General features: G+C 47.3%; 50 protein-coding genes (1 of these 50 running past the window's edge). 18 read left to right on the top strand and 32 right to left on the bottom strand.

Annotated features, from left to right (window positions below; genetic code table 11):
• Both QOL74_RS16165 and QOL74_RS16160 read right to left on the bottom strand, forming a co-directional pair.
• Positions 1-706: the beginning of an ABC transporter ATP-binding protein gene (locus QOL74_RS16165; protein WP_283410543.1), read on the bottom strand. It extends 1,028 nt beyond the left edge of the window; the window shows 706 of its 1,734 coding nt (coding positions 1-706); the start codon lies at positions 704-706; its stop codon lies off the left edge, out of view.
• 92 nt (positions 707-798) lie between these two features.
• Positions 799-1,479, bottom strand: a complete 681-nt coding sequence (locus tag QOL74_RS16160) for a TetR/AcrR family transcriptional regulator (protein ID WP_283410542.1) — start codon at positions 1,477-1,479, stop codon at positions 799-801.
• A 609-nt stretch (positions 1,480-2,088) separates the two neighbouring features.
• On the opposite strand from QOL74_RS16160, the gene QOL74_RS16155 reads away from it, so the two are divergent.
• From QOL74_RS16155 to QOL74_RS16145, 3 genes are all read left to right on the top strand, one after another.
• Positions 2,089-3,537 (top strand): alanine/glycine:cation symporter family protein, encoded by a 1,449-nt coding sequence (locus QOL74_RS16155; protein WP_283410541.1) that lies wholly within the window; start codon positions 2,089-2,091, stop codon positions 3,535-3,537.
• An 84-nt stretch (positions 3,538-3,621) separates the two neighbouring features.
• Positions 3,622-5,238 (top strand): amidohydrolase, encoded by a 1,617-nt coding sequence (locus tag QOL74_RS16150; RefSeq protein ID WP_283410540.1) that lies wholly within the window; start codon positions 3,622-3,624, stop codon positions 5,236-5,238.
• A gap of 588 nt (positions 5,239-5,826) precedes the next feature.
• Positions 5,827-7,824, top strand: a complete 1,998-nt coding sequence (locus QOL74_RS16145) for a methyl-accepting chemotaxis protein (RefSeq protein ID WP_283410539.1) — start codon at positions 5,827-5,829, stop codon at positions 7,822-7,824.
• Between the two features lie 102 nt (positions 7,825-7,926).
• On the opposite strand, the gene QOL74_RS16140 is transcribed toward QOL74_RS16145, so the two are convergent.
• Complete coding sequence (locus tag QOL74_RS16140; RefSeq protein WP_283410538.1) at positions 7,927-8,307, bottom strand: YbaN family protein; 381 nt, start codon at positions 8,305-8,307, stop codon at positions 7,927-7,929.
• A 396-nt stretch (positions 8,308-8,703) separates the two neighbouring features.
• Between QOL74_RS16140 and hcp the strand changes: the two genes are divergently transcribed.
• Complete coding sequence (gene hcp, locus QOL74_RS16135) at positions 8,704-10,350, top strand: hydroxylamine reductase (RefSeq protein ID WP_283410537.1); 1,647 nt, start codon at positions 8,704-8,706, stop codon at positions 10,348-10,350.
• Between the two features lie 136 nt (positions 10,351-10,486).
• Here the strand turns inward: hcp and QOL74_RS16130 are convergent, their stop codons facing one another.
• The 3 genes from QOL74_RS16130 to QOL74_RS16120 all read right to left on the bottom strand — a co-directional run bounded on the left by QOL74_RS16130 (position 10,487) and on the right by QOL74_RS16120 (position 11,703).
• Positions 10,487-10,822 carry a cupin domain-containing protein gene (locus QOL74_RS16130; protein WP_283410536.1) on the bottom strand — a complete coding sequence of 112 codons (336 nt, stop codon included), beginning with the start codon at positions 10,820-10,822 and terminating at the stop codon, positions 10,487-10,489.
• Positions 10,823-10,913: 91 nt separating this feature from the next.
• On the bottom strand, positions 10,914-11,075 hold the full coding sequence (locus tag QOL74_RS16125; protein WP_283410535.1) for a hypothetical protein: 162 nt from the start codon (positions 11,073-11,075) through the stop codon (positions 10,914-10,916).
• A 1-nt stretch (position 11,076) separates the two neighbouring features.
• On the bottom strand, positions 11,077-11,703 hold the full coding sequence (locus QOL74_RS16120) for a 4Fe-4S binding protein (protein WP_283410534.1): 627 nt from the start codon (positions 11,701-11,703) through the stop codon (positions 11,077-11,079).
• Between the two features lie 144 nt (positions 11,704-11,847).
• Between QOL74_RS16120 and QOL74_RS16115 the strand changes: the two genes are divergently transcribed.
• The gene (locus QOL74_RS16115; protein WP_283410533.1) at positions 11,848-12,543 is read left to right on the top strand and encodes a Crp/Fnr family transcriptional regulator; all 696 of its coding nucleotides are present in this window, start codon (positions 11,848-11,850) and stop codon (positions 12,541-12,543) included.
• A 1-nt stretch (position 12,544) separates the two neighbouring features.
• On the opposite strand, the gene QOL74_RS16110 is transcribed toward QOL74_RS16115, so the two are convergent.
• From QOL74_RS16110 to QOL74_RS16100, 3 genes are all read right to left on the bottom strand, one after another.
• Complete coding sequence (locus QOL74_RS16110; protein ID WP_283410532.1) at positions 12,545-13,741, bottom strand: ammonia-forming cytochrome c nitrite reductase subunit c552; 1,197 nt, start codon at positions 13,739-13,741, stop codon at positions 12,545-12,547.
• Positions 13,738-13,881 carry a hypothetical protein gene (locus QOL74_RS16105; protein ID WP_283410531.1) on the bottom strand — a complete coding sequence of 48 codons (144 nt, stop codon included), beginning with the start codon at positions 13,879-13,881 and terminating at the stop codon, positions 13,738-13,740. The genes QOL74_RS16110 and QOL74_RS16105 overlap by 4 nt, the downstream gene beginning before the upstream one ends.
• A 261-nt stretch (positions 13,882-14,142) precedes the next feature.
• Positions 14,143-14,469: a hypothetical protein gene (locus QOL74_RS16100; RefSeq protein ID WP_283410530.1), complete on the bottom strand. Its 327-nt coding sequence runs from the start codon at positions 14,467-14,469 to the stop codon at positions 14,143-14,145.
• A 315-nt stretch (positions 14,470-14,784) separates the two neighbouring features.
• On the opposite strand from QOL74_RS16100, the gene QOL74_RS16095 reads away from it, so the two are divergent.
• Positions 14,785-16,485, top strand: coding sequence for a methyl-accepting chemotaxis protein (locus QOL74_RS16095; protein WP_283410529.1), 1,701 nt, complete (start codon positions 14,785-14,787; stop codon positions 16,483-16,485).
• 154 nt (positions 16,486-16,639) lie between these two features.
• Here the strand turns inward: QOL74_RS16095 and QOL74_RS16090 are convergent, their stop codons facing one another.
• Both QOL74_RS16090 and QOL74_RS16085 read right to left on the bottom strand, forming a co-directional pair.
• Positions 16,640-17,239, bottom strand: a complete 600-nt coding sequence (locus tag QOL74_RS16090) for a hypothetical protein (protein WP_283410528.1) — start codon at positions 17,237-17,239, stop codon at positions 16,640-16,642.
• Positions 17,240-17,390: 151 nt separating this feature from the next.
• Positions 17,391-17,951: a DUF2703 domain-containing protein gene (locus QOL74_RS16085; protein WP_283410527.1), complete on the bottom strand. Its 561-nt coding sequence runs from the start codon at positions 17,949-17,951 to the stop codon at positions 17,391-17,393.
• Positions 17,952-18,362: 411 nt separating this feature from the next.
• On the opposite strand from QOL74_RS16085, the gene QOL74_RS16080 reads away from it, so the two are divergent.
• The 3 genes from QOL74_RS16080 to QOL74_RS16070 all read left to right on the top strand — a co-directional run bounded on the left by QOL74_RS16080 (position 18,363) and on the right by QOL74_RS16070 (position 20,989).
• Positions 18,363-19,382: a hypothetical protein gene (locus QOL74_RS16080; protein ID WP_283410526.1), complete on the top strand. Its 1,020-nt coding sequence runs from the start codon at positions 18,363-18,365 to the stop codon at positions 19,380-19,382.
• A gap of 195 nt (positions 19,383-19,577) precedes the next feature.
• Positions 19,578-20,543 carry a helix-turn-helix transcriptional regulator gene (locus QOL74_RS16075; protein ID WP_283410525.1) on the top strand — a complete coding sequence of 322 codons (966 nt, stop codon included), beginning with the start codon at positions 19,578-19,580 and terminating at the stop codon, positions 20,541-20,543.
• Between the two features lie 122 nt (positions 20,544-20,665).
• Positions 20,666-20,989, top strand: coding sequence for a hypothetical protein (locus QOL74_RS16070; protein ID WP_283410524.1), 324 nt, complete (start codon positions 20,666-20,668; stop codon positions 20,987-20,989).
• A 167-nt stretch (positions 20,990-21,156) separates the two neighbouring features.
• Here the strand turns inward: QOL74_RS16070 and QOL74_RS16065 are convergent, their stop codons facing one another.
• From QOL74_RS16065 to QOL74_RS16055, 3 genes are all read right to left on the bottom strand, one after another.
• Positions 21,157-24,237: an efflux RND transporter permease subunit gene (locus tag QOL74_RS16065; RefSeq protein ID WP_283410523.1), complete on the bottom strand. Its 3,081-nt coding sequence runs from the start codon at positions 24,235-24,237 to the stop codon at positions 21,157-21,159.
• Between the two features lie 14 nt (positions 24,238-24,251).
• Positions 24,252-25,442, bottom strand: coding sequence for an efflux RND transporter periplasmic adaptor subunit (locus QOL74_RS16060; protein ID WP_283410522.1), 1,191 nt, complete (start codon positions 25,440-25,442; stop codon positions 24,252-24,254).
• A gap of 96 nt (positions 25,443-25,538) precedes the next feature.
• Positions 25,539-26,150: a TetR/AcrR family transcriptional regulator gene (locus QOL74_RS16055; protein WP_283410521.1), complete on the bottom strand. Its 612-nt coding sequence runs from the start codon at positions 26,148-26,150 to the stop codon at positions 25,539-25,541.
• 652 nt (positions 26,151-26,802) lie between these two features.
• On the opposite strand from QOL74_RS16055, the gene QOL74_RS16050 reads away from it, so the two are divergent.
• From QOL74_RS16050 to QOL74_RS16025, 6 genes are all read left to right on the top strand, one after another.
• Entirely contained in the window at positions 26,803-27,651 is an 849-nt protein-coding gene (locus QOL74_RS16050) for a hypothetical protein (protein ID WP_283410520.1), read from the top strand.
• Positions 27,652-27,966: 315 nt separating this feature from the next.
• On the top strand, positions 27,967-28,503 hold the full coding sequence (locus QOL74_RS16045; RefSeq protein ID WP_283410519.1) for a GNAT family N-acetyltransferase: 537 nt from the start codon (positions 27,967-27,969) through the stop codon (positions 28,501-28,503).
• A 224-nt stretch (positions 28,504-28,727) separates the two neighbouring features.
• The gene (locus tag QOL74_RS16040; protein ID WP_283410518.1) at positions 28,728-28,973 is read left to right on the top strand and encodes a hypothetical protein; all 246 of its coding nucleotides are present in this window, start codon (positions 28,728-28,730) and stop codon (positions 28,971-28,973) included.
• A gap of 33 nt (positions 28,974-29,006) precedes the next feature.
• Positions 29,007-29,537 (top strand): hypothetical protein, encoded by a 531-nt coding sequence (locus tag QOL74_RS16035; protein WP_283410517.1) that lies wholly within the window; start codon positions 29,007-29,009, stop codon positions 29,535-29,537.
• 99 nt (positions 29,538-29,636) lie between these two features.
• Complete coding sequence (locus QOL74_RS16030) at positions 29,637-30,428, top strand: aminoglycoside phosphotransferase family protein (protein ID WP_283410516.1); 792 nt, start codon at positions 29,637-29,639, stop codon at positions 30,426-30,428.
• A 46-nt stretch (positions 30,429-30,474) separates the two neighbouring features.
• Complete coding sequence (locus QOL74_RS16025; RefSeq protein WP_283410515.1) at positions 30,475-31,362, top strand: NAD(P)/FAD-dependent oxidoreductase; 888 nt, start codon at positions 30,475-30,477, stop codon at positions 31,360-31,362.
• A gap of 101 nt (positions 31,363-31,463) precedes the next feature.
• On the opposite strand, the gene QOL74_RS16020 is transcribed toward QOL74_RS16025, so the two are convergent.
• The 10 genes from QOL74_RS16020 to QOL74_RS15975 form a co-directional block, all read right to left on the bottom strand.
• Positions 31,464-32,861, bottom strand: a complete 1,398-nt coding sequence (locus QOL74_RS16020) for an oxaloacetate decarboxylase subunit alpha (RefSeq protein ID WP_283408454.1) — start codon at positions 32,859-32,861, stop codon at positions 31,464-31,466.
• A 30-nt stretch (positions 32,862-32,891) separates the two neighbouring features.
• A complete protein-coding gene (locus tag QOL74_RS16015) occupies positions 32,892-33,836 on the bottom strand; it encodes a triphosphoribosyl-dephospho-CoA synthase (RefSeq protein WP_283410514.1) in 945 nt (314 codons plus the stop codon).
• Entirely contained in the window at positions 33,824-34,345 is a 522-nt protein-coding gene (citX, locus tag QOL74_RS16010) for a citrate lyase holo-[acyl-carrier protein] synthase (protein WP_283410513.1), read from the bottom strand. Before citX ends, QOL74_RS16015 begins: the two co-directional genes overlap by 13 nt.
• A 4-nt stretch (positions 34,346-34,349) precedes the next feature.
• A complete protein-coding gene (gene citF / locus QOL74_RS16005) occupies positions 34,350-35,906 on the bottom strand; it encodes a citrate lyase subunit alpha (RefSeq protein WP_346771761.1) in 1,557 nt (518 codons plus the stop codon).
• Positions 35,903-36,796 carry an aldolase/citrate lyase family protein gene (locus QOL74_RS16000; protein WP_283410512.1) on the bottom strand — a complete coding sequence of 298 codons (894 nt, stop codon included), beginning with the start codon at positions 36,794-36,796 and terminating at the stop codon, positions 35,903-35,905. Before QOL74_RS16000 ends, citF begins: the two co-directional genes overlap by 4 nt.
• A complete protein-coding gene (citD, locus tag QOL74_RS15995; protein ID WP_283410511.1) occupies positions 36,793-37,071 on the bottom strand; it encodes a citrate lyase acyl carrier protein in 279 nt (92 codons plus the stop codon). Before citD ends, QOL74_RS16000 begins: the two co-directional genes overlap by 4 nt.
• A 108-nt stretch (positions 37,072-37,179) precedes the next feature.
• The gene (locus tag QOL74_RS15990) at positions 37,180-38,694 is read right to left on the bottom strand and encodes a tripartite tricarboxylate transporter permease (protein WP_283410510.1); all 1,515 of its coding nucleotides are present in this window, start codon (positions 38,692-38,694) and stop codon (positions 37,180-37,182) included.
• 15 nt (positions 38,695-38,709) lie between these two features.
• On the bottom strand, positions 38,710-39,186 hold the full coding sequence (locus tag QOL74_RS15985; RefSeq protein WP_283410509.1) for a tripartite tricarboxylate transporter TctB family protein: 477 nt from the start codon (positions 39,184-39,186) through the stop codon (positions 38,710-38,712).
• Between the two features lie 71 nt (positions 39,187-39,257).
• Positions 39,258-40,322 (bottom strand): Bug family tripartite tricarboxylate transporter substrate binding protein, encoded by a 1,065-nt coding sequence (locus QOL74_RS15980; protein WP_283410508.1) that lies wholly within the window; start codon positions 40,320-40,322, stop codon positions 39,258-39,260.
• A gap of 335 nt (positions 40,323-40,657) precedes the next feature.
• Positions 40,658-41,335: a GntR family transcriptional regulator gene (locus tag QOL74_RS15975; protein ID WP_283410507.1), complete on the bottom strand. Its 678-nt coding sequence runs from the start codon at positions 41,333-41,335 to the stop codon at positions 40,658-40,660.
• 277 nt (positions 41,336-41,612) lie between these two features.
• Between QOL74_RS15975 and QOL74_RS15970 the strand changes: the two genes are divergently transcribed.
• Both QOL74_RS15970 and QOL74_RS15965 read left to right on the top strand, forming a co-directional pair.
• The gene (locus QOL74_RS15970) at positions 41,613-42,746 is read left to right on the top strand and encodes a [citrate (pro-3S)-lyase] ligase (RefSeq protein ID WP_283410506.1); all 1,134 of its coding nucleotides are present in this window, start codon (positions 41,613-41,615) and stop codon (positions 42,744-42,746) included.
• An 18-nt stretch (positions 42,747-42,764) separates the two neighbouring features.
• Positions 42,765-43,832, top strand: a complete 1,068-nt coding sequence (locus QOL74_RS15965; RefSeq protein WP_283410505.1) for an AbrB family transcriptional regulator — start codon at positions 42,765-42,767, stop codon at positions 43,830-43,832.
• Between the two features lie 91 nt (positions 43,833-43,923).
• On the opposite strand, the gene QOL74_RS15960 is transcribed toward QOL74_RS15965, so the two are convergent.
• Positions 43,924-45,060 (bottom strand): ATP-NAD kinase family protein, encoded by a 1,137-nt coding sequence (locus QOL74_RS15960; RefSeq protein ID WP_283410504.1) that lies wholly within the window; start codon positions 45,058-45,060, stop codon positions 43,924-43,926.
• Positions 45,061-45,222: 162 nt separating this feature from the next.
• On the opposite strand from QOL74_RS15960, the gene QOL74_RS15955 reads away from it, so the two are divergent.
• The gene (locus QOL74_RS15955; protein WP_283410503.1) at positions 45,223-46,383 is read left to right on the top strand and encodes a cation diffusion facilitator family transporter; all 1,161 of its coding nucleotides are present in this window, start codon (positions 45,223-45,225) and stop codon (positions 46,381-46,383) included.
• A gap of 150 nt (positions 46,384-46,533) precedes the next feature.
• On the opposite strand, the gene QOL74_RS15950 is transcribed toward QOL74_RS15955, so the two are convergent.
• The 7 genes from QOL74_RS15950 to QOL74_RS15920 form a co-directional block, all read right to left on the bottom strand.
• A complete protein-coding gene (locus QOL74_RS15950) occupies positions 46,534-47,166 on the bottom strand; it encodes a phage tail protein (protein ID WP_283410502.1) in 633 nt (210 codons plus the stop codon).
• Positions 47,167-47,196: 30 nt separating this feature from the next.
• Entirely contained in the window at positions 47,197-47,859 is a 663-nt protein-coding gene (locus QOL74_RS15945; RefSeq protein WP_283410501.1) for a phage tail protein, read from the bottom strand.
• Positions 47,860-47,941: 82 nt separating this feature from the next.
• Positions 47,942-48,580: a phage tail protein gene (locus QOL74_RS15940; protein ID WP_283410500.1), complete on the bottom strand. Its 639-nt coding sequence runs from the start codon at positions 48,578-48,580 to the stop codon at positions 47,942-47,944.
• 72 nt (positions 48,581-48,652) lie between these two features.
• On the bottom strand, positions 48,653-52,042 hold the full coding sequence (locus QOL74_RS15935; RefSeq protein WP_283410499.1) for an S-layer homology domain-containing protein: 3,390 nt from the start codon (positions 52,040-52,042) through the stop codon (positions 48,653-48,655).
• A gap of 49 nt (positions 52,043-52,091) precedes the next feature.
• Complete coding sequence (locus QOL74_RS15930) at positions 52,092-54,560, bottom strand: stalk domain-containing protein (RefSeq protein WP_283410498.1); 2,469 nt, start codon at positions 54,558-54,560, stop codon at positions 52,092-52,094.
• Positions 54,561-54,770: 210 nt separating this feature from the next.
• On the bottom strand, positions 54,771-57,323 hold the full coding sequence (locus QOL74_RS15925) for a stalk domain-containing protein (protein ID WP_283410497.1): 2,553 nt from the start codon (positions 57,321-57,323) through the stop codon (positions 54,771-54,773).
• Positions 57,324-57,479: 156 nt separating this feature from the next.
• The coding region (locus tag QOL74_RS15920; protein ID WP_283410496.1) for a hypothetical protein at positions 57,480-57,671 on the bottom strand (192 nt) is incomplete at its 5' end.

Raw genomic sequence — 57,671 nt, 5'->3', positions numbered from 1 at the left:
TCCAGAACTCCAGGTATTTTTTGGTGGTTTCTGTGTACTGATGAAACGATCTTGCCGTCAGGTTAAAGGCCTTGAAAACAGCAATACCCCGAATATATTCCACAATGGTGCTATGTAGCTTTCCCTGCAGGGTGGTATATTCCCGCATCATATCTGCCCGTCCCTGATACATCAACATCTGGGACAAAAAACTGAAGATCAGCGGAATCAGCAGGAACAATGCCATGGGCCAGTGGAGTGACACCAGGTAGATGATCACCAGGAGGGGAGTCACCACCGCCTCGGCCAGGTCTGGTATTTGATGGGCGATGAACAGCTCCAGTTTTTCCACATCTTCGTCAATGGCTTTTTTAATGTGGCCGGTACTGTGTTTTCTGAAAAATCCCAGGGGCAGTTTTCCCATATGATCCATGGCCTTCACCCGAATTTCGTGGAGAATGGAAAAGGCGGCCATGTGGGAAAAGGCCAGCGAGAGAAGGAGGAAGATCATGTGCAGCACTGCCGCCAGGGCCGTCCAGGCCACCAGCCTGCCCACACCGTCGGTCTGTCCTCCGCCGCCCAAAAGGGTTTCCAGTATTTTGTAAATGAGAATGAAGGGAACCAGATTCATAAGAGCGGTCAACACACTGAAAACCACTGATGCGTACATTTTGTATTTCTGCTTGCCTGCATGGGATAAAATGAAAGACAGGTTGGATGATTTCATAAGTGTCTCCTTTCAAAACCCGATGTCACACTTTCCATTCAAGAATCGCTAAAACACCGCTCAATTGCTGCTAAACCGCCGCTCAAGCGCTGTTAAACTGCCGTCACCTTGGCGGCCGCCGGGTTTGTTGTTGTTGTTGATGCGGTCTTGATTGCACGGTTTTCCTGCTGTAAAAACACCTGCAGCTGCTGCCGGATCATCTGCCGCACCTCTTCCTGATGACTAGTCAGCAGTTCCGGGTAAGGCAGGATGTTCTGAAACAGGGTGAAACCGTTGATCATCCGGCTGATAGACCGGAGTTGCAGTTGCTGCTGCGGGTCACCCTCAATCCCCAGACGGTGGCACAGCCCCCGGAGAAAATAATCTTCCAGCTTCAGAAACACTTCCTGAATCTCGGCATCATGCACCATTTGAGACATGAAGATGGCAAAGAGCCGACGTTCTGGCGTTGTGCGGCACATTTTGTCCACAATGGCGTCCAGCATCAGTTCCATCTGCTGCTGGAAACTGATCTTTTTTTCCAGAATTTCCTGATGAATGTTGATTTCCAAATAGGTTTCATTGTGAGACCACAAAATATCGAAGAGAATATCTTTGGTGCGGCTGTAGTAATGATACATGCCCCCCTTTGACAGGCTGGTTCTGGCAATGATATCTTCCATGGTGGTTCGCTCATAACCCTTTTCCAGAAACACCTCCTTGGCTGCCAGCCAAATTTCTTTTTTACGTTCTTCACTGCTTTTGCGCGGAATATGAATCCCCTCCTCTTTCAATGCTGCCCCAACGTCAGCGACTATGACAGTGACTGCGGCTGCGGCTGTAACTGCAACTGTAACTGTACTAAACCGACGCCAACGTCGGTTTAAGGCTAAATAAAAAAGCCCTTGCCGGATCGCTTCGTGTTATTTGATAACGATTTTCATCATCATTCTATTCTTCTTCATTTTATCTGTCAATGGTTTTTTGTATTTTGATTCACCGCTATGATCTTTATCGGTTTAACGCGTTAATATTTTCGCTTAATTCGGATAATTGGCTTTTATCGACACGCGTGTTGCATTTATGCAGTTGCCCGTTTTGTAAGAAGGGCACTTTCATTCATGAAATATTCCATCTCGATTCTTTCTTTTTGCTTTCTTCTCGATAAAAGATTGAAAATTGAGTATCTTTCTTCTGGTGTTGTATTCAACCTGCTATACGGCAATTTTTTTCTCCATAAATTAATTGCACCCGATTCAAAATAATGTTGATTCAACACACAATTTTTTCATTTCGAATAATTCCGGGAATATTTTCCACTCTTTACAACTCTTTCTTTTGGGATTACTGTTGAATTGAAAAACTGTCAGAAGATTTTAACTCATTTAAAGGAGGCATCATCAATGGAATTGTTGGAAAAAGTGGTTGGGTGGTTGTGGGGCCTTCCCCTCATCGTCACAATTCTTGGCACCGGGATTTATTTCACAGTGGCAACCGGATTTTTTCAATTTCTCAAGTTTGGACACATCTGGCAGCAAACCTTCGGAAAGCTGTTGAAGCGGCATGAAGGCGAAGGGACAGACGGACTTTTATCTCCTTTTGAAGCGGTTTCCACCGCCATTGGCGGATCAGTGGGCGTAGGTAACATTGGCGGCGTAGCCACTGCCATTGCCGTTGGCGGCCCCGGCGCTGTCTTTTGGATGTGGATCGCCGCACTGGTGGGCATGGTCATTAAAATGGCGGAAGTCACCCTGGCCGTCTACTACCGCTCAAAGGATGAAGTGGGCAACCCCTACGGCGGCCCCACTTTCTACATGGAAAAAGGCCTGGGCATCGAAAAGCATTTCAAAGGCTGGCCCATTCTGGCCTTCATCTTCGGCGCCGGCATTTTTTCCACCTTTTTCATTACCATGCAAAACTACACCGTTTCCGAAGCCGTCGGAAACACCTTTGGCATTCCTCTGCTGGCGGTTTCAGTCGCCTACATTGCCCTTGTTTATCTGATCATCAGCGGCGGAATTCCCAGCCTGGGCAAGGTAGCCGGCCGGTTGGTGCCTTTCATGACAGTCTTTTATGTTCTCGCGGGCCTCTTTATCATCATTAAAGACATTGCCAACCTGCCTGGGGCGATGGCTCAAATTGTCACCGGTGCCTTCACCGGTACCGCCGCCGTGGGCGGCTTCGCCGGAGCTGCCATGGCCAGAGCCATTCAGATGGGCATGGCCAGAAGTGTCTATTCCAACGAGGCCGGCTGGGGTACTTCTCCAATGATCCATTCCACCGCCCGCACCGACCACCCGGTTCGCCAGGGACTGTGGGGAGCCTTCGAAGTGTTCGTGGATACCATCATTGTGTGTACCATCACTTCGCTGGTAATCGTTATGACCGGGGCCTGGACCTCCGGCGCTTCCGGTGCCACCCTGACCCTTTCAGCCTTTGAAATGGAAATCGGCACCCCGGGCCGTTATCTCATTGCGGTATCCGTCTTCCTCTTTGGTCTGACCACCACCACCGGCTGGTATGCTTACTACGAGATTCTGCTGCGCCACCTGTTCCGCAACAATGTGAGCGCGAAAGACAACATCCTGAAGATCTACCGCTGGACTTATCCTGTTCCCGGCATTATTATGGTGCTGTTGGCAGTATATGGCGAGCTTCCCGGGGCCACCCTCTGGTTATTTGCCGATTTAACCTCTGCCATTCCCACCTTTATCAACGTGCTGGTGATCCTCGTGCTCAGCCCCACTTTCATTCACCTGGTGAAGGATTACCGGGGGCGTCATCTGGGCGACGGGGACTTCGACCGCAACTTCAAGGTATTTTACGAGGATGACCCGGCCAAGCGCTCCTGATCCTGTTCCATAGCACCCTGCAGCGGCCAGAAGCGTTCAACACATCTGGCCGCTCTCGTTTATCATTTACAGGAGGTGATTTTCATGGACTTGCTATTGATCAACGGACGCATTCATACCATGAACCCCCGGCAGCCACAGGTGGAAGCGCTGGGAATCAGCGGGCAGCGCATCGCCGCCCTGGGCAGCACCGAGGCGCTGCTGGCAGAAAAAACCAGCCAGACCCAGGTGATTGACCTGAAGGGCCAGGCAGTTTTTCCCGGCTTCAATGACAGCCACATGCATCTTCTCAGCTACGGCTATTCCCTCACCATGGCAAACCTTGCCGGCACCGATTCCCTGAACGCCCTGCTGAACCGGGTGGGGGATTTCATGGATCAGCAGGTGATCTCTCCCGGCACCTGGGTGCGGGGCCGGGGATGGAATCAGGATCATTTTTCCGGCGAAAAGGTCTTTCCCACCCGTTACGACCTTGACCGCATCTCCACCCAGCACCCCATTTGCCTCACCCGCACCTGCGGCCATGTGCTGGTGGTGAACTCAAAGGCGCTGGCTCTGCTGGGCATCACCCGTGAAACACCCCAGTTTCCCGGCGGCCACTTTGATGTGGATGCCAGCGGCGAGCCTCTGGGAATTTTTCGGGAAGACGCCATGCGGGTGGTGTACAATGCCATTCCCACCCCCTCCATGAAAGCCATCAAGCAGATGATTCTCTCGGCTTCTAAGGCTCTCAATGCCTGCGGCATCACCTCTGTGGGCAGCGACGATTTCGAGGCTCTGCCCCAGAGCGATTATGAAAAGGTGATCGCCGCTTACCAGGAGCTGGCAGCCGATGGCCAGTGCACCGTCCGGGTGTACGAACAGTGCCTGCTTCCAGAAAAAAAGCGGCTCCAGGACTTCATCGACAAGGGTTATGTCACCGGCTGGGGTGACCCGTACTTTAAAATCGGCCCGTTGAAGCTGCTCATTGACGGCTCTCTGGGAGCGCGAACCGCAGCCCTGCACCAGCCTTACAGCGATGATCCCGACAACCGGGGCATCACCACTGCCAGCCAGGAAACCCTGAATGAACTGGTGGCCATGGCCCATGATGCGGGTTTTCAGACAGCCATCCACGGCATCGGCGACCGGGGCATGTCCATGGCTTTCGAAGCCATTGAGAAGGCACTGGCCAATCATCCCCGAGCAGACCACCGCCACGGCATTGTGCATGCCCAGATCACCAACGAAACCCTGCTGAATCAGTTTGTCTCTCTGAATGCTTTGGCCTATATTCAGCCGATTTTTCTGGATTATGACTGGACCATTGTGCGGGACAGGGTGGGGGAAGAGCGGGAACAGACTTCTTACAACTGGAAGGAGATGGCGCGCCGGGGCATCCATGCGCCATGCGGTTCCGACGCCCCCGTGGAAACCTTCAATGTGATGCAGGGAATTTACGAAGCTGTCACACGAAAAGACCTGCAGGGAAACCCGGCAGGCGGCTGGCTGCCCCAGCAGGCACTGACTCTCCAAGAGGCTGTTTACGGCTATACCATGGAAGGGGCCTTCGCCACTTTCGAGGAGTCGGAGAAGGGCTCTTTGGAAGTGGGCAAGCTGGCAGATCTGGCAGTGCTTGACCAGGATCCCTTCGACGTATCCCCCGACGACATCAAGGATATTCAGGTGACCATGACCATTTTTGATGGCAGGGTACTGTAACGACTTTCGTTCGTTGATCATAAACCACCATATTGCTTCGATAAGTTTGCGAAAGAAAAATATTCCAGTTGAAGACAAAGGGATTTGGTAAGGGCTGCCCTTTAGCAAATCCCTTGCCTTCATCTTCTTATAGCTGCCGTCTGAAGTCTACGAAAGTAGACTTTTTTTGATGAATGGAAATGACTTCGTCCTTGCGAAGCATTTAAATCAGCCATCTCCCCATTCTCTTCGACACCTCTGAGCATGCTTTTTTCCGACATTCAAAAGACTTGCGTCGTTTTTTTGTTGAATTTGGGGTATCATTAATGATAGCACTTACTATGCCTGTGCAAATATCTAAAGGGTATGACCTGCAGCCATAAATGGACGCCTTAAGCTGCAATGATCAAGTGGCGTCACCGGCAGTTTCTTTGTGCGCCTATTCTATTGTCCTACCAGTGTGACTTGACGATGCTCTCCGCTTCATTTTCCCCCTGCTTCCAATACCACTTCGGAAAGGAGCCGATGCAACTTTTTGCGATTCCGTATTTTTAAACAGTTTAGCGATTTAAAAAGGTTGTCTGATTACTCAATTGAAGGAGGTATAGTATGTCGATTAAACAAAAACTCCCCTTGATTGTGATTGGAATTCTATTGGTTAGTTTTCTGACACTCGGGTTACTGACCGCTTCTATGGTGCGTAACCTGGTGACCGAAGGACAGTTTTCTGTCACAGAAGGCGTAGCTTCCTCCGTCACCATTGAGATCAATGATTTTATTGCACAGCAAATGGTATTCATGGACGAAACCGCTCAAACAACTCTCATCCTTGAACAGAACAATATTGAACTGCTCCCCTACATGCAGCAGCAAACCAGCCGCAATCCCCACACAATGACAGTCTATTTTGGGTACGACAACAAATCCGGCTTTTTCTCCGGTGACGGCTGGGTTCCTGATGCAACCTGGGACTGGACGGGCCGCCCCTGGTACATTGCCGCCGCCCAGTCACAGGATACCATTTTTACCTCACCTTACATCGACGCCCAAACAGGGGATATGGTCATCACTGCTGCCAAAGCTGTTCGCACTCCCCAAGGCGGCCTGTTGGGCGTGACTGCCTCTGACATCACCATCGACACCGTTACTAACATCATTCAAAGCGCCAATACATCAGACTTCATGACAGTTTTTCTGGCTGAAGGCAACGGGAGTCTGGTGGCACACCCTGATGCCGCTCTCATCACCCCAGACCATGTGGCAAGCGTCTCCGAAGTGTATGGCGGCGAGCTGAATGAAATCATCAGCAGTGATGCCCAGCTGACTTTCGTTGAAGAAGCGGGCGACCGCCGCTTTGTCATCGCCAGCCCCGTGAACCACATCGACTGGCAGGTGGTTACCACCGTGAGTCAGTCCATTATTGGCCAGGCTGTCACTCGCGCTTTGACCGCTCTCATCATTTTGCTGATAGTCATCTTCCTCATTGCTGCCATCATCGCTTTTGTTCTCGGCAAATCCATCGCCACTCCCATCGTGGCTTTGTCCGACACCATCCAGCGATTATCTCAGTATGACCTGACTACTCAGGAGAGTGATCTTGCCAGCCGGTATGTGAATCGAAAAGATGAGATCGGCATTATTTCCCGATCACTTTCAGCGATGCAGGAAAACTTCATTACGCTGATTCGCAGTATTGCCGACAGTTCTCAGCATGTTGCCGCTTCATCAGAAGAATTAACAGCCACCACAGAACAGTCTGCCACCGCCGCCATGGAAGTGGCCAAAACCATTGAAGAAATTGCCCGGGGTGCATCTGACCAGGCGCAGGACACCGAATCCGGCGTCAATCTCATTACTGATTTGGGCAAACTCATTGAACAGGATCAACAGCACATGCATTCACTGAATGACTCAACCAATCATGTGGTCACCCTCAAAGAAGAAGGCCTGGAGAATTTAAACCTTGTGGTGACAAAATCCCGCCAAAACCAGGAAGCCTCCAAAGAAGTGACGGAAATCGTGAAGACCACCAATGAAAGCGCTCATCAGATTCAATCTGCCAGTGCCATGATCAAGAGCATCGCCGAACAAACCAATCTGCTGGCCCTGAATGCAGCCATTGAGTCTGCCCGGGCCGGAGAAGCCGGCAGAGGCTTTGCCGTCGTGGCAGACGAAATCCGCAAACTGGCAGAGCAGTCCAGCGAGTTCACCAAAGAAATCGACACGATCATCAACGTCCTCACCGACAAAACCGCCCACGCCGTCACCACCATGCAAGAGGTGGAATCCATGGCCGATGAGCAGAATGACAGCGTTCGAAAAACCCACGAGAAGTTCCTTGGCATTAGTGATGCCATCGCTCATATGCAGCAAGTCATTGGCGATCTCAACAACGCAAGTCATCAGATGGCCGACAAGAAAGATGAAATCATTGCAGTCATGGAAAACCTGTCGGCGATTTCTGAAGAAAATGCCGCGGGAACCCAGGAAGCTTCTGCATCTGTTGAGGAGCAAACTGCTGCCATGGACGATATCTCACGAGCCAGCGAAACCCTGGCCGATCTTGCTGAAGAAATGCAGCATCACATCAAAAAATTTAGATTCTAGACATTCCACAAACCTTCCGCAAGTACTCTCATGAAAAAGAACCGGGTTATTTTTCCCGGTTCTTTTATTGGAATCAGCTGGCCGGGCCAAAGCCCTTTGTCTTCAGCTATTCTCCCGGTAAGTTTTCAGCGAAAGAATGTGCCAGGTGACGGCACTGCCGATGATCACCAGCATGACCGCCACCCAGGGTTTGCCCACCAAATACATGGAAAACAGCAGCGACGGCCACAGCAATGCAATAGCCGTTATTTTGGCGCTTTTTTTCACTGCCCCGTGCTCCAGATAGTGGTAAATGTACCGGCCAAAGAGGGGATGGTGCAGCAACCAGTGATGAAGTCGTTCCGAGCTGCGGAGAAAGCAGTAAGAGGACAGCAGTAAAAACGGCGTGGTGGGCAGCACCGGCAGTAAAATGCCAATGGTGCCCAACACCAGCGAAAGAAGCCCCGCCGCAATGAGCAGGCCCCTTTTAAATCCGGTCATCATGAAAATTCGTCCTTTCCAACAACGCATACATTCATGCGACTTTTTCATTTTACACCCGCTCAAGGGTGTATTGAAGCATTTCGCTACTATTATACCTTTTTCAGGACTATTTAACCAGATTCTTTTCTCGTTCCACAGGCATGTCGCCAATGCCAGCTTCTTCTCCATCACCTCTTCCGGTATTGTCAGCATATTATTCTATATTCATCTTATTGGTGTTGTTTTTTTCCTGTGATGGGTATGATGTGAATGTATTTAAGTATTTGAGTGATGATTTGCTGTATCGCTTTCAATTTTGTACAGGAGGTGGGTTCAAACAGACGAAAGACACCTGTGAACAAAACACACACGTAACGGTACCCTTTTCACGAAAACCGAAAAAGGAGGATTTCATTCATGAGTATGTTCTGTTATCAGTGTCAGGAAACCGTCAATAATACCGGATGTACCAAGGTGGGGGTCTGCGGAAAGAAGCCGGATGTGGCCAACATTCAGGACCTGATGATCCACACCATCAAAGGTATTTCCCTCTACAGCAGCGAACTGAACAAGCTGGGCCACCGGTCTGAAGAAGTAGACCACTTTGTTCTCTATGGTCTTTTTGCCACCATCACCAACGCCAACTTTGACAAGGCTGTTTTTATGGAAAAAATACGCCAGGGACTGGCCCTGCGGGACAGCCTGAAACAACAACTGGCGAAAGTGGCTCCCGATGTGAAGGTGCCTGAACGGGATGAGACCACCTGGTTCGCCGATACCGAAGAAGCCATGGAAGCCAAGGCGGCCACAGTGGGCGTACTGGCCATGGAGCCGGAGGACATTCGCTCCCTGAAACAGATGATCACCTATGGATTAAAGGGAATGGCTGCCTATACCCACCATGCCAACAATCTGAAATATGAGGACCCCCAGGTGGATGACTTTATGCAGGAAACCCTGGCCAAGCTGACAGATGTCACCCTGACAGTGGATGATCTGGTGGCCCTTACCCTGGAGACGGGACGCGTGGGCGTGCAGGCCATGAAACTGCTGGATGACGCCAACACCGGCTCCTATGGTCACCCCGAAATCACCAAGGTGAACATCGGCGTGGGTCAGAACCCGGGAATTCTCATCAGCGGCCACGACCTGAAAGACATGGAAGAGCTGCTGGAGCAGACCAAAGGCACCGGGGTGGATGTGTACACCCACAGTGAAATGCTGCCGGCCAACTCCTACCCTGCCTTTAAAAAATATGACCATTTCGTGGGCAACTACGGCGGTTCCTGGTGGCATCAGAATGTGGAGTTCGAAAAGTTTAACGGCCCCATTCTGTTGACATCCAACTGCCTGGTACCGCCCCGAGACAGCTACAAAGACCGGGTTTACAATACCAATGCTGTGGGATTCCCCGACTGCGCCTTTATCCCCGACAGGGTGAACGGCCAGCCCAAGGATTTCTCAGCCCTCATTGAGCATGCCAAAAAGTGTGCACCACCGGAGGAACTGGAAACCGGTGAAATTTATGGCGGCTTCGCCCATCATCAGGTGCTGCAACTGGCAGACAAGGTGATTGACGCCGTGAAGAGCGGTGCCATCAAGCGTTTCTTTGTCATGGGGGGCTGTGATGCCCGCCAGAATCCCCGCAAATACTATACCGACTTTGCCGCAGCCCTGCCAAAAGATACTGTGATCCTCACCGCCGGCTGCGCCAAGTACCGTTACAACAAGCTGGATCTGGGCGATATTGGCGGTATTCCAAGGGTATTGGATGCCGGCCAGTGCAACGACTCTTATTCACTGGTAATGATTGCTTTGGCACTGAAAGATGCCTTTGGCCTGGAAGATGTGAATGAACTGCCTATTTCCTACAACATTGCCTGGTATGAGCAGAAGGCCGTACTGGTGCTGCTGGCCCTGCTTTCCCTGGGCATCAAGAACATTCACCTGGGTCCCACGCTTCCCGGCTTCCTGTCCCCCAATGTGGCACAGGTGATCGTAGACAACTTCGACCTGGCACCCATCAGCAGTGTGGACGAAGACCTGCAAGCCTTCATGCAGTAAGACCGCCGCTGTTCCCCGCATACTGCTGCGGCATCCTGCGAAAACCCGGCACCCTGTTTGGCACCGCCTGCAGAAACCGCCTCATTAAAAAACTGCCCGACGTGGGCAGTTTTTTTGTGGAACTTTCATTAAGTGGTTAGATTTGCTTCACCGGCGGCATGTCTTTTGGATTGGGAGACTTCAGCACGAAAAACTCCAACACCTCATCATGCTGATTGGCCACTTCCATCTTGGTGTTGAAGGGAATAGCCAATATTTCGCCCGCCTGGTGCAGGTTGGCGGGTTCATCGTCCAGACCAATGGTCATGGCACCTCTTACAATCACCATATATACGTTGGAATTGGATACATGCACCGGCAGACCCGTATCTTTGATCAACACCATGTGATTGATATTCACATGCTCATCGTCCACAATCCGTTCAACGGTTTTATCGTTTGTCATCGTCACCTGATACACTTTTTCAATCATTCAACTCATCCTTTCATTTTTGGTATAATCAGCTCATCCACCTTAACCTTCATCCAGTGGTGGGTAGCAGGGTCTTTCATCAGGTATTCAATCAAAAAGCCACCAAACCAATGATGGCAATCAGGCTTGGAGCCAGCTTCAGCGCTGCTTTTCCTGCCACTTTGAATGCCATCAGCGTTTTCTTGCGACTTTTAACCAAAGACAACCCCAGCCCTATGGCCAATATACTGTAGATCACCATGAGTGTTGACATCTTACGCTTCACCTCTTCCATAGATGATGGCATTGGTTGGACAGGCCTGGGCGCAGGCGGTGCAGGCAAGGCATTCGGAAGGGCTGATGATTGCCTTCTTCGGCGCACCAGAAATTTCAACGGCTTCTGCAGGGCAGGCCCGTTGGCAAATACTGCAGCCCGTACAGTTATCCACTACCACCAAAAACCTCTTTCTGGCAACAGACCCCGGGAAGGTTAACAGGGTGCCATAAGGACACAGGTACCTGTGCCACAGTTCAGGCACATAAAACAAGGTTAAGACAACACCCAGCACCAGCATCAAGGGTAGAACAGGCACTCTGATCCCCAGTCGGAGGGTTAACCCGATCATGATAACGAACGCCGCCAGGATCATGAAACGCAGCAGGGGTGATTTTACCCATGCGGGAACCTGTTTTCGTGTGATGCCCTTTTTCTTGTAATACCAATTTACTGCTTCTGTTAATGTGTTAATGGGGCAAACCCATCCGCAGTAAAAACGGCTGAAAAAAGCTGCTGCCACAAAACTGGCGCCAAAAATCAGCATCCAAACCGGAAGTTTACCAGAAATCATCACACCGATAAAAACGACCAAAAATAATATCTGAATCCATTTTTGCTTCTTCAATGATGAACCCTCCTTCCATTGGCCAGAACAGAAGCCCTTGACCTATGTACCTCCATCATAGTATGCTGAAGGCAATACATCGGTAACGCAAGTTACCAAAAGAGGCTTTTATATTCTCTTTTTTTCATATGGGAGGTATTCTTCATGGAAGCCAAGCTTCTCATTAACACTTTTTCCCCGGTGTTGCAACATTGCTCTTTGTTCCAGGCTATTCCCCAGGAGCAGATTTCAACCATCCTAAATTCCATGGTTTATGAACTTCTGCCTGTTCAGCGGGACAGTTTCATCGCCTTGGAAGGAGATGCCTATCGACAAATCAGTATCATCTTGTCGGGTGAAGTGGCCATCAAGAAAATTTATGGATCCGGTAAAGCCGTCACAGTCACTACCCTGAGATCCGGAGATATTTTTGGAGAGTTGATGGTATTTACTCAGCGCAGCCTTCCCTCCACCGTGTCTGCTCAAACAGATGTTACCCTGCTTCAAATTCCCCAGCAGGAAGTACTTCGGCTATGTCAGCAACACCCCTTGTTTCTGCAAAACCTGATGAGGCTTTTGTCAGATAAAATCTGGATGCTCAACGAAAAGCTGAAACTCCTTTCCTATGGCAGTCTCCGGCAGAAAATCGCCAGTTTTTTGCTGGAATATCACCATCAACAAGAAACCCCAGACTTGAACCTGCCCTTTACACGTCAGGAAATGGCAGATCAGCTGGGGGTGCCCCGCCCTTCTCTGTCCCGGGAACTGGCGGCCATGAAAAGGGATGGGTTAATTGATTATTGGAAACATCATGTGCGCTTATTGCAACTTGAAAAGTTGGAGAACATCATGCTGGAATGAATCAGGGCAACAGGCTCATGGCTTCATTGATCATGGCTTCAGCTTCATTGAGGTAGCTCATGGCTTTATCGTAGTGGTGGAATCCCTGGCTGTTTTCCACGAAAACAAAGTCCCAGCGAATCTGGGCGCTGCGGTGGAGCTGATAAACTTCTTCCAGCGTGGCTTCCGGCAGGGTGTCTCTGGCACCGGCAATGGCTTCGATGAGGGCCACCAGCTGTCGGCTGACTTCCACGGTTTTGTTTTCCACAGTGCCCTGGAGGCGTTCCACTTCTGCCACCAGCTCAGCCTCTGATTCGCCGTGGCAGCCCAGACAGGAGGCCTCCACCGTTTTCAGGGGGCTTGTCCAGTGATGGGAAGGGAACTGCTCGCCGGCATCATTGGTGATGCGGGGCATATGACAGTCCACACAGCTGATGCCAAACTGCTGATGGGTGCTGCCCAGGTAGGTTTCAAATTCAGGATGCTGGATCTTGTAAAGCTCACCGCCGGTTTGGGGATGCACCCAGTCAATGTAGTTCCATTCCATGAAAGTGGCTTCAACCTCGGCCACATCGGTGCCATATTTCCAGGGAACCGTGACTTCCTTTGTTTCCGGGTCAAGGAAGTATTCGATGTGGCACTGGGCACAAACCAGATTTTTCATCTGATACTCTTCTTCCAGATGGGAGAGACCCTTTTCCAAATGCCCCCGGGTGATATGAAGCACGCCGGGTTCGTTGCGGTGGCAGTCATAACAGCTGACGCCGCTGTGGGCCTGGGCGGCCATTTCATTAAAGTCCATGGCATAAAGAGCGCTGCCGTGGGTGGCCTCCATGGCCACATAGTCAGGTGTTTTACAGGCCAGGCAGCTGGCTCCCGGCTTGCCCCGTTCTGTGTGAATCACATCTTCCAAAGCGTAGACGTGCCCCCGGGCCCGCAGATACTCAATGCTGAAGCCCACGCCGTCATAGATGGTGAGCAGCTCCGGGTATTTTTCCAGGTAATCGATGGGTTCTGAGCCGCCAAAGGTGGTGCGCACCATTTCTTCATTCTGCAGGTAGGTGCGGTACTGGTCGGGGTACTGCTCTGCCCAGGCTTCGGCCCTGATGATTTCAATTTCCACCGTTCGGTCCTGATGCACAGCGATGGCAAAAATAGCAACAATGGTGGCCATAGCCAGAATGATGATGCTGGTTCTGCGGTTTAACTTTCCCCTCATGTTGTTTCGCCCCCTTCATTTGACATTTCCGCTTCTGTTCTTTCCCATTTTTTCTTGTCCTTTTCTCGTCGCTTTTCAACTGTTCTATTGTTTTTTTGCATTCTTGCTTTCTTGCATTTTTGCTTCTTTTGATTTTCCATTTTCTTATGATTCTTTGCTTTTGCTGTTCCTTTTCCTTCTCCTGCTTCATTTTCATTAAGACGCTATAGAAACAATCACTCCATTCGTTTTGTTAATTAATTAACATTTTGGATCGAACATAACCATACCCTTCGTCCGATCTTATTGAGGTATTACCCGCTATTTCGTTACCAAAACACCTAATTCAACGACTGGACACACCTCTTTTGGTCAAGGCGGTAAAGGCCATCTATCTTTCTGCTACATGCCACAGCGGACGCTTACGGTTCCTGGAGTCTGCCCTTGATTTTATGATATTCTTCTGCTTCCAACTCGATGGTTTCGCCACAATGAGTGCACATCAGGTGATGGCTTTTTGCCAGTTTAATCAGTGGAACAACCCCGCCCAGAAGCGGTCGATAAGCCATTGACACCTGAAAGGGGTGGCCGCCTCCACAGTTTTCGCATCGGGGACTGATGCGGGGCAGCAGCCATTCGGTAGTGCCCGGAATAAAAAGTGCTGCTTCTGTAACGATTCCCAGTATTTGTTGTTGCTTTGGAATTTTAGAAAAATCCGGATCAAGTTTACCACTGCCGGTAATACGCATTGTTGACGCCTCCTCTTAAGGGTATTTTACCCGCTCGTTTCCAAAATACCACTCATTTTTCACCCGAACTTCACATCAACTTCATCTAACAGTAGTATACTTTGTAACAGCATCACCTTCCATGGTGGTGCTGTTGTCTTTCCAGCCACCACTTTCAGACTTCTTAGGCAAGCTGTCAAAATGTTGGAATGGCAAGGCTGCAGAAAATGTTCTGCGGCAGAGTGAAACATAATGGCATACACACGCGTATATTAGGAATAGTTCTCAAGACCGATTTACAAATTAGCACACTTAATTTATAGGAGGTTATTCATCATGGAAAAGAAAGTCCGCAAAGTATCGATTCAAAGAAAGCTGATTGTGATCCCCTTATTGGTTATTCTTATTTCGATGGCGATTCTCAGTGCCACATCAGCCCGAACTGCCAGAATCAGTCTGATCAATCAAATGCAGGAAAACGGACTGGAAGTGGCGGCACTGGCAACCAAGTATATTCAGCTGGAAGCCACCACTCAGGCTCAACGGGCCGGCATTTCCAACGATTCATCTGATTTCACAGAATTACAGACTTTCATGGAAGATTTAGCCGACGATGAAAGTATTGTTTTTGCCACCTTCATCAACTCAGACCTGACGGCCGTTGCCCATTCCAACCATGACCGCATTGGCATTACATTATCTGATGACGGCAGCTATGCAGGTGCTGTAGCAGGAGAAACCTATACCTCTGAATACGTTTATCCCGTGGGGAATGTGCGGGTTTATGAAGTGGTGTACCCGGTGTCCATTGAAGGCCAGCATATCGGTGCCGTCAACCTGGGCTTCTCCATGGAGCGGGTGCACGCCACTGTCGCCGCCACCCTGATGCAGATCATCCTCACCAGTGTGGTGATCTTTCTGGTGTTGGGCACCATTCTCTTTTTCATTTCCCGGTACATCATGAAGGCTGTCAAAAGCACCCAGCAGCAACTGAACACCATTGCTCAGGGAACCCTCACCATGGAAACCGACCCGGTGCTGCTGGCCTCTCGCGATGAGTTTGGCGACATGGCCCAATCCATTGAACATATGCGAAAAACCCTGCTGGCAATGGTGGGGCAAATTGCCGAATATGCCGGATCTCTCACCGCTTCTTCACAGGAACTGAGCGCCACCAGTCAGCAGTCTTCTGCCGCTGCCGAGGCCGTCAGTCGTACCATTGAAGAAATCGCTGAAAGCGCCGTGCGCCAGGCCAAAGATACCGAGGCAGGCGCTGTTTACGGCCATGACTTGGGAACGCTCATCGAAAAAAATCAACAGGATGTGACCCACCTCAGCCAGTCTGCCAACCAGGTGAACCGCCTAAAAGAGGAAAGCATGGTCACCTTCCAGGAACTGTTGAACAGCAATGACACCAACCAGAAGGCATCAAAAGAAATAGGCACCATTATTTACACCACCAATGAAAGCGCCGAAAAAATTCAGGCTGCCAGCGGCATGATTCGCAACATCGCCAGTCAAACCAATCTCCTGGCACTGAACGCCACCATCGAAGCGGCCCGGGCAGGAGAAGCCGGCAGCGGTTTTGCCGTGGTGGCTGATGAAATTCGAAAGCTGGCGGAGGATTCCAGCCGCTTCACCGAAGAAATCACCACCATTATTCAGGAGCTGTCTGCCAAAACCAGCGCCGCTGTTGACACAGTAAAAGTGATGGAGACCACCGTGGCCTCCCAGGCCGGCCATCTGGAAACCACCTCTCACAATTTCATGGGCATCGGTGCCGCCATTGAAAAGATCAATGAAGCGGTGACAGGCATTGATGCCTCCAGCAAAACCATGGGCACGAAAAAGGACGAAATGATTCGGGTAGTGGAAAGCCTGTCAGCCATTTCACAGGAAAACGCCGCCGGCACCGAAGAAGCTTCCGCTTCTGTCGAAGAACAGACGGCATCGCTTGAAGAAATTTCCAGCGCCAGTGAATCGTTGGCGTTGCTGGCATTAGACCTTCAGAAGAGCATTCAGTTCTTCCGGGTATAGTGCGCCCCTGGCATCATACCGCATCACTTCACTTCACCCGGCAACACTGCCATCTGATGGCAACATCTCTGTAACGGGTGACAGGTAATCACGAATCACAACAGCCCTGCGCCAGCCTTCAAAAGGCACCGGTTCAGGGCTGTTTTCTGTGCTTCTATTCAAAGGTGGCGGTTAGTACATAGGCCACATCATACAGGGCCAGAGGATTGTCAACATCAGCTTCATCACCACCGAAAATCACCCCCGGTGATCGAAGGGCACCACTTCGGGTACCCACAACCGCCGCCAGCATCACCGTCTCTCCCGGAGTGACGTCTTCGATGCTTTCTGCCTGGGTCCAAGACCAACCCATCATGTCATCAGCATTTTCATGCTTCACCCGATGGGTACCGCCCGCAAATGATAACACCCATACTTCTTCCCCCGTTATTCCTGCTCCAATATGGCTCCAGATCAGCCGCTGGGTATTCTTTTCCAAAAACCCACTCATGCCAAAATCCATGGTGGTATTCGTCAGTTCTCCCGATTCGTAGACCTGCACCTTAAAATTCACAGCCTCTGAAGGCAGTTGATCCAGGCGCACATCAAAAGCGAAGGTACGCTCAACTCCCACCGCCTGCAGCAGCGCTTCTTCCGATGTTGTCAGCGAACTCTTCTGAATCACAGGGATTTGAATGATTTCAGGAAAAGTCGCGCAGGCCGTCAGCAGGCTGGTGAAAAGGATGACAGCCATCAGACAACTGGCATATCGCAAAAACCTGCTGCCGCATCTTCCCTTTTGGCTTCTTCTCCGTTGCTTCCCCGTTTTCTCTGATTGATGCGGTTGATGCGATTGATGCAGCGATTGTAATTGATGCGAAAGATGTGAATGACTTTGATGCTGGTCTGGCTGCATGTAACTGATCTCACCTTTCCAAAGATGGTTGTTTTGCCATGGCGTCATAAAAGCGTTTCAGGTTTTCAGGCAGCTCATAAGGTTTTCCCGCCACCGCCTTTGCCGGCGTTCCGCAGCAGGCATTACCGCCGTATACTTCTTTCAACAATGCTTCCATAATCATAGCCCGGGGCGGCGCTTCATAGATCTGCCCCCGGTAAAGCCACACCCGGCAGTCCACTTCATCGCCGCACAAGTCGCCACAGCAGTGGCACTGGCTTTCCTGCACCAGCTGCTGAATGTCGCTGCCGTTGATGCGAATGGTGGGAGAGCTGACAAAGCGGTGTTGCCGGGCCAGGGCTTCAGTGTTCACGTTCACCCGGTTCACCGTCACCTGTATGCCGGCAACTTTCAGCGTCTCCTCCACTTCTGCCAGGGCTTCTTCCAGATTGGTTTCCGCTTCCTGACAACGGTTGCAGATGGTTAAGTCAAGGTAGAGAAAATCCACTTGAAAATGCCGGTCAGTTCCACTGGCTGTTTCATGAGCCGGTCCATTCGTCTGTTCATTAATCGGTTGCTCTGGGTTGGTCATTTTCCCACTCCTCTACAATCATCATACCTTGCCACATCTTAATTAACTGTGTTGCAGTTTGATTAGTTTCAGTTCACTTTGCACCAATCTTTATCAAGTTCTATGGTAAGCCTCTTTTCAGCAAAAGGCAAGTCTGCCCAGAATTAATAACACACAAAGCACGTTTAGGTACATTTAGCAGCGAAACCGAGTGCTTATTCATGCAAAAAATCTTAAAGCGAGAGCGTTGCGATAGCACTTTTCGATGGAGATCTGCGCTAACTCTCTGATAGTACAAGAATGGCCTGAATAGCGTAAAATCCATATGGTTAAGTGTATTTTCAATATTTATCAGACATTTTCACTATTTTGTAGTATCAATTAGAGGAGGTGAAGCACATGAGAAAAACGCTTCCGGATGTGGCAAGCTATTTGAAGGAAATACTGGTGCCCGAAACCCACGAAGCATATGCAATCAATCCCGCATATGCACATATTTCAGTTGAAGAGAGCATTCCCGAGAGCGTTCTGGCGTTCAGGGCCTTTTTGGTTCGGCTTTACGATGTCTTGTACACGAAAGGCGATGTCTATGATAACAGCACAAAAGTTGCCCATGAATATGAAAACCGCACCACGCTTTCAGTATACTATCCTTTCTTGCACCATGTAAGCACCTTGCTAATGAACATGGGTTATCATGGTATTCCAGTTGAAAACGCCCAATCTCTCGCCTGTGGAAATACCATATTCAATGGAAAGCTTTCTGTTACCAAAAACCTTGAATGCCTGCGGTTTCTGGCGGATTGCGGTATTTGTATTGACGGCATTGATATGAATGATAAAAAGCAAAACTTGTCAGGCGTCCGAACCATAACGATTGCATATCCAGACAACCCCGCCATGTTGACAGGCCTGAAGGTTATGGCAATCGCCGAAAAAGACCATGGCACCCTCGTCAATCAGAACGTTTTTTTGCGCTGTGATTACAGGGCATTGAAAAAGAATGAAACTGATGTGATTTCCATCGTGCAAGATACGATAAAGCCTTTATCGGCAAATGTGCAAAATTTCATTCTGGAGCTGCATCAGCGCTATCTGAATAAAGGGCTTACCTGCGTTGTGGAAATAAAAGGGTTTCATATCTATGTGAAATATTGTTATAAGCGGAAAGATTTATGGGGTATTAACGCTTCCCTTAACAACGGCTATCATATCAACGTGAAGACGACAAAAATGCACGAATACACCGACACTATCAAAAAATTCCCTCCAGTTTTACAGGAACTGATTGCAAAAGGATATGGCTGCGGCAGAAAAAGAGAAATCGGCGAGTGTGATGGCGGTTGCCGCGGCCTTCCCATCTCCTTGGATGATTCTGTTTTAGATATACGAGATGGCATTGTAACGTGGTTTGATCAAGAATTGTCATGCCTGCAAAAGAAAAAGCATTAAATACATGATGTCTTTCTATCATACACACAGCAACCTTCTGCTTGTGGGTAATGGGAGATTCGACAAGAAGTTTATACTGCAGTATTACGTTTGGCAGTAAATGAGAAAGTAAAATAACAGCAAGTAAAGTCAAGCATTAATCTCTCAATTTCTTTATAGTGAAGACAGAGTGGTTGAAACGAGGTGAACAGGCAAATGTACGAGTGGCAAAAGCAAATTCAAATAATCGTTGATGAAATTGACAAGTGTATTAAAAATTATAATGATGAAGCCTTGACACTACGCTTTCTTTCTCGCAGGCTGGGCTATTCCGAATACTATACCACGAGAAAATTCAAAGAAATATCGGGTATGCAATATAGGAATTATCTACGCCTTAGAAAACTAGCCTTTGCTCTAAAGGAGGTGCGCGATAGCGAGAAAAGCCTTTTAGATATTGCTTTTGATTATGGTTTTTCTTCACACGAAGCTTTTACCCGAGCTTTTAAAGGAACCTATGGTGTCACTCCAAGCGAATACCGAAAAAAGCCTAAGCCTGTCGTTCTTCGCACAAAAATACACCCTTTCGACCGCTACTTTTTAGGATTAGGAGAGATTGGGATGATGAAATCTGCAGATGATGTTAAAATTTATTTTGTAACCATTCCCGCACACAAATTCTTGCACATAAAAAACTATGAGAGTAATGGGTATTGGGATTTTTGGCAAAAACAAAGTCTTATTCCGGGAGAGGACTGCGAAACAATTTGCGGCTTACTCGATAGTATCAAGGGTAAATTGGATGATGATGGTGAGAGCGAATCTAACAGCGGTAATGGTCAGATTATGGCGTACATGAATGACCCGGACGGCAGACTCTGTGATTGGGGTATTCCGCGCACAGAATGTTATGGTGCACGTCTTCCTTTTGATTATGAAGGCGAAATACCACCACAAATGCTTATGATTGATGTTCCCGAAGCCGAATATATTGTTTTTGAACATGGGCCATTCAATTATGAGCAGGAAAATCGCAGTGTAGAGGAAAAGATGGAAAAGACGATGGCAACTTTTGATTTTACAGGCACTGGTTACTGCTTTGATACCGCTCCCGGCAGGTTAATTTACTTCTATTTTAATCCGGAGCGTTTTTGGAAGTATATCAGACCGGTGCGGAAGTGAATTAATCAAATCGATTGCTTATCTCCATTGTTTCTAACGAGAAAATGAAAGCACCCGGATTGCATGGAAGGCCTATGTTTTAACTGCGCTCGCAGGCGGATGAACATTGCCCTGCGAGCTCAATGCCTTCCTTCCTGCAAATCATCGGCATCATAAAAATTAAAAGAAAATATGGAAAAGATCTGCCGGATATACATCAATATCAAAGCAGCATTCAATATGATTTGCCATTTAAGGACTTTTCTCATTCGCGGGGTATTCCGGCGCAAAGATATGCCTATGATCTTTTGATACTTGATGAAAATGGTCAATCATATCGTGGTAACCCAAAGGATGTTGAAAGCTATTATTGTTATGATCAGGCGATTCTGTCTCCCGCCGATGGTGAAGTAGTGGAAGTTGTGGCTCATGAGGATGAAACTAATTTGCCTTCCCAAAATATCTAACGATGAAACCGGCAATGAACATTGATGTTTCAATAATCCGAGGCCGTTTTCCGTAGCGATCGATCGGAGAAGGTGTATAACCGACAGGAATATGGCCACCGGAAAATTGATGCCGTTATCGGTAAACGCTCAGAAAACCAGGTTCTCCTCATCCTCATTTATTGCATTTACTCTTGTAATTCAAGGGTTTTAATATTGTGAATTGACTTAAATGCTTCTATTTTTCCTTCTATTAGACTGTATAGTACTGGAATAATTACTAAAGTTAATAGGGTGGCAACCATTAGCCCCCCCATGAAAGCAATTGCCATGGGTCTAAATAAGTCACTGCCAAATAAAGCTAATGGAGATAAGCCAAATACTGTAGTGGTGGTACTTAATATTACTGGTCTGAATCTTGCACTTACTGCTTTACTACAAGCCTCATCTATAGCCATACCGTTCTTTCTTTGTCCGTTGATATAGTCTATTAGGATGATGGCATTATTAATAACAACCCCCATTAAACTCACCACCCCCAACACGCTAAATAGGGACAGGGGCTGTCTTAATACTGCCAGAGCCACCATCGAGCCTATAAGTGATAAAGGAATTGAAGCTAATATAATACCCGGTTGAATGACAGAATTGAACTGGATCATAAGAATGATAAAGAGCAAAAATAATGCAAATATTGCTGATATTCCCATGCTCCCTAAATCCCCCTCCAGATCGGCTTTTTCACCCTCTGGGACAATGGTGACATTAGGAAAATCGATATCCCTAATCTTTTCTTCCAAGATTGTTTGTATTTCAATTGCATTATATCCTTCAGCAACATTTCCCTGTACTGCTATAGCCCGTTCTCCTTTATATCGGTTAATCTGTCCAACAACGGGCTCAAAATTTACACTCGCTACATCCTTCAATAGCACCTGTAATCCTGTAGCTGCAGATTTAATCTTCAAATTTTCCAGTTCTTCAAGTCTCGATATATTCCCCTTTACCAGAATATCAAATTCTTCTCCTTCTTCCCTAAACACAGACGCTCTTTTTCCCATTAGAGCCATGTTTACTTCATTTTGTATCTCGTGTTTTGTTAATCCATAGGCCAGAGCTCTATTTCCATCTATTGTCATTCTGAATTGGTAATCTAACAACGGTAAATCATCTCTTACATTGGTACTCCCCTCTATATTTATGAGAGCATCTTTAATTGTTTCCTTTGCTTCAATAATGTCTTCCATTTCTTTTCCTTTAACTTTAATTTGAATTGGTGCTCCTAAAAACCCTTCCATCTCCAGTTCTTTTACAATCACATTTGCCCCTACAATTTTTTTATCATATATTCTCTGAAGATGTCTTACTAGCTCTTCATTAGTCTTAAATACTTCTCCCTTTAATAAATTTACCCGCATGACAATCTGTGCTGAGTTCGGAGCATTTGATTGAGGCATAATGGATAAATCAAACTTAGGCAGACCTCCACCTATAGAGGATGTATAGGCGGTGATTTCCGTTTGTTCTCGCAACACTGCTTCAATTTCCTTTACTAAATCATCTGTCTTATCCAGGTTACTAAGGTATTCTGTTTGTATATCAATATAGATCATATCCTTGTCTGATGTTGGAAAAAGTTCTTGGGGTAAGGTGCTCACTAAGGTTAATGATAGCACCAGAATAATAAAAGCAACAAGAAGAGTCCGAGCTTTATATTTCATCCCTAAAACCAATAACCTTTCAAACATCCTTTTGATTTTGCCGTCTTTTTTCCTGTTGCTCTTACTTTTTCTGAAAAATAAATAAGCCATTAGAGGGGTTATAAAGATTGCAATGCCATAGGAGGCAATCAATGATATAATAATCATCTGAGGTATACCTCCAAAGAAGGCTCCTACCGACTTAGGTAATAATAGTAAAGGTGAGAAGGCTGCAATGGTTGTAAGGGTAGAGGATAATACTGGTATAGCAACCTCTTTTGTTCCTTCTACACAAGCCGTTAGCTGATCTATATCTTCGTCAATTTTATTTTGAATGGAATCACTCACAACAATGGCATTATCCACCAGCATCCCCAGTGCCATAATAAGACCTGTGATAGTAATCATATGGATCTTAATCCCCAATAGCCCCATGGTAATAAAGGTGATAAACATCGATAAGGGGATGGCAAAGGAAACTGTTGTAGCATTTCTGATTCCCATTCCCACCATCACCACGAGAATAACAATGAATACTCCACCTATAAGGTTTTTAACAAAATCATTAACAGATTTCCCAACCTCCTCTGGCTGATAAACAATCTCATCAATACTTATATCCTCTGGCAGTTGTGTTTTGAAATCCTCCAACGCTTCTCTCACTTCTTTACCTGCCGCTACTACATTCACATCCCCTTTAAAATATCCCGCGAGTAATAATCCGCTTTCTCCATTGTTTCTTATCTTGTAATTCGAGTCCTTCAACCCCATGTATACCTCAGCTACGTCCTTCAGTCGTACAATTATTTTGTCTTCCCTAATATATATGATAGTATTTTCAATTTCTTCCAAGGACTTAAATAATCCCTCTTGATTGACATGAAATTTCATCGTATTATCCTGGATCGTTCCCGAAGGTAATTGAATATTTTGGGCGGCCAAGACATTGCTAATTTCACCAATAGACATATTGTATAAATCTAATTTTTGAAGATCTACCTCTACCTTCAATTCTTTTTCTTGCTCCCCAATTATTTCAAACCGATTAATTCCTCCTAAACCCATGAGGTTATTTTTCAATCTTTCCCCGTAGGCCACCAACCGTTCATAGCTGTAGTTGTCACCGGATAGGCCAATCAATATCCCGGAAGTCTCTAATAAATTTGTGTCAATATTTATATCAGCTACTCCTGCCGGCAGATTTCTTTTCACATCCTCCATCATACGATATAACTCATTCCAGGTTTGCTCCAGTTCAGCTTGAGAAATGTTCCCATCCAACACAAGAATAATCGCTGCTGCACTGTTTAGTGTAGTAGAAGTGGTGTAATCATAATTTCTTAATTCAGCGAGCTTTTCCTCAAGCCTTTCAGTTACCAAGACTTCAACTTCCTCAGCTGAAGCGCCAGGGTAAATCACTGTTATCATGGCAAAAGGGGCAGGAAATTCAGGGTATTCTTGCTTTGGAGTCGTGTTGTAGCTATAAAATCCAAATAGGATGATCATAATCATTGAAAATATAGTAACTGTTTTATTTTTTATGGGTAGTTTAATCATATTCTTAAACAATTGAAGCCCCCTCTCTATTCATTAATCTCCACATTATCATTATTTTTTACACTCCTCATACCTTCCACAATTACTTGATCTCCCGGATTAATTCCCTCCAGAATCTTTATTTCGTTTCCAAAAACCTCGCCTAAGAGAACTTCCCGCATTACAGCCCTTTCATCTTGAACAATATATACAAAATCAATGCCTTCATTCAAAAGAATATTCATCGGAAGAAATATCCCTTCCTCTTCCCCTAAGAGAAAGTCGATATTTACGAATGATCCTATGGGGATTGTATTTGGCTCCAGGTCTATTTTTACTTCATAAAGATTACTTTGATTTTTAGGAATAGAGGATACGGTTTCTACAATTCCCTTAACCGCTTCGTTATGATGTCTTACAATCACATCCATTCCCAAAGCTATTATACTTGCATCTTCATTGCTAACGCCTACCGTTACCGTGGTTTCTTCTCCCTTGATAATAACAACTGGCATCCCTTGGGATATATAATCTCCTTCTGTCACCTGTATCTGCAAAACAACTCCATCTATGTCACTTCTAAGGATACTCTCTTCAAGCAGGTCTTGACTTTGCTGATAGGTGACCTGGGCAATATCTATCTGACTTTTTAATATTTGAAGCTCATCATCTCCCGCTCCTTTTAATATCCGGTTATAGGCTTCCATCTCACTATTAAGCTGCTTTTCTTCCAAGTCCAATTTGAGCTTAATTTCTTGTAGCTGTTGGAGAGATACTGCCCCTGCCTCTACTAATTTTTGATATTTTCCATATAGATCTTTCGTATTTTCTAAGTTTCTTTCTGCCACTTCCACCCTGATTTTTGCTTGATTTATTTCCTCCTCTGTTGCTCCCTTCATCGCCATATTATATTGAGTTTCTGCCACTTCATACTGGGCCTTGGCCACACTTACTGCTGATCTTAAATCCTCTTCATTCAATCGGATCAGTTGATCTCCCTTATTAATCTGTTGCCCTGGTTTTACGTATATTTCTTCTATTTTTCCTCCTGTTTTAAAGGCCGATGACCTTGTATCCTCAGTATCCACAATTCCCATATACTCCAGAGTTACGGGATATTTGCGGATTTCAGCCTCGACTATCCTCACATTTTTTCCTGCTACCTCTATTGCAGCTTGAGTTTGACAACCCGTTAGTACCAGTACTCCTAAAATCATTAATGCCAATAATTTTTTCATGTTCTGCCTCCTTATGTTAAATACCGAGTAGTCGGTTTTTTTTATTGCAAAAAAAAATGGAAATTATTTTCCATTTTAAAATTTGTAATGGAATCTTCAATAATCATCTGCTTTACATTTCAACACTTCATAAAAACCATCCCAAAGAGCTATCCACATATTTTTTACATCTTCATTGCTATACCCCATATAAATAATATGCAGTGATAATCCATCTCCAGAGTTGATAAACATATTAGCTATTTCTTCATCCTTCATAACAGAGGAGATTTCTCCATTAGCCCTCGCCTTCGAAACCACCGACTTCCAACTATTTAATTCAATTTCATGAATGTCAGATAACCTGCGTTTAAAATCAGGAAAAATTTTCACTGCTTCAAAGTAGAGTGAAAAATAATTCATCACAGAATTTCCATCCTCTGTCGAAATGATTTCAGGCAAAAAGTTATCTAAAAAAGACTGTATATATTGTCTATAAAATTGCTGTAGGGAGTCTTTGGCAAGACTATTATAATAGTCTCCAGCGGAGGATACGGCTTTTCCAATTACTTCCAAAAATAAATCTTCTTTTGTTTTGAAATAATGAAAAAAAGCCCCCTGTGACACTCCAGTTTTCTCAACTATCTCTTTTATAGTAACTTCCTTAAAGCTCTTTTGCATAAAAAGCTTAAAAGCGGTTCCTACTATACGTTCTCTTGTATCAGTCATCTTTCAGCACCTTCCTTGAAACATAGTGTTCACTCGGTTTTTTATCATACTACTCTTTATTAACGGATTTGTCAAGAATCTCTCTGTTTTTTTGAGTGCTTTTTTCATACAATATACCATGCCGATATGCTTAACTCCTTGCTATCGGCTTCTGCCAATTATATAATTGACTGATCAGATCGAATTTCATATTGACAAGAAGTCATTCAGCACTTTTACAGGTTATCTTTTGCAGGCTTTAGGAAATCATTAAATTTTCAGCAGAAGATACCCTCAGGAATTGTAACAACACTGTTTGAGCAACAGCAAAAAAGGTTTTTGCGGTGTATGCTGAATAGTTATGTCATAAGCATTCTATACCGACTGTAATATGCACTCAATCAACCATAATATGAACTCATGCACGCAGTAATTGTCTTTGAAAAATCTGAGGCTCTTAAGCAATCTGGCGGATGAGTTTATCAAGAAATTAGGACTAGAAAATTCGACAAGAAGTACATATTTCCGAAACCATGTTCGTAAATACCGCTAGTTTTAAGGGATAACACGAACTTGGTGACGGTAATACGACGTTATATAAAATCGCGCACAAGACTGCCACATCATGTCGTCGATAAAAGAGAACCGAAATTTCTTTTGGGGAGGAATCTCATTGTTTACGAATAGAGAGTTAGCAATTAGCTTCTGGCTAATAGTGTTGTTTGTCTTTTTCTTAGTAAATAAAGGGACAAGAGAATCTTTGTCCAATGTTTTTAAAGTATTATGTTCAAAGATTATTCTTTGTGTTTTTTCCATTATGTTTATCTATATAGCTGGCATTATTTATTTTTTATTTATACTTGGATATTGGGATACCAATCTAACTAAAGATACTTTAATATGGGTAACTTTTACTGCATTTGCGTTATTGTTTAATTCGACAGATAAGGCGTTACAAGAAGGTTTTTTTAAAAGGAAAGTCATTGAAAGTATTAAAATAATTGTTGTTATCCAGTTTATTGCAAACGCGTATACTTTTAGGTTATTGCCAGAAATAATATTGACTTTTGTGTTAGTGTTTTTAGGAGCGTTACAAGCAGTAGCTAGTTTTGAGGAAAAATACAAGCAAGTGGAGAAATTAATTACAACACTAATTAGTATTTTAGGGCTAATGATATTCGCTAATGCAATACATTTAACTGTAAAAGACTTTCATACGTTTGGCAGTTTGGATACTTTAAAATCATTTTTATTGCCTATTATATTAACTGTCTTGTACTTGCCGTTAGTCTACTGTATGTCATTATATACAATCTATGATCATATAAATGCTAGACTTAAAATGAAATCCTACATAGATAAGAAGTTGAGAAGATATATTATAAGAAATATTTTTTTGAAATACCATTTTAAACTTCACTCTTTAAGAAAGTTTCAAACACATAGTTTGCTTAATCTAGTTAAATTCCGTTCTAGGGAGGAAGTAAAGCAATACTTTCATAAAAATGTTGTAAGAATATAATCATTTCAAGGCGCCGGCAACCATTGAGATCTCACAGACAAGAGGCACGCGACTTAACATAACACGAGGATTTGCGGCTCCGGCTAGCGCCTACGTCCTAACTTGACGATTGTCATGATTTTTGCAAGGGGAAAAAGCTTTGGGGTCAAAAATCGCGCCAACCGCCAAGTTCGCAAATCCCGAGACCGTTATCAAAAAGCGATGTATGGATGTGGTCGTCCATGGCTGCAGGAATAATACGTTTGAAGGCAGTTAAAAAACCAGAATAGATGTAGTGAATGTATACAAGACAAAAGAAACGAGGAGAACTTTATTATGTTTGAGCTGAGATTTTTTCAATTTTCAGATTTTGAACAACTTATAAATTGGATTAAAACTCCGGAAATTTTACTTCAATGGGGAGGACCTAACTTTAGTTTCCCCTTAGATAAACAACAACTAGAAAGCTACCTTAAAGATGCAAATAAGTACAATTCCAATACTTTGATTTACAGTGTTAAAGAAAAGGAAACTGGGAAAATTATTGGACATATAACGCTAGGAAATATAGATAGAAAAAACAAATCAGCAAGAGTTGGGAAAGTATTAGTTGGTGATATGAGTGTAAGGGGAAAAGGGATAGGACAACAAATGATGACAGAAATTCTTAAAGTTGCTTTTGATGAACTACACTTACATAGAGTAAGTCTTGGAGTGTTTGATTTTAACTCTTCAGCAATTACTTGTTATGAAAAGTCAGGATTTAAAAAAGAGGGTTTGCTCAGAGACGCAAGAAAAATTGGAGACGAATATTGGAGTTTATGGGAAATGAGTATTTTAGAGAATGAATGGGTTGAAAGGCATAAAGGTTAATTTTATTGCGCTAACTCGCTTTAGTTTTACATATAAAAAGAAAGGGCTTGTCTTGGAGCACTCAAATCAAAGTTTGAGAGCTATACAATATTATTTGATGCATATTCCAAACTGACAGCAAAAAGCATAAAAAATCATCCTTCCTTGAAAAAAACGGGGCAACGATTAATTGGGGAGTTGATAACCCGCGTGAAATTGAAGGTTACGCCCAAACTGCGAAGCATATGAAACCGCTATACTTGACTGATAAAAATGTAATTGAAATGCTGCCATTAAACTACCAGCTAATGTTTATGCTTGCAGGTCTTTTTAAAAGCGCAAGGGAGGCGCATCGAGTTTTTGTTATGAACGTTGGAGATAAAGGAATGATATGCAAGAAGATTAAATACAAGAATTTATTGAAAGTAATTGGAAATCAAGATTTAGGTTATACGCCAGCAGCAACTGATGAGTTGGCCGAAATATTATAAAGTTGTGAGAGTTAAGAGCGAGGTGCTTACAAAATGAATTTTAAAAGACATTTAATCATAAAGAATTTACTTATATTTTGTTTGCTTATTATCATAGGGTATCTATATTTCGAATTGAACTCCTTTAAGAATCACTATCAAATTGAAAGTGAAAAAGAAAAACAACTGCTGGAAACAGTTGTTAGGCTGGAAGAAGAGATTGATTATCTTAATAAAAGGCAGATTAAAGAGGCGGAAGTTTTATACTTAATAGAAAAACTTAAAGACAGCGGATTTACAAGATCATATGGTGATGGGCATACATGGTATATAGCTGCAGAAGAATTAGGCATGATAGGTAAGCCAGCTATACCATATTTAATTGAAAATATTGAAACACAGGACGATTATGAGAGGGCATTAACTTTTTATGCACTACTTTTGGCTTCTCAACATGAAAATGTAAAAGAATTCGCAGGAAGGGATTATATCATTACATATCTTGACTTTGATGTTGAGCGCCATGAGGAAATGAAGAAAGTTGCTTATCAGTGGTGGAAAAAGCATAGGCACAATTGGGACTAACAAATATACTGGCTATCCTTCGGCTAACATGAGGATCTGCGAATCGCCGGACTTCAAAGCTGGCTATTATTGAAGATTAAAGGGTTAGGAGATCGTTTTATGAAACATGGTAAAATAATTGGAATAGGTAATACTGCAACTGTATATGAACTCAAAGAAGGAAAAGTGCTCAAGCTTTTTGGCACAGGCTATCCCCTGAAAGCAGTAGAAAGAGAATTTTTCAATGCTAAGGCCATACGCCATATGATTTTTGCAAAACCACATGCATATGAGATAGTTTTTTACGAAGAGCAGATGGGCATTATTTATGACAAAGTTGAAGGAGAATCTTTGTTGGATTGGGTTATAAAAACAGGTGATGTCGAGAAATGTGCAGTATATATGGCAGAGATCCATAAGTCAATTGGTCGGAATGAGATTTCGACTGTTCCAAATTACAAAGAATTTTTAGAATATCATATCGTAAAGGGATTACCTGATCACCTGGAAACGCGAAAAAAGGCATTGCAAATGTTGGAAAAGCTAGGTGATGGGAACAGGCTATGTCATGGAGATTTTCACCCAGGTAATCTATTCTTATCGAATGGACAAATTGTGGTTATAGATTTCATGAATTTATGTCATGGAGATTTTCTGTATGATGTTGCAAAAACCGTATTTCTACTGGAATACACACCTGTACCGGCGGGAATGGAGAATAAGGAAATCGTTTATCAATTAAAGAAAACACTGGCAGACTTATATCTTATACAAATGAATGTTACCAGAGACATGATACAGGATTATCTATCTGTTATCAGCACTGCTAGAGTAGGTGAATGTCCGAATGAGCAGTTAAATGAAGCGATAAAGCCGCGATGTCCTGCCGCGGATGGTGTAAGAAGGAGTTAAAAATGATGCACACAGTTTATGTCATCCCTCATAGGAGGAACCCGCTATGTACGATATCATAATAATTGGTGCAGGCCCGACAGGCTGTACTGCTGCACGGGAATTGACTTGTCATGGCTATAAAGTATTATTGGTTGAAAAATTTAAGATGCCAAGAAACAAATCTTGTTCAGGTATTCTTATTAAAAAGTCCATGGATTTGGTGAAACGATACTTTGACGAGGATACACCAGAGTTTACGATGTGTATGCCGAAGGATAATCGAGGTATGGTTTTTACCAACGACAAGGGTCAAGAGTACCGATTTGAACAGGAAGGATTAAACATATGGCGGAGTTCCTTTGATTATTGGTTGGCAACAAAAGCTACCGAAGCTGGTGCGGAATTGCGCGATGAAACAACTGCTCTATCATGTTTTGAACAAGAAAATTGTGTTGTTGTGAATTTGAAAGGCACTTCATTCTACTCTGAAAAAGCAAAGTTAGTTATTGTATGTGACGGTGTGGCAGGTTCTGTTAAGCGAAAACTTATTCATGCACCTCAAAATTATATCACCACTTATCAAACTTTCAACAAAGGTTCCGTCGAATTGGATCATCATTATTTTTATGCCTATTTGCAGCCCTACCTATCGGAATATGATGCGTGGTTTAATGTAAAAGATGATTATCTTATTTTCGGTGTGTCTGTTAAGGATACAAGTAAACTTGAACATTATTATTCCGAATTTATGGTTTATATGGAAAAACATCATAACGCAAAAATCGAAAAGCAAGAGAAAGCCGAAAAATGGCTTATACCACATATTCTGCCCAAATGTCCTGTACAATACGGAAAAGGGAAAGTGCTGTTTGCAGGTGAAACCGCAGGATTTCTTAACCCTATGGGCGAGGGTATTTCAGCCGCAATGGAAAGTGGGCGTGCGGCTTCATAGAACAATGCATTTCATAAAAATAGCCCCGAGGCCTGCACAGTGGCAGGCTGAGGCTAAAAAAAGGGAGACAAAGTGAGTGTACCGGCAAAACGCAACTGGCCTTACACCGGATGCGTCTTCTCTTCTTCATTGTAGAGGGTGGTTTCAATCTGATACTTCTTCGACCAGCGGTCTTTGAAGAAGTTCATGGCAATCTGGGGGAAGAGGGCATAAGAGAGCACGTCTTCAGGCTGCTCTTCGTATTCTTTCATTTCTTCCCGTATTTTTGCCAGCTGTGGCGGAATGTCGTCTGCAGGCCGGTGGGTGATGACGGCTTCGCTGCCAATGATCTTTTGGATCATGGCGGGGTCGATTTCTTTGGCGGGTTTTCCGTAGAGGCCCTTGACGTAGTCTTTGACTTCTTTGGGGACCATTTTATACCGTTCGCCGGCCAGTACGTTGAAGAGGGCCTGGGTGCCCACGATTTGGCTGGTGGGGGTGACCAGGGGTGGATAGCCCAGTTCTTCTCTGACCCGGGGCACTTCTGCCAGTACTTCGTCCATTTTTTCCATCTTCTTCTGTTCTTTCAACTGGGAAATGAAGTTGGACAGCATGCCGCCGGGGATTTGGTTAATGAGGGTGCGGGTGTCGACGCTCATGACTTTCAGGTCGATGAGGCCTTCATTGAAGTATTTTTCCCGCAGGGGCCGGAAGTACTGGGCGATTTCGTCCAGGTGTACCAGGTCCATGTGGGTGTCGTACTGGGTGCCCTGCAGGGCGGCCACCAGGGGTTCGGCGGCGGGCTGGGAGGTTCCCAGGGCCATGGGGGAGATGGCGGTGTCGACGATGTCGGCGCCGGCTTCGATGGCTTTGATGTAGGTCATGCTTCCCAGGCCGCAGGTGTCGTGGGTGTGTACCTGGATGGGCAGGTCAACGGTCTTTTTCAGGGCTGACACCAGTTCGTAGGCGACGTAGGGGGGCAGGATGCCGGACATGTCTTTGATGCAGATGGAATCGGCTCCCATCTGGGCCATGGCTTTGGCCTGCTCCAGGTAGTAGGTGGTGTTGTGTACGGGGCTGATGGTGTAGGAGATGCAGCACTGGGCGTGACCGCCTTCTTTGTTGATGGCTTTGACGGCGGTTTCCAGGTTGCGCACGTCGTTGAGGGCGTCGAAAACGCGGATGATGTCAATGCCATTGCCGATGGCCCGTTTGACGAATTCTTCCACCACGTCGTCGGCATAGTGTTTGTATCCCAGAATGTTCTGACCTCGCAGCAGCATTTGCAGTTTGGTGTTTTTAATGGCTTTTCGGATGATGCGCAGTCGTTCCCAGGGGTCTTCGTTCAGGTAACGCAGGCAGGAGTCAAAGGTGGCTCCGCCCCACATTTCAAGGGAGTGGTAGCCGGCTGCGTCCATTTTTTCTGCGATGGGCAGCATCACGTCTGTTGGCATTCGGGTGGCCATTAATGACTGGTGGGCGTCCCGATAGGTTGTATCTGTTAGTTTTACCTGTCCCATTGTTGTACCTCCTTTTTTATCCGCTGCTGTTTATCGCTGGTGCCTGTCTGGCACCATTTTTTCTTTTGGAATGGGGCCGTTTTCCATGATCCAGAGGGCAATGGTCATGGCCAGCAGGTCTGCCGACCCGCCGGGGCTGATGCGCCGCGTTTCGAAAAAGCGGCTTACCCGCTCCATGGCCTGTTGGCCGCGTTCAGTCTGAATACCTCCCAGTCCAATCACTTCTGAAGCTGTTGACTTCACCAGGTTCAGGCCTTCCAGCCCTGCCCGTGCCAGCACAGTGGTGTCTTCCACCACGGTCATAAGGTGCAGCAGGGTGTGCACCATGGCGGTTTTAAGGGAAAACAGCCGCAGGGCTTCGCTGAATACGGGCAACCCTGTCTGGCGCACGGCGGGCAGCCCTGCTTCCACTTCTCCCCGAACGCCGGTGATGCCGGCCTGCCGGTACCAGTATTCGCCCTGGGTAAGGGTTTCTTTTTTTGGTAAGGGGGCGTTCTCTAGTTCACGCTGAACCAGCCCCCGGCACATTTCTTTTATTTCACGGCAAACTGCCGTTGCTTTCACATAGGGGGTATTTTCAAAAGCGCTTTCATGGTCTTTTTGCATGGCGACGCCTGCCGCTGCGGCGGTGATGCCTCCCAGAAAGATCATGCCCTTGTGGGTATTCACGCCACCGGTGGCTTCCAGCATGGCCTTTTCTGCCTGCAGCCCCAGGGGGCGCAATTTTAAAAGCAGGTTTTCTCCGGGGGGCTCCTGGTATCCCACACGGGTGCAGGCTTGTATGTAAGCGGCGATGGCGGCTGTGCTGAGCATAAAGCTGTAGTGGTTCATGTCTTCATGGGCACCCATTGAAAAAGGGCTGACCAACCCAGGAGAGGGGTGGCAGGCGACTTCCAGCAGAATTCCCGAAAGGAGGCTGCGACCGATGATTTCGGCCGGTTCGCACTGGTTGATGGGTGCCGTCAGATTGTCCATGATCTCAGTCCTTCTTCAATGATGGTTTCCACTGCCTTCATCAGTTCTTCCAGGGAGTGGGCCCGGTTCAAATAACATTCAATGGCCGGTTTTTCGCAGATCAGACAGCTGCGGGCCGGTTTACCCAGCTGTTTTCGGGAGACTGGGTTTCCTGCCAGGTCAATCACATCAATATCAAACAGCCTGCCCAGGGGATGCCGTTCTTCAATGGTGGTGGTAATCACCTTGACCGCCAGGGGGCCCATGCCCACTGCCATGAAGGTCTCCGGCCCCCACAGGCCTTCCCGGGAGGTGTGATGTTTTTCAACTGATTCCAGCACCTCCAAGGCCCGGCGGGCTTCATGCCACACCTGTTGCCAGCGGTCATAGCGTCGGTAGCCTCCCGGCAGGTTCAGTGTTAAAGAAATGACGGTGCTGCCATACACCCTGAGAAGCCGGTGCTGGCGGGCGGCCCGTCGTTCCTTTGCTGTCATTATTTGGTTGATCTGTTTTTCAAGTTTGGTATCCATCTTTTTATTCTACCACTTTTTTGATGGTGTCGATGATGGTACCGTCACGATATTCCACCAGGCCGATCACTTCATCGGTGACCACCGGTTTGGTGGGTTTTCCGGTGACTTTTTCGGCTCTTTCTTTCAGTTCATGGATCTCGACGGTTTTCAGCCCATTTTCACGGAACCGGTCTTTGAGATCTGTGCGGGCCGGATTCACTGCCACCCCGTACTCGGTCACCAGCACGTCAATGGATTCTCCCGGTGTGACCACCGTGGTGACCTGATCGACCACGATGGGCAGCCGGCCTCTGAAGAGGGGCGCCACCACAATGGCCAGCTTTGAGCCGGCGGCAGTGTCACAGTGGCCTCCGGAAGCGCCCATGATGATTCCGTTTGACCCGGTGATGACGTTCACATTGAACTGCACGTCTATTTCAGTGGCGCTGAGCACCATCACATCCAATTGATGGGCCACACACCCCTTGTTATGGGGGTTGGCGTAATAGGAAGCTGACATTTCCATATGGTTGGGGTTTTTTCGGATGGATTCAATGGCTTTCAGGTCAAAACACTGCACATCCATGAGGGTTCTGAACAGCCCTTCTTCCAGCATGTCCACCAGATAGCCGTTGATGCCCCCGGAGGCGAAACTGCCCTTGATGTTGTTTTCCCGCATATGTTGTCTTAAAAAGTGGGCCACTGCCAGGGATGACCCGCCGGTGCCTGCCTGAAAGGAGAAATCCTGCTGAACCAGCCCTGATGCCAAAATTGCTTCGTTGGCTTTTTCGGCAATGAGAAGTTCCATGGGATTTCGGGTGATGCGGGTGGCTCCCGAGACGATGCCCTGGGGATCACCAATGCCTTCGGCCACCACCACATAGTCCACCAGGGTTTGGGGAATGCTCACGGGACAGGCGGGGTAGGGGATGAGGTAGTCGGTGACCACCACCGTATGGGTGGCACAGGTGGCATCGGCTATGGCATACCCCAGAGAACCGCAGGCGTTGGGGCCTTCCACCCCGTTCACGTTGCCAAAGGCATCGGCGGCAGGTGCTCCGATGATGGCAATGTCAATTTTGGTGTCACCAGACTCAATGGCTCGGGGGCGTCCCCCGTGGGAACGGATGATGATGGGGGTTTTCAGCAGGTTTTCTGTTGACAGCACCCGGGCAATTTCTCCCCGAATCCCGCTGGTCTGAATGCCGGTGATAACACCGCTGCGAATATGGGGAATCAGTTTTTCATGGATGGATTGCAGTGAACTGGGGGCAATGGTGATATCCCGCACTCCCATGGCGGCCACTTCGTCCATGACCATGTTCACCAGGTGATCCCCGTTTCTGAAATGATGATGAAAGGACAGGGTCATACCGTCTGCCAGACCACAGTTTTCAAGCGCCTGACGAATGGTTTCTGTCATCTTGGACTGTCCCGGTTTGTGCCAGGCCGCCCGGGGAGTCATGTTCATCGGACCGGGTGTATGGGCAAAGGCACCTTTAAACGGTGTCAGATCACCCATTCCTTTGATGTGTGTTGGAATGGCTCTTCCAACAGCATTTAGTACCATTTTTGTCATGCTTCCCCACCTCCCGGTAACAAATTGGCGCCCTTGGCCAGGTCGAGCACACGCTGTGCTTTCAGAACCACGGGGCTGTCCACCATTTTGCCGTCCACCACAATCACCCCTGACCCATTGGCTTCTGCCGCATGCATGGCATTGATAATGCGCTGGGCATGAATGATCTCATCATTCGCAGGTGTGAAGATACGGTGGACCGTTTTAATCTGACTGGGATGTATAACGGATTTTCCCGAGAATCCCAGTTGTTTCGCCATGCTCACTTCTCTGTCAAACCCTTCTTCATCTCCAAGGGCTGTGAAGACCGTATCAATGGCGTCAATCCCGGCGGCTCTGGCGGCCAGCACCACATGGGACCGTGCCCAGAAAAGCTCTTCTCCGGTTTGGCTTCTTTCGGTGGTCATGCTGCGGGTAAAATCTTCTGCTCCAAAGGATATTCCGATGAGCCGCGGACTGGCTGTGGCAATGGCGGGTGCATTGATCACACCCTTAGCGGTCTCGATGGCTCCCAGAATTTTCAGTTCTCCCCGGGGTAATTCATGCTCTTTTTCCAAGGCTGTCAGCAGCTGATCCAACCGCAGAATATCTTCCGGCGATTCTGTCATGGGCAGCCGGAAGTTTTGTAACCCTGCCGGCACCAGCCGCCGGACGTCTTTCTCTCCAAAAGGGGTGTAGAGGGGATTGATTCTGGCGAAGACTTCACAGTTTCCAAAATCGATGGCTTTCAGTGCTTCCACCAGCAGGTTTCGGGCACTGTCTTTTTCTTTCAGGGAAATGGCGTCTTCCAGATCAAAAATAATGCAATCCGGTTGAAATACCGGCGCTTCAAACATCATGCCGGGATGATCGGCGGGAACAAAAAGCATGGTTCTTCTTAACTGTTTCATAGGGCCTCCCCTCCCCGGGCACGGTTAACGGCGGTGATGACTCTGGCCCGGATGGCGAAATCCAATGCGCCCTTGTCGATGATTCGTATGGTGCCACCTGCCACTCCCAGGTTTTTCAGTGTGGTGGTGACCGTATGCATCAGCTGGCTGCCGAATTGGGCTTTCACAATGCTTTCCAACTCAATTTCCAGCGGTTTTTCTTCATTCAGCTCCACCGTTACCAGCACATCGTTGGATTCAAGTGTACCGGCCTTGCCGAATGGTGCTTTCTTCATGGTGATTCCTCCTCTGACTCAAGACCCCCACAACCAGTCATGCACTGTGCGAATCCTGTTGCATCTGTTCGCTGCCCGCTTTGCTCACCTGTCACCTTCTCTGTGAGCTTAACTGGCAACTTCACTTTCTTTCTGCATCTGTCTGGCACGAAGCTTGCTTTGAACCACCGGATACAGCAGTGACAGAATGGTGAGGGCAATGAGCACCATGGCAACGGAGGATTTGAAGAAAATGGCAGGACTGCCATTGGAAATGGTCAGGGCCTGACGAAAAGACTGTTCCATTTTATTGCCGACGATGACAGCCAGAATCAGTGGTGCTGTGGGGATGCCGGCTTTGTGCATGAAATATCCCACCAGACCGAAGATAACCAGAATGTAAAAGCTGATGACGGTATGAGCGATGGCGTAGGTGCCGACAAAGGCCAGCGCCATGACCACGGGGTACAGAATGCGGGGCGGAATGGCCAGCAGACGCACCAGCACACCTGCCAGGGGGATGTTGATAACGGCGAGAATGATATTGCCAATGAACATACTGGCGATGAGTCCCCAGGCAACCTCCGGATGCTGTTGAAACAGCATGGGGCCTGGTTGAAGTCCCAGCATCAGAAGCGCACCCATCATAACGGCGGTGGTTCCGGAACCGGGAATACCCAGCGTCATCATGGGAATCAATGCGCCCACAGATGCGGCGTTGTTGGCGGCTTCAGGTGCTGCCAGACCCACAATGTCACCTTTTCCAAAGTTATCAGGGTTTTTTGACAGCTGTTTTTCATTGTTGTAGGCCATGAGAGATGCCATGGTGGCTCCGGCTCCCGGCAATGCGCCCACAAAAAAACCAATGGGGGTGCTGCGCAGGATGGGTTTCCATGATTTTTTCCAGTCGTCTTTGGTAATCCAGATTTTACCGAACTTTGTCTGCATTTTTTTCTTGCCTTCTTTGATGACCTGGAAGGTACCAAAGACTTCACCCAACGCATACATGGCAATGATGACCACCAGAAAATCAATGCCGCCCTGCAGTTCCATGATACCGAAGGTGAACCGCTGCACCCCTGACTGAGCGTCAATGCCCACGGTGGCTACCATCAGCCCCACCAATAGGGAAATGAAGCCCTTCATCAGGTTCCCTTTGGACATGGAGGCGGTGGCTGACAAGGCGAACACCATGAGCAGAAAGTATTCTGCCGGCCCAAACCGCAGGCCAAACCGGGCCACGGGCTGTGCCACAAAAACCATGATAATGGCGGCGATAATCCCTCCTATGAAGGAGGCAATGGCCGACATGGCCAGGGCAGCCTCGGCCCGCCCGTTCTGAGCCATGGGGTATCCGTCAAAGGTGGCGGCGATGGCGGCTCCATCACCCGGTGTGTTGATCAAAATGGAACTTCTGGAACCGCCGAACATGGCACCGTAGTAAACGCCGCACATGGTAATCAGGGCAGCGGTGGGGCCCATGGTATACGTGAGGGGTAACAGCACTGCCACGCCTGTGGCCGGGCCAAGGCCGGGGAGCATTCCAATGATGGTGCCCAGTAATCCGCCGATGGTGACCCACATTAAGTTGGCCGGCGTTAGTGCCACACCAAATCCTTCAATCAAATGCTGTAAGGCTTCCATTTATATAACCTCCCGTCAAAATCCAATGAAGGGCATTCTTGGCAGAATCAGCCCCAATAGTTTGGAGAAAAGAATGTACACACTCAAACTGAATACAATGGCCACTGCCAGGTTGGTTTTCCAGCGGGCCACACCATTAATGGCAAACAGCATGGAACCCAGAAAGAAAATCGTTGAAAAGACGTATCCGATTCGATGGAATAATAAGGCATAAATAATAGCAACCACGCAGGTGAAGGTAATGATTTTGGCCGAATAGGTCACTGTGGGTTTTTGTCCCTTCATGGCTCCAAAGCCGGCAAACTCACCAACACGCACCGACCGGATAATTTGAAGCGTCCCAAACAGAATCATCAAGCTACCCAGTCCCAGGGGAAACACCAGGGGTGCCAAGGGTTTACCAATGGCCGCCCGGGGCAGCATGTATGCCTGTACTGTATAAATAATACCGATCATCACCGAAACAACGCCTGATAATGCAGAATAATTCACCCGATTCACCTCTCAATCTGATTCTTTAATAGCGGGAGAGCTGCCTGTCAGCAGCCCTCCCTGATATGCAATTACTCAGCCAGCATACCAATTTCATCCAAAATCATTTTGTAGGATTCATTGGCAATTTCAAGGAATGATTTAAATCCGGCGGCATCCAGGTAGGCATCATCCCACCCATTGGAGACCAAAGCAGCCTGCCATTCGTCGGTGGTCACCATTTCTGCCAGCACTTCTGACCAGTAGTCTACTGCGTAACCGGGCATTTCCGGTGGTCCAAACAGGCCGCGCCAGTTTTCAAAGGTGGCGTTGATACCTTCTTCAATGCATGTGGGGATTTCACCCATGACGCCGGTGCCCACACGGTGAGGGGCAGTTTGAGCCAATACCACCAGGTCGCCGCTTTCAATCAAACCACTTACCTGACTGAGACTGGTGGAAAGCAAGTCCACATGGCCGCCCATCAGCTGAGAGGCGGAAGAACCATCCTGGAAGGCAATGTAATCAATTTCTGACAAGTTTTCAACGCCCGCCTCTTTGGCAATGATCAAGAAGGCAATGTGGTCCATGCTGCCTGCTGCAGAAGTCCCGGCCACTTTCACGCTTTTGGGATCTGCCTTCAATGCTTCCATCACTTCATGAATGTTACTGTATTGCGAGTTTTGACCCACCATAAATGCTTGGTAGTCTGTAATGAGCCGTGCCAGGGGTGTGGTATTCTCGTAGCTCAGCTGTGTAGAGCCGTTGAGATTGATCAATAGTAGTGGTGGTGAGTAAACGGCAATATAATCGTCGCTGCCGGCTTTTTCCTGCATATAAGCCAGATTCACACCGCCACCGCCACCTTCACGATTGGTCACCGGCATGGGCACTTCAACAATTCCGGTTTCCTGAAGTATTCTGCCCACGGTACGAATGGTTAAATCCCAGCCGCCGCCAGCACCTGCCGGCGCAACAAATTCCATGGCTCTTGCAGGATAGTTGGATGGCGCTTCCGCCGGTGCTGATGATTGCCCTGATGCCGGTTCGGCTGGTTGACTCCCTGACTGTCCACCGCAACCGCTCAACACCATTGAGACCAACAGTAAAAAGATGACGCCTGTGAGTAACTTGTTTCTTAGAACACGTTTTTTCATGATTACCCTCCCATTTCTCTTATGTTTGTGAAATCATTCACCGATCCACCTTCATGTCGGGAACGATGGCCGACCTTTGTGGGTTGCTTCAGCATCTTTTGGGACTCACGTTGAGCTCACTTTGAGCTTACTTTTGACTCGCGTTGAGCTCACTTTAAGCTCACTCGGTTGTCTTTTGATTGCTGATGCGTTTGTTTTGGATCGTTATGCTGAATTGCACTCTTGAAAATACAATTTGTATACCTGTATACAATCGAACACGCATTAAGTTCCTGCCAACGTTTTCCTGAGACCCCTCATGGTACTGCCTGCTGCCCTTTTCAGGTCATCCAGCATCACCCCCTAATGGTGCCCCTGCGTAAAAACGCTTCCCGCGCTTTCTGGACGTGAATTCGCGCTTTTGCTTCGCCTTCTTCTGTCCTTCTTTCTTCAATGGCTTTGACAATTTCACGATGCTCTTGCAGGGCGTCTTCCTGTCTTTCAGTGCTTTCAAGGGATACGGTTCGCATGCTGGCAAGGTACTCGTGCAGATGTTTCACCATTCCTGAAAGTCTCTTGGACTGAGCGGCCTGTAAAATCTCATCATTAAACTCATGATGCAGTTCCATCAATTTTTCATAGGCATTCCCATGAATGGCTGTTTCCATTTGCTCGATGTATTTATGTAGGTTTTCCACCTCTGCCTCGCTGCGTCTTTCACAGGCCAGTCTGACAACCAGCCCCTCCAGCACTTCCCGAATGTTGTAAATATCCAGGGCATCTTCCCGGGTAATTCCCTGTACAACGGTTCCCCGCCGGGGCATGTGCACCACAAGACCTTCTGATTCCAGTTGACGAAGTGCTTCGCGCACCGGCGTGCGGCTGATATTCATTTTTTCGGCGATGGTATTTTCAACGAGACGTTCGCCTCGTTTCAGCCGCTGCTCCATAATGGCATTTCTTAAATTCTCATAGACGATATCGCGGATGGGCCTTAGATCAAAATCATCAATCAATCCCAGCTCAATATTCATTCTCTTAACTCCTATCTAAAAAAGATGGGTAAACCTTTTCCCTCATGTCGAAAACTTGATGGAAAGGCCTTTTCTTTTTGTCTGCGTACTGGTATACTCGTATACAATCATTATAGTCGAAACATTTACTAATTTCAATCCCTTTTTTGCGGCTTTTCTTTCATTTTTCTGTTTATTTTTTAGTACAATATTTATTTTTTAGTACAATAGATGTGTGTTTGTTTTTTGCTCATATTCGTTTTTGCTCATAAAAGAGAACTTTTAAGGAGGTTATTCGGTGAATCCTTACCAGTACCATGAAACCATCCTGCTTCCCGATGACACCGAGGCTCTTGCACCCATCATTTCTCTGGTGAAATCCCAGGGGCTGCATTTTGAAACCGATGTGGAACTCACCGTGGCCCTTTATGAAGGTACTTCACTGGTGGGGACGGGTTCACTCGCAGGTAATGTTTTCAAATGCCTGGCGGTTCGGTGCACCCATCAGGGAAAGGGAATTGCCGCTGCCATTGTTTCCCGTTTGATCAGTGAGGCCTTTGACCGGGGCCGCACCCATCTTTTTGTGTTCACGCCGTCCAACAACCGGGCCATGTTCAGTGAACTCGGTTTCTTTGAGGTCGTTACCGTTGCCCCCGGCGTCACACTGCTGGAGAACCGGCGGCATGGTCTTGCTGCCTACGTGGATCAGCTCAAACAAAATCAGTCTCTTCAGCCTCTTAAGAACTGCCAGAATCCTGATGCTGTCGACCTTCCTCCACCGGCATCTTCTGGAAGTAAAGAAGTTGATGCCATCGCAGCCATTGTGATGAATGCCAATCCTTTTACTTTGGGGCACCAGTATTTGGTGGAAACAGCCGCCAATGACTGCGACACCCTTCACCTTTTTGTGCTCTCAGAAGAACGGTCCAGTTTTCCGGCAGAAGTGCGTTATCAACTGGTAAAGGAAGGAACGGCTCATTTGAACAATGTGGTGGTTCACCGGGGTGGCCCTTACCTGATTTCATCAGCCACCTTTCCTTCTTACTTTATTAAAGATGCCTCTGCCGTGAATGAGATTCACTGCCGTCTGGATCTCACGCTGTTTGGCAGCCGTATTGCACCACCCCTGGGAATCTCAAAGCGGTTTATTGGAGAGGAACCCTACTGCCTCACCACCCGCCATTACAACGAAACCATGAAAAGCCTGTTGCCTGAAATGGGCATTGAAGTCGTTGAGATTCCCCGGTTGACCGATACCGATACCAACGGCTGGATCAGCGCTTCAAGGGTGCGCGCCGCTTTGCTGGAGAATCAGATTGACCTGATTTCTCAGATGGTACCGGCGAGCACGTTGACTTTTTTGCTGTCTGATGAAGGCAGGCATCTTGTTGACACGATGCAGAAAAAGATGCAAAAGAACCACCGCCATTAATGATCAGAAGGTGACAATATGAAAGAGCTGTTGATTTACCCGGCGTTGGCCGGTGTTGGTTATACCGGTTACCGGGCATTTAAAAGGGGAAGCATTCCGGCGGCAGCCATGCTGGGGTCTATGCTGCTGGTGGCTGTCACCCTGGGTTTTGGCGTCCCCTGGCCGGATCTGCCTTTATGGACTCGTCAGTTTTTTCAAATTATCATTGGCACCATGATTGGGTCCCGTTTTTCAAGGGAACTGCTTCGGGTGCTGAAAAAGCTAGTGGCTCCAGCCGTACTGGTGGCTGTCTGGATGGTGATGACCGGGCTTCTCAATGGTTATGTGCTGGCGCGGGTGAGTCCCCTCGACAGTGCCACCGCATTAATCAGTGCCACTCCCGGCGGCCTTGCTGAGATGACTATTTTAGCTTTTTCTTATCATATGGACGCTTCCAAGGTTGCTTTTTTTCACTCTCTGCGCATTATTCTGGTGTATGCCACCATTCCCATGACCATGAAATGGTTTCAGGCTCATCCGCCTGCTTTTCAGCGAGAGGATGCCTCGGCCACTCTCATTCATTTGAGCGACGCCCAGACGGCTCCGCTTCCCTGGTACAGCCTGCCCGTTCTTCGGGGCATTCTGCTGGGAATCGTTGGCGGTACACTTGGCTATTATCTGGGGCTTCCCGCCGGCGGTATGCTGGGAGCACTTTTGCTGATCGCGTCACTGCGAATTGCCGGTTTTCAGATGCCCGCACCGCCGCCTCAAATCGTCACTTTCGCACAAATCGGCATGGGGGTGGTGCTGGGGCTGACCTTTAATCAACCCTTCATGCACTATCTCAAGGCTCTTTGGCTGCCGCTGCTGGTCATTTCAGTAATGCAGCTGCTGAGTGGATTTTTGCTGGCCTATTTCATTCACCGTATTTTTCGGTGGGACTTACTCACCGCGCTGTGTGCCTGCTCCCCCGCCGGCCTGTCTCAAATGAGCGCCATCGCCCTTGAGCTGGATGCCGACCCTGTGAAAGTCAGCCTCATGCATTTGGTGCGCCTGCTGGCCATTGTGCTGGTGATTCCTTTTTTTCTTTCATATCAGTTTCTGTAAGGTGGCCAGTCAGTACCCCGCAGCACTTTTCAGTTTCGTCAAAAAAAGCAGGCACTCGGAAGGATTTCCAAGTGCCTTTTCAAGTGCCTGCTTAGTTTGTCACTGGGTAAATCACGGTATGGGCAAAGCCCTTGACCACTTCGATGTACCCGGACAGCTCTTTGTCCAGTGCCAAGTCGCCGGTGTCCACCACCAGGGGAGCCTGGTACAGGGCATTCAGCTTGGAGGCGGTGGCCGTCACAATGATGTTCTTTTTCCCCACCCGACGAAGGATGCGGGGGCTGATTTGCTGGTTTCCCCGGCCAAAGAGGTTTCCCTGACCGCCGATGATGGTGACGATGATCTTCACGGGTACCTCCGGGTCTTTCACCAGCTCCCAGAGCTGGTTTTCGGTGACATCCGCCGCCAGCAGCCGGCTGTTTTCCACCACATCCACTCCCAGCAGGGTTCCTGACAGGCCCAGTTCGTCTGTGATGGCCCTGGTGGTGGTTCCGGGGCCAATAATATAGCGCGTCTTCTCCTCCATTTTGGTGATCACGTGACCCACCACACCCATGAGTTCATCATGCTCTGACACACTGCTTGATTTGGTGTGCTGCATATGACTGCCGGAAACAGGCACTTTCATATAGCCATACAGCCGGGCACTGAGACGCCCCTGGCGAAACATGTCTTCGTCAATGTCCATCACTTCTGCCAGGGCCACTTCTGCCTCCAGCCCCTGCAGGTACTCCTTTACTGCCAGCCCGGCATTGCGGGCATTGGTGGCATACACAGCCGAGTGGATTTTCACCCCGGCGGGAATGCCGATCACCGGCACATCTTCGCCGATGGCCTGGCAGATATTGCGGGCAGTCCCATCACCACCGGCAAAGAGAATGAGTGCCACGCCGGCATCCCGCAGTTTTTGGGCTGCTTCCATGGTGTCTTGGGCGGTGGTGCGCCCCGCAGCCGGCGTTCCCGCCAGACTGACGGTAAACCCCATGGAGGTGAGGAGATGCTCACCCATGTCGCCACTGTAGGTATGCACGATGAGGCTTTCTTTTATTTCTTCCAGTTCAGCCAGGGCGTTGGCTGCCCGTTGTGCCGCTTCAGGCTGCGCTCCCAGGGCCAGCGCTTTTTCCACCACATCGGGCCCGTCGCTTCCTTTGAGTCCCACACGCCCTCCCAGGCCGGCGATGGGGTTGATGATGACACCAATGGCGATTGTTTTCCCTTCCCTCTCCATGATCTGCCACCTCTCGTCTGATTTGATGCCATCATACCAGTGTTTCAGGTGAGAATCAATAGCAGAAACTCCCGACAGCCGGTTGAAAAACAGGACCATTTGTGATATGAACAGAATGAGACGACCGCCATCAACCGACATTGACCGCAGGAGATGAGACCTTTGATTAAGCGAATTATCCGAAAATGGATCAACAATCATGAAGACGTCAGCAATCATGACGTGCGCGAACAGTATATTTCCCTCTCAGGCTACCTGGGCATTTTTTGCAATGTGCTTCTTTTTGCCGTGAAGTTAGCCCTGGGGCTGTTCATCAACAGCATCGCCGTCATTACCGATGCCTTCAATAACATGACAGACATCAGCTCGTCGGTGATTTCCATCATCAGTGCCAAGATCTCCAATAAACCCCCTGACGGCAATCACCCCCACGGCCACGGCCGGGTGGAATACATTGGTTCCCTTGTGGTGGCCGCCCTGATTTTTTTGGTGGGCTTTCAGCTGCTGCAAAAGTCTTTCCAGCGGCTGATGAACCCGGAAGTCGTTCAGTATCACCTGGTGATTGTGGTGATTTTGATCCTCTCCATTCTGGTGAAGCTTTGGATGTTTTCTTATAACCGTTACATTGCCCGCACCATTAATTCCAGCATTAACAAGGCCGCCGCCTATGACAGTATCAGCGATGTGGCCGCCACCTCTCTGGTGGTGGTTTCCATGATCTTGGGCCAGTACACGGCTTTTCCCGTGGATGGTGCCATGGGCCTGCTCATTTCGCTGTTAATCATGTATTCCGGTTTTGACGCCGCCAAAGACACCGCCACCAGTCTGCTGGGAAAAGCCCCGGAGGACCACGTGGTGGATGCAATCTATGACATTGTTGATGGAAGTGCCCTTGTGCTGAAAGCCCATGACTTGGAGGTGCATGAGTATGGCCCGGGAAGGGTAGTGGCCTCCATTCACGCGGAAATGCCGGATACCACCCATATTGTGGATGCCCACACTGTCATTGACCAGCTGGAAAAAGAGGTGAAAAGCCAGATGGGTATTGAACTGACAGTGCACATTGACCCCGTCTCCATCGACACGGCAAAAACAGAGGCGGCGAAGGATCAGGTGCTGGCCTGCCTTAACGAAGCTGTAACCGGTGTCAAGGTGAAGGTGATTCGGGTGGCTCAGGGGGAAAAGAAAACCATGGTCACCGTTGAGGTGACCATGGCAGAACCTGCCGATGAAGACAAAATTGCGGCCATTAAACAGATACTGCATGATCGGATTGAATCTGAATGCAACGATTACCAGCTGGTGATTAATGAGGTTCAGTAGAAGGCGCAAAGGAAGATGGGAGCTTCGCCACACACAAGTGCCATATTAAACTGGGGCAGCTTGGCATCTTCCTTTTCCTGCCGTACTGAACGTGTTTGATCCCTTCTGATACGGGTTGAGACTGTCCCCAACGACGTTTTTCCCTTCTGTTTAATCAAAGCTCGGAAATATTCCCTGCATTGCGATCATATAGTTTAATCCTAAACTGGGCATCATATTATTGACTGGCTGTCCTCCGCCTACCGCACTCGTCGAAATTTGCGGATCTATTGTCACCTCAAGGTTAATGCCATCTGTTGGCGTAGCATTATCGGAATAAATTCTTTCATTTTTATCTCCCCTAGCCAGCATATGGCCTCCTGGTAGTGGCGTATTTCCTTCATTGTTGGTGTATTCAATGGTTCCAGTTACATCAGCCGTTACCTCAGCAGTATGACTGTGGGCAGGTAGATTTGCTGGTATAAGGGTTACGGTGGCACTGCCACCCTTATCGCCTACATTATACCCATCTCCAGCACCAATGGCTACCCGATCCCTTAAGTCAGGTAACGCAAATGTGGTTACTCCATCGCCTCCATAGGTGGTACCCAGCAGTGCAAAAAGTGCTTGGTTCTGATTAATGGGTAGCAGCTGTCCATTACAAAGAGCCCAGCCTTTTGGGGCAAAATTTCCTGCAAATATCCTAATTTCTCCAAGATAGGCCTCATTTGCCCAGGTTTGTAAGGTAAAAAGGCTGCACAGGAGAATGGTGATGATGATCATTCCTGAAATCTTTTTTTTCATTTTTTCCACCTTCCTTCTTTATTATTTTACTTAAGGTCTTTGAGGATATATGCCCTGTAAAGCAATGATGTATCGAACTGTTATATAGGGCTGCATGTTGCTCACAGGCAGGCTTTCGCCGGCATCTGTAAAGGTAACCAACGCATCTGTTCCTGTCTCATTTACTGTTGCAGTCTCTACCGCAGCACCCACACCATCGGAGTAAATTCTTTCATTTTCATTTCCCCTGGACAACACGTGGTTTGCCTGGGGCTCAGGGCTATTTCCCATGGCATCCGAAACTTTAATGGTTCCCTCTACCTCCAGATCCATCGTTATCTCATGCCGATGGGCGGGCATTTGAGCTTCTATAAGGGTTACTTCCTTTGTTCCCATCTCTTCTCCTAATGACCTGTCTGTTAAGCCTGTTCCCTGACCTGGATGCACAGGTACCCTTCCCCTCAAATCTGGCAGCGCAAAGGTAGTTTTTCCATCGCCGCCATAGGTGGTACCCAGTAGTGAAAATAATGCTGTATTTTGACTAATGGGTAATAGCTGCCCTTCACAAAAGGCCCAGCCTGCTGGAGGTTTATCTCCTGAACCGGCAAAAATGGTAATTTCTCCAATAAATGGATCCCTTGCCCAGCTTTGCATGGTAAAGAAACTGCAAAGGATAAGGGTCACCATGATGATTTTCATCATTTTTCTTTTCATTATATATCCAATCCTTTCCATTATCTTCTTTTAGGATTCTATTGCTTGCTATCAGTTAAGCTTCTTGCCGATGCATGCCTCTTTAAAACTGAGATGGATAAATGCCCTGTAGGGATATAATATAGTTGATATGGAGAACAGGCTGTATGTTTTCAACAGGCTGTGACTGCCCTACCATATTGGTAAGGGCAGTAGTGTCCACCTTTACCTCAATATGTGTCCCTCCCAGTGCTTCATTTGCAGAAGCTGCAGGGGCATATATTTTTTCGTTTTTTGCCGTCTTTGCCAGTAGAAGCATGGCTGACATAGGCACATTTCCAACATCGGGGGTGGTTTTAAGGAGATCAAAAACCGTTAGTTTTGTGGTTGTATGCACATGAGGCGGTATATTTTGTACTGTCAGCGTGACCGTTTCCATACCCCTCATTTCACCTAATGAGACTACGTTTCCAGCATGTACTGGTCCACGGCCCCTTAGGTCGGGAAGGGCAAAATTAGTTTCTCCATCGCCGCCATAGGTGGTGCCGATTATCTGAAATAGAGTGTCGTTTTCAGAAATCGATATCAGCTGCCCTTCACAAAATGCCCAACCAACTGGTGCAAAGTTACCGGCAAACATTCTAATTTCTCCGATATATGGGTCAGAAGCCCAGCTCTGTATCATAAACATGGGACATAAGATGAGTGTGATCACGAAGACCCGCAAGTATTTTATTTTCATGACTTTCATTTCTCCTCTCTAAAGACCTGATTAAAGACCTGATTTTAAATGGTTGTGATGCCTTTTTTTCTATTACAGCTGCCCAGGATCGACGATCACAAAACCTTTAATGACTGAACTCGAAGATGGCGTCCAAAAAAGTTTCCTGTCACTGCCATCAAGCTTTGATGAATAAATGGTTCCAGTAGAATCGGTTATCCAGTACAACCGCTCCTTCGTGATGGCGATTCTCTTCACCCCGGGGTAGCTGCTGCCTTCATCTGCTGTAGAAACAACCGCTTCTTTACCTGTTCCATCCAGATTGGCATTGTTTATCTGATTGTTATGATAGTCGCTCCAATAGACTTTTCCGTTGCTTTGGTCTATGGCGATGGTATCGACGCTTTGGGGGCTGCCCGTAGTTGCGATTACCGTTTCTCTTTCACTTCCATCGAGATGTGATCTTTCAATCACCAGGCTGCTATCCCCCACCCAGTAGAGCTTGTCTCCACTGATGGCCAATGCAAAGGGTCCTTTATAGGTGGCAGTACTTGTATCTGCCTGTGAAATGATGGTGCTTACTTCTGTTCCATCAATGTTGGCCCTCTTTATGGCATTGTTGCCATAGTCTCCCCAGTAAACCCAACCATTGATTGGATCTACGGCGATGCCGGTGACATTGCTTATCCCTGTGTTGACCAAGGTTCTTCTGTCGGAGCCATTTAAATTAGCGGATTCTATTTTTTGAGAATCCTGTCCTGCCCAATAAACCCGCCCCCCTGCTACAGTGATTGCCTGTGGTCCAGAATAGGGGCTGTCATCCACTTGAGAGACAACCGTGGTTTTTTCCCCGGTGGTGATGCCTAATTTTTCAATCGCATTTTCTGTGTAGCTTGCATAATACAGCTCATATTCAAAGGTTTTCTCAGAGGTCATCGTATAAGCTGCTTTGTTTCCCGATTGATCCCTGACAATCACATTGACATAATAATGCGTATCGGCCTCCAGCCCAGATATCACGATGCTGTCAATATCTGCTGTGTAGTCTCCTGCAGGGGTTCCGTTGGCTTCCATTTCTGCAACGGTGCTTATATTGTTTGTCTCTGAGTGATAAGCTGCGTATTCTAATTGAGAAACCGCTGTTTTGTCATCAGCTGCCTTGGTCCAACTCAGCTTCATACCATTTGTCTTGACCTCTGATATTGTCAGCATGCCTCCATCTCCTGGGGCAGGCGGCGTATTATCAGGGTGTATGGTAATGATTTTGCTGCCCGTTACACTTGAATGGTGCTTTGCGGTCGCCCTTACGTTGACAGTTCCTGCTGTTGTTGCGGTTAATAGGCCGTCTTCATCAATGGTTGCCGTCCCTGTCATGGCGTCTACTGACCATAGGATCTCTTGATTACTTGCATTGGCTGGCGAAACCGCTGCCCGCATCTGTAACGTGTTGCCTTCTTCGATTTCGGTTATATCTCCCGCTGACGTTACGATGATTTCTGTGATCTCGATGGTTAATGTCGTCACTAGGAAACTGGTGGTCGCACTGCCGCCTCTGCCATCCGTTGCGGTAATCACGACTGTCCTTGCTTCTGCTATTGTGGGTGTATACCGCCACACCTCATTATCGATGGTTCCTACGTTAGCGCTTAATGTCAATGGGTCGCCATCGATATCTTCAAACACATTGCTTAAATCGACCATTATCTCTATTCCTACAAAGGCATCTGATATGGCATATACGGTACTTGTGACTGTTGGCGGATTGTTGGTGGGATCCGTTACTGCTGTTACTGTCACCTTGAAGGTTGTGGTCGCACTGCCACCCTTGCCATCCGCTGCAGTAATGACGACTGTCATGGTTCCCGATGCTGTTGGTGTATAGCTCCATATACCATTTTCAACTTTTCCCAGATTTGTACTTATGATTAAAGGATCTCCATCCTTGTCTTCAAAGGTATTTCTCAAATCCACTGTTAGTTGGATTCCCAGAGCAGCGTTGTTGATATCTTGTACTGGCTGTACTACCTTCGGTGGATTGTTGGGTATGCTTCCACCGCCATTGTCGTCAGGAGTACCACTGTCGCCGCCAGAATTACCTCCACCGGAGTTATTGCCGGAGTTGCCACCGGAGCCACCGCCTCCTGTAGTGATGGTTGTCGTGATGGTTGTACTGCGATTGACTGTCTTTCCTCCTACCCTTGATGTGATCCCTTCTCCTATATTGATGATAGATGGAACCGGAGCAATCATAACGTCATTGCTGTTAATCTGTGCGGTTTCTATGTTGCCTGAGCCAGTTACTTGGGTAGGTGCATGGATATTTAAATGTGTTACGGTTGTTCCGTTGCTTAGGTTAATCATCGCATCGGCAGCAGCTTCTTCTACCACCAGGGTATTGATGGATCCAGTTTGCATATGTAGCGTTGCGTTGCCGGCACCTACATTGACACTTTCAAAAGCGCCTATCAAGGTTATGGTGGCTCCCTGATAAATGTTGATTGTTGTAAATCCATCTTCGGTAAGGCTCTGAGCTTCCTCAAGAATGGCATCCGAATAAGCAACGACTTCCCCAACGTGGGTGTCTCCATATGCTACCAGTCTGACAGCACTGTTGTCTGGAAGATCAATTATGATCTGACTTCCATTGAAATCAATCAGTATAATACTGTTTGGCCCGCCACCATATACGATGGTTTTTCCCTTTACTGTTATATTCTCCAGGGTTACGTCTCCATCTCCGATGGCGGCCGCTAATATTAAATCTCCTTCTATCACCATGTTTTTCAGCGCTGCCTGCTGGGCACTTATGGTGACATTTCCTTTGATTGTTTTTGTTTCTTCAGCGGTTCCATAAATTCCCTTCCTGCTTATTAATTCTCCAACGACCTTATCCAGCATCACGACCACTTCTGCCCTTGTTATATCTCCCGCCGGTCTTAATGTCGCATCAGGATAACCGCTTACATACCCCCCTTTTACGACTGCATCCATATAGCTTCTGCTCCAGGTTGGCACTGTCTCTTTGTCGTTAAATCCTTCTATTGCTGTCAGATCTTCTGAGGCATTTAGTTTTAAAATCTGTGTGATAACAGCAGCTGCTTCTTGTCTGGTAATTGGCTGATTTGGATACAGCTTGTCTTCTTTATACCAATCAAAATACTTGTTATGCTTTGCTATTGCTGTTGCCTGGTGATACCAGCTTTCTTTCTCTATGTCTTCATAGTTTTCTTCTGTTGTCGCGTCGTAGCCATAGAGCTTGTTGATCAACGTGATAAATTCTGCCCGGGTTATTTTTCCGTCAGGTCTGTAGCTTCCATCTGGATAACCTTTCATCCATCCCCCTGCAATCCACTGTCTCATGTTTTTCTCTGCCCAATGCCCCTGTAAATCGTCCTTGCTATTGCCCTCTCCAAAAACAACTGTGGGGAAAATCATTACTACAATGAGGATCATCGCTAAGATTTTCTTTGTTTTGCTGTTCATAGGTGCACCTCCTCATTAAGTTTCTGTTTATAATGTCGCTTCATTTCTTTTATTTTTCTATGCGAATCTCTCTTGTTCCCTCATCATATGTCACCGTTGCTCCCAGCAGCTCTCCGATAACCCTCAGGGGTACAAAGGTGCGACCGGGAGGGATAATTCTTGGTTCGGTATCTATCAGGATCATTTCGCCATTCACCAGGACTTCTTTAGAGCCGATGGTCAGCAGGATTTCTGTGTCTCCTTCTGTGATCAGTACCTGTCTTGTCTCTGGCAGCCAGGCCACCGTTGCTCCCAGGGCTTCGCTGATGAATTTGAGAGGTACCAGGATTCTGTTGGTTTCACCATCAATAAAAGGCATGGCATCCAGCTGATGGGTTTCATTATTTAGTACAATCTCCCGTTTTCCGATGGTGAGAAGGATCCTTTTTTGAGGAGGGCTTGCTTCCTGTGTGTCTTTTGAGCCTTCAATTTCTTTTATTTCTTCTGTTTTTTCGGTTTCGTTTGTCTGCTGTTGTTTATCCCGGTTGCTTCCTGAGGTGCCGCCGCCGGATCCACCGCCTCCACTTGCTGCCGCTCTATTCATATGAATCGCATAAGTCTTAGTACTTCCATTCTCAGCTGTTATTAAGATGGTGATCATGTTATTTCCTGTGTTCAGACTTATTGGTATCACATTCCCACTAATGACTTTTGTTCCATTGATTGTTACTGTTGCGTTACTATCTGCCGTAACTGTGGTCAGCTTTATGCTGGTGACCCGGTTATCTACATTAACACTGTATTGCAATGCATTTTCACTAAACCCAGGGTTCAACGTACCTGCGCTGATTGTCAGTGATTTTAAGTTAGCGTTATCTGAGGGAATAGACCCTTTTACAACATGAACTGTCAGGGTTTCCGTGCTGTTATTGTTGAACCATATGCTGAATTCCATCACTTCTCCCGCTGTTAAGGTTAAGGCCTCCAAATAATCAGCCTGTAGCGTCAGCTTATTTCCATTGACTGTATAATCTGTACCCAGCACCAAATTTTCACTTCCATGAACTACCGCTGTGACACTAGCGGCACTTCCCCATGTGATTGTAGTGAATCTATCCGTTGGCGCTGTCAAATCATAGTTCACTGATGCAGGATGAATGGTGGGCATCACCGGGGCTGCGATGTTTACTGTCACTGTTGTCGAAACGGCGCTGAAATATGTGTCTCCCTCTTTAGTAACTGTAATGGCAGCTGTTCCTGCCTCCACTGCAGTAACAATCCCTTCATGGCTCACATCCACGCCGCTTCCGCTCACACTGTAGGTGATGGCACCGGTGGTGCTTCCACCACTGATTAAGCTGCTGAGGTTACAGGTTTCACCAATTATCAGGCTGGTGGGCGCACCGGTGACGATCAGGGGCGCCTGGTCTTTTGCCTCAGGGCCATAGGCACCGTCTATCATGACACCATTTTTGTCTCTTGCCCCGGCACCTTCTATTGTGCAATAGGTATAGGGTTTTTCCACCCCTTCAGGGATACCAGCATCGACACCGTAGGTTGTGAAGATGACAGTAGGGTTCTGGTTGCCATCACCCTGAATTCTCAAGGTGCCATTACTTGTATTGTCGCTGCCTGAACCAATATCCCAGCCATTTTGACGTTCCAGTATTGGGCCGCCGCCTGTTGCTGTCACTCGGGCATTTCCTGAAATGCTGACTGTCCCACTGCCTCCGTTAAGGCCGCCGCCGATGCCTGCTGCAGCCCTGCCCCCTGCGGCACTAACAGTTCCTCCCGTGATATTGATGATACCACCGCTGCCGCCAGTGCCGCCACCAATACCTGCTCCATAATCTCCGCCTATGGCCGTAACCGTTCCCCCTGAAATATTGATTGTACCACCGTTACCAAGCCCGCCACCCCCAAGGCCTGCTCCACTGTTTCCTCCCATGGCTGTTATTGTGCCGCCTATTATGTTGATTATACCACCTGCTTGATTATTACTCCCGCCAATACCTGCACTGGAACTACCTGTAAAAGCATTCTCGGCTTTTAGACTGCCCGGTCCCTTTATCGTCAAGGTTGCTCCCTCGGGTACCTTTAACCCAGGTTGAAGCGAATTGCTCCTCAAGAAATTGTCTCCTACTAAAGTGAGATTGACAATTGCACCAGACATGTCAAAGACACATATGCTCAAGCTGAAACTTGTTCTGCTTATATTTGCATCAGATAAAGTGATATTTGCCGTTACGCCACTATTCACCACAACCCTGTTGGTTGTGGTGGTACCGGTGATGATGATGTTATCCGCTGCATAGACAAACGCTGTCACACTTGGCGATGATTGATGTGTGACTGCAATCTTGCCAGCATGCTCTCCTGTTCCTGATGCTATCGTGATATTCCCTTCATTGATGTGAAAGGTATGATTGGCAGCAGCACTACCTCCAGCATCCCCATATACCGGCAAACCTGCTGGGGCGATCACTGATAATACCAGTGCCAGAATAATAACCAGGGCCAGTCTTTGTTTCATTTTCATCTTTATCCGCTCCTCACTTTTCCTTAAATGTCAAAACGCTCCTGTTGTAAAATAAGTTCACGATAGAGGATGATTCTAAAGAACAACTCTATTGTTATCTTGATTATACTAAAGCCCTCTGACACGATTCTGACAAACACCAGCCATTGACCACAGCTTTAAAAAAACCAAGGCCCCAGAAAATGTTCTGGGGCCTTGGCAAAAAGGGGCTTATCTTTCTATACTGATTTCTCTTGTTACCTCATCATACACCACCGTTGCTCCCAGCAGCTCTCCGATAACCCGCAGGGGTACAAAGGTGCGCCCGGGAGGGATAATCCTTGGTTCAGTATCTATCAGGATCATTTCGCCATTCACCAGGACTTCTTTAGAGCCGATGGTCAACAGGATTTCTGTGTCTCCTTCTGTGATCAGTACCTGTCTTGTCTCCGGCAGCCAGGTCACCGTTGCTCCCAGGGCTTCGCTGATGAACTTGAGTGGTACCAAGGTTCTGTTGGTTTCGCCGTCGATAAAGGGCATGGCATCCAGCTGATGGATTTCATTACCTATCGTGATATCTTGCTTTCCTATGGTGAGAAGGATCTTCTTTTTAGGTGTCTCTTCTCCCTCTGAGGTTTCCTGATTGGATTCTTCTGCATCTTCTGCATCACTTTCTGCATCATCTTCTCCAATCACCAGGGTGAAGCTATGCCTTGATACGCTGCCATTTCTATCGGTTACAGAGATGGTGTATTGGTAGGTGCCTGCCTTGGTGGGAGTCCCGCTGATGACCCCATCCTTTGAAAGGGTTAAACCCTCTGGCAATGCGCCACTGGTAACTTCAAAGCTGTGACCGCCACTACCGCCTGTGGCTCTTAGGCTATAGGTGTAGGGGGTGCCTGTCGTTCCTTCAGTGGGATTGCTTTTGCCGATGTTTAGGCTGTTGGAGCTGCCACCGCCACCGCTGCCACCGCTACTATTGGAGGCGCTGGGTGTTCCTTTGACTTCATTAGAGTTCACACTCTCTCCGATTAAATCGGCTGCTTTCACCACAAAGTAGTAGGTTGTGCCATTGATTAATCCTGTTGCATTAAAACTGTGAACCGGGGCTGTCACTGTGGCAATTGGTGTCGTATAAGCCCCTGAGGTTGTACTTTGGTAAATCTTATAGCTTTCTGCTCCTTCAACTGAATTCCAGCTTATGCTGATCTGTCTGTCCCTCGCTGTTACCGATTGCACCACTGGTGCCATCGGCACGGGCAGATTAATTGCATTCTCTACCTCATCGAATACAGTAAGGCCAAAACCTGCTACAACAAAATCTGTTGAAGGATTTATCAAATGTTGTTGATAGTCACCACCTGTTTTTAGCTGATAGATTGTGTTGGGTGGTACTGTAAAAGCAATCGAGTTGTATTCTGTCGTTGGAGTAAAGCTGGTATATGGATTTAAACCGCCTTTAACATGAATACTCGTGGCAGTACCTCCATTTTGGATTGCTGAAAAATGTGCCATTAATACTGCTGCTGTACTTGTATCTTCAATGCTTCCCGATAGTGTATGTATCGCTGGCCACATGATACTGTCTGAAACGGCTTTCACGATTGCAGCTGAATTTATGGTGATATTACCGCCTTCTCCCATAACACCACCACCGACGCCTGCACTATACCATCCACCTGCTGTTGTCACCTCTCCACCTGAAATAGTGATGCTGCCTCCTGATCCAGAATTTCCACCGCCGGTACCTGCGCCAAAATTTCCACCTGTTGTTGTCACCACTCCACCTGAAATGGTGATGCTGCCTCCTGCTCCAAAATTTCCACCGCCGGTGCCTGCGCCACCACTTCCACCTGTGGCTGTCACCGTTCCTCCTGAAATCGTGATAGTACCGCCGTCTCCCACATGTCCACCACCGATGCCTGCGCCACTATTTCCACCTCTTGCTGTCACCGCTCCACTTGAAATAGTGATAGTACCTCCCTCTCCCTGCTTACCACCGCCGATGCCTGCTCCCCAATACCCTCCTGCGGCTTCTACTGTTCCGCCTTCTATCTTGATGCTGCCTCCTGACCTTTCAGATCCACCACCAATACCTGCGCCATCACTTCCACCTGTGGCTGTCACCGTTCCACCTGAAATCGTGATGGTGCCGCCTTCTCCCTCCCAAGCACCACCGATGCCTGCTGCCTCACTTCCACCTGTTGCTATAACCGTTCCTCCTGCTATAGCGATGGTACCGCCTGTTTCACCCCATCCGCCGCCGATCCCCGCTGCATAATCACCACCGATTGCATGAAGAGAACCAGTTCCATTAATCGTAATCTTATTGCCACTAGGCACCTGCAAACCAGCAAAATACAGATCCCTTTTAAGGTTATTAACACCTTCCAAAGTTAGTGTCACATCTGCATTGTTTTTCAACCCAAAGGCAGCATCAATGATGTACGCATTTATTTGAATATCAACATCCCGAAGGGTTATATTTGCCTTAACACCATCCACCACAACCCTGTTGGTTGTGGTGGTACCGGTGATGATGATGTTATCCGCTGCATAGACAAACGCTGTCACACTTGGCGATGATTGATGTGTGACTGCAATCTTGCCAGCATGCTCTCCTGTTCCTGATGCTATCGTGATATTCCCTTCATTGATGTGAAAGGTATGATTGGCAGCAGCACTACCTCCAGCATCCCCATATACCGGCATACCTGCTGGGGCGATCACTGATAGTACCAGTGCCAGAATAATAACCAGGGCCAGTCTTTGTTTCATTTTCATCTTTATCCGCTCCTCACTTTTCCTTAAATGTCAAAACGTTCCTGTTGTAAAATAAGTTCACGATAGAGAATGCTTCTAAAGGACGACTCTATTGTTATCTTGATTATACTAAAGCCCTCTGACACGATTCTGACAAACAATGGTTACTGGCAAACGTTATAAATCTTCCTTCACATAAAAAAACAAGGCCCCAGAAACAGATTCCAGTTCCGGGGTCTTGGAAGGTCCTGCAAGGAAGCATCGTTTTTGCACTACTCGTGAGTTTGACAGCAAAACCGAAAAGTTGAATCCATAAGATCCTTTGAAAGTAAGCCTTGCGGCTACTTTTTTTGTCAAATTTTTATTCTT

It is taken from the genome of Anoxynatronum buryatiense, from assembly GCF_900182905.1.
Classification (GTDB): Bacteria; Bacillota; Clostridia; order Peptostreptococcales; family Tindalliaceae; genus Anoxynatronum; species Anoxynatronum buryatiense.
Note: the sequence above shows the minus strand (reverse complement) of the source record. Positions and strands in the feature narration are given on the sequence as shown.

Coding starts and splice junctions, on each gene's coding strand:
- QOL74_RS16000 (WP_283410512.1), bottom strand. CDS start 36,796: ATGAAACAGTTAAGAAGAACCATGCTTTTTGTTCCCGCCGATCATCCC.
- citX (WP_283410513.1), bottom strand. CDS start 34,345: ATGGATACCAAACTTGAAAAACAGATCAACCAAATAATGACAGCAAAG.
- hcp (WP_283410537.1), top strand. CDS start 8,704: ATGAGTATGTTCTGTTATCAGTGTCAGGAAACCGTCAATAATACCGGA.
- QOL74_RS16130 (WP_283410536.1), bottom strand. CDS start 10,822: ATGATTGAAAAAGTGTATCAGGTGACGATGACAAACGATAAAACCGTT.
- QOL74_RS16110 (WP_283410532.1), bottom strand. CDS start 13,741: ATGAGGGGAAAGTTAAACCGCAGAACCAGCATCATCATTCTGGCTATG.
- QOL74_RS16015 (WP_283410514.1), bottom strand. CDS start 33,836: ATGGACAATCTGACGGCACCCATCAACCAGTGCGAACCGGCCGAAATC.
- QOL74_RS16155 (WP_283410541.1), top strand. CDS start 2,089: ATGGAATTGTTGGAAAAAGTGGTTGGGTGGTTGTGGGGCCTTCCCCTC.
- QOL74_RS16070 (WP_283410524.1), top strand. CDS start 20,666: ATGCCTTCCTTCCTGCAAATCATCGGCATCATAAAAATTAAAAGAAAA.
- QOL74_RS15940 (WP_283410500.1), bottom strand. CDS start 48,580: ATGAAAATAAAATACTTGCGGGTCTTCGTGATCACACTCATCTTATGT.
- QOL74_RS16075 (WP_283410525.1), top strand. CDS start 19,578: ATGTACGAGTGGCAAAAGCAAATTCAAATAATCGTTGATGAAATTGAC.
- QOL74_RS16040 (WP_283410518.1), top strand. CDS start 28,728: ATGAAACCGCTATACTTGACTGATAAAAATGTAATTGAAATGCTGCCA.
- citD (WP_283410511.1), bottom strand. CDS start 37,071: ATGAAGAAAGCACCATTCGGCAAGGCCGGTACACTTGAATCCAACGAT.
- QOL74_RS16105 (WP_283410531.1), bottom strand. CDS start 13,881: ATGGAAAATCAAAAGAAGCAAAAATGCAAGAAAGCAAGAATGCAAAAA.
- QOL74_RS15935 (WP_283410499.1), bottom strand. CDS start 52,042: ATGAACAGCAAAACAAAGAAAATCTTAGCGATGATCCTCATTGTAGTA.
- QOL74_RS15960 (WP_283410504.1), bottom strand. CDS start 45,060: ATGGAGAGGGAAGGGAAAACAATCGCCATTGGTGTCATCATCAACCCC.
- QOL74_RS16140 (WP_283410538.1), bottom strand. CDS start 8,307: ATGATGACCGGATTTAAAAGGGGCCTGCTCATTGCGGCGGGGCTTCTT.
- citF (WP_346771761.1), bottom strand. CDS start 35,906: ATGACAAAAATGGTACTAAATGCTGTTGGAAGAGCCATTCCAACACAC.
- QOL74_RS15990 (WP_283410510.1), bottom strand. CDS start 38,694: ATGGAAGCCTTACAGCATTTGATTGAAGGATTTGGTGTGGCACTAACG.
- QOL74_RS16060 (WP_283410522.1), bottom strand. CDS start 25,442: ATGAAAAAATTATTGGCATTAATGATTTTAGGAGTACTGGTACTAACG.
- QOL74_RS16085 (WP_283410527.1), bottom strand. CDS start 17,951: ATGACCAACCCAGAGCAACCGATTAATGAACAGACGAATGGACCGGCT.
- QOL74_RS16035 (WP_283410517.1), top strand. CDS start 29,007: ATGAATTTTAAAAGACATTTAATCATAAAGAATTTACTTATATTTTGT.
- QOL74_RS16100 (WP_283410530.1), bottom strand. CDS start 14,469: ATGCGTATTACCGGCAGTGGTAAACTTGATCCGGATTTTTCTAAAATT.
- QOL74_RS15925 (WP_283410497.1), bottom strand. CDS start 57,323: ATGAAAATGAAACAAAGACTGGCCCTGGTTATTATTCTGGCACTGGTA.
- QOL74_RS15930 (WP_283410498.1), bottom strand. CDS start 54,560: ATGAAAATGAAACAAAGACTGGCCCTGGTTATTATTCTGGCACTGGTA.
- QOL74_RS16025 (WP_283410515.1), top strand. CDS start 30,475: ATGTACGATATCATAATAATTGGTGCAGGCCCGACAGGCTGTACTGCT.
- QOL74_RS15980 (WP_283410508.1), bottom strand. CDS start 40,322: ATGAAAAAACGTGTTCTAAGAAACAAGTTACTCACAGGCGTCATCTTT.
- QOL74_RS16145 (WP_283410539.1), top strand. CDS start 5,827: ATGTCGATTAAACAAAAACTCCCCTTGATTGTGATTGGAATTCTATTG.
- QOL74_RS15975 (WP_283410507.1), bottom strand. CDS start 41,335: ATGAATATTGAGCTGGGATTGATTGATGATTTTGATCTAAGGCCCATC.
- QOL74_RS16030 (WP_283410516.1), top strand. CDS start 29,637: ATGAAACATGGTAAAATAATTGGAATAGGTAATACTGCAACTGTATAT.
- QOL74_RS15965 (WP_283410505.1), top strand. CDS start 42,765: ATGAAAGAGCTGTTGATTTACCCGGCGTTGGCCGGTGTTGGTTATACC.
- QOL74_RS16095 (WP_283410529.1), top strand. CDS start 14,785: ATGGAAAAGAAAGTCCGCAAAGTATCGATTCAAAGAAAGCTGATTGTG.
- QOL74_RS15950 (WP_283410502.1), bottom strand. CDS start 47,166: ATGAAAAAAAAGATTTCAGGAATGATCATCATCACCATTCTCCTGTGC.
- QOL74_RS16125 (WP_283410535.1), bottom strand. CDS start 11,075: ATGTCAACACTCATGGTGATCTACAGTATATTGGCCATAGGGCTGGGG.
- QOL74_RS16020 (WP_283408454.1), bottom strand. CDS start 32,861: ATGGGACAGGTAAAACTAACAGATACAACCTATCGGGACGCCCACCAG.
- QOL74_RS15945 (WP_283410501.1), bottom strand. CDS start 47,859: ATGAAAAGAAAAATGATGAAAATCATCATGGTGACCCTTATCCTTTGC.
- QOL74_RS16055 (WP_283410521.1), bottom strand. CDS start 26,150: ATGACTGATACAAGAGAACGTATAGTAGGAACCGCTTTTAAGCTTTTT.
- QOL74_RS16150 (WP_283410540.1), top strand. CDS start 3,622: ATGGACTTGCTATTGATCAACGGACGCATTCATACCATGAACCCCCGG.
- QOL74_RS16115 (WP_283410533.1), top strand. CDS start 11,848: ATGGAAGCCAAGCTTCTCATTAACACTTTTTCCCCGGTGTTGCAACAT.
- QOL74_RS16045 (WP_283410519.1), top strand. CDS start 27,967: ATGTTTGAGCTGAGATTTTTTCAATTTTCAGATTTTGAACAACTTATA.